This is a genomic window from Nocardioides sp. NPDC127503, from assembly GCF_040302165.1.
GTDB lineage: Bacteria > Actinomycetota > Actinomycetes > Propionibacteriales > Nocardioidaceae > Nocardioides.
Map to the genome: position 1 here is coordinate 564,536 of NZ_JBEORH010000001.1, position 51,527 is coordinate 616,062.

Annotated in this window: 68 protein-coding genes (1 of these 68 cut by a window edge); 25 read left to right on the forward strand and 43 right to left on the reverse strand. The window is 68.8% G+C overall.

All coding sequences use genetic code 11. The features are described 5' to 3' along the window. Positions 1 to 308: the beginning of an S-adenosylmethionine:tRNA ribosyltransferase-isomerase gene (locus tag ABTW65_RS02680; protein ID WP_350658264.1), read on the reverse strand. The gene continues 754 nt to the left of window position 1, outside the view; 308 of the gene's 1,062 nt are visible here — the first part of the coding sequence; its start codon is at positions 306 to 308; its stop codon lies off the left edge, out of view. Then, positions 305 to 1,003 carry an SDR family NAD(P)-dependent oxidoreductase gene (locus ABTW65_RS02685; protein WP_350658265.1) on the reverse strand — a complete coding sequence of 233 codons (699 nt, stop codon included), beginning with the start codon at positions 1,001 to 1,003 and terminating at the stop codon, positions 305 to 307. The genes ABTW65_RS02680 and ABTW65_RS02685 overlap by 4 nt, the downstream gene beginning before the upstream one ends. Before the next feature lie 61 nt (positions 1,004 to 1,064). Here ABTW65_RS02685 and soxR point away from each other — a divergent pair, with 61 nt between their 5' ends. Continuing rightward, positions 1,065 to 1,538 carry a redox-sensitive transcriptional activator SoxR gene (soxR, locus tag ABTW65_RS02690; RefSeq protein ID WP_350658266.1) on the forward strand — a complete coding sequence of 158 codons (474 nt, stop codon included), beginning with the start codon at positions 1,065 to 1,067 and terminating at the stop codon, positions 1,536 to 1,538. A 104-nt stretch (positions 1,539 to 1,642) separates the two neighbouring features. On the opposite strand, the gene ABTW65_RS02695 is transcribed toward soxR, so the two are convergent. Continuing rightward, positions 1,643 to 2,359, reverse strand: coding sequence for a peptidylprolyl isomerase (locus ABTW65_RS02695; protein ID WP_350658267.1), 717 nt, complete (start codon positions 2,357 to 2,359; stop codon positions 1,643 to 1,645). A gap of 185 nt (positions 2,360 to 2,544) precedes the next feature. On the opposite strand from ABTW65_RS02695, the gene ABTW65_RS02700 reads away from it, so the two are divergent. Next, on the forward strand, positions 2,545 to 3,015 hold the full coding sequence (locus ABTW65_RS02700) for a GNAT family N-acetyltransferase (protein WP_350658268.1): 471 nt from the start codon (positions 2,545 to 2,547) through the stop codon (positions 3,013 to 3,015). On the opposite strand, the gene ABTW65_RS02705 is transcribed toward ABTW65_RS02700, so the two are convergent. The 9 genes from ABTW65_RS02705 to ABTW65_RS02745 form a co-directional block, all read right to left on the reverse strand. Next, positions 2,970 to 3,497: a MauE/DoxX family redox-associated membrane protein gene (locus tag ABTW65_RS02705; protein WP_350658269.1), complete on the reverse strand. Its 528-nt coding sequence runs from the start codon at positions 3,495 to 3,497 to the stop codon at positions 2,970 to 2,972. The genes ABTW65_RS02700 and ABTW65_RS02705 overlap by 46 nt on opposite strands. Continuing rightward, a complete protein-coding gene (locus ABTW65_RS02710; RefSeq protein WP_350658271.1) occupies positions 3,494 to 3,685 on the reverse strand; it encodes a hypothetical protein in 192 nt (63 codons plus the stop codon). Before ABTW65_RS02710 ends, ABTW65_RS02705 begins: the two co-directional genes overlap by 4 nt. A gap of 95 nt (positions 3,686 to 3,780) precedes the next feature. Continuing rightward, positions 3,781 to 5,061 (reverse strand): CehA/McbA family metallohydrolase, encoded by a 1,281-nt coding sequence (locus ABTW65_RS02715; protein WP_350658272.1) that lies wholly within the window; start codon positions 5,059 to 5,061, stop codon positions 3,781 to 3,783. 89 nt (positions 5,062 to 5,150) lie between these two features. Continuing rightward, positions 5,151 to 6,275 (reverse strand): endonuclease/exonuclease/phosphatase family protein, encoded by a 1,125-nt coding sequence (locus tag ABTW65_RS02720; protein ID WP_350658275.1) that lies wholly within the window; start codon positions 6,273 to 6,275, stop codon positions 5,151 to 5,153. A gap of 171 nt (positions 6,276 to 6,446) precedes the next feature. Beyond that, positions 6,447 to 7,196 carry a VOC family protein gene (locus ABTW65_RS02725; protein ID WP_350658276.1) on the reverse strand — a complete coding sequence of 250 codons (750 nt, stop codon included), beginning with the start codon at positions 7,194 to 7,196 and terminating at the stop codon, positions 6,447 to 6,449. Positions 7,197 to 7,292: 96 nt separating this feature from the next. Beyond that, positions 7,293 to 7,568, reverse strand: a complete 276-nt coding sequence (locus ABTW65_RS02730; protein ID WP_350658278.1) for a Fe-S cluster assembly protein HesB — start codon at positions 7,566 to 7,568, stop codon at positions 7,293 to 7,295. An 84-nt stretch (positions 7,569 to 7,652) separates the two neighbouring features. Beyond that, the gene (locus ABTW65_RS02735) at positions 7,653 to 8,060 is read right to left on the reverse strand and encodes an MmcQ/YjbR family DNA-binding protein (RefSeq protein ID WP_350658279.1); all 408 of its coding nucleotides are present in this window, start codon (positions 8,058 to 8,060) and stop codon (positions 7,653 to 7,655) included. 22 nt (positions 8,061 to 8,082) lie between these two features. Beyond that, a complete protein-coding gene (locus tag ABTW65_RS02740; protein WP_350658280.1) occupies positions 8,083 to 8,505 on the reverse strand; it encodes a PPOX class F420-dependent oxidoreductase in 423 nt (140 codons plus the stop codon). A gap of 75 nt (positions 8,506 to 8,580) precedes the next feature. After that, positions 8,581 to 9,141 carry a carboxymuconolactone decarboxylase family protein gene (locus ABTW65_RS02745; RefSeq protein ID WP_350658281.1) on the reverse strand — a complete coding sequence of 187 codons (561 nt, stop codon included), beginning with the start codon at positions 9,139 to 9,141 and terminating at the stop codon, positions 8,581 to 8,583. Positions 9,142 to 9,186: 45 nt separating this feature from the next. Here ABTW65_RS02745 and ABTW65_RS02750 point away from each other — a divergent pair, with 45 nt between their 5' ends. After that, complete coding sequence (locus ABTW65_RS02750) at positions 9,187 to 9,516, forward strand: winged helix-turn-helix transcriptional regulator (RefSeq protein WP_350658282.1); 330 nt, start codon at positions 9,187 to 9,189, stop codon at positions 9,514 to 9,516. 63 nt (positions 9,517 to 9,579) lie between these two features. Continuing rightward, positions 9,580 to 10,998 (forward strand): serine protease, encoded by a 1,419-nt coding sequence (locus tag ABTW65_RS02755; protein WP_350658284.1) that lies wholly within the window; start codon positions 9,580 to 9,582, stop codon positions 10,996 to 10,998. Between the two features lie 21 nt (positions 10,999 to 11,019). On the opposite strand, the gene ABTW65_RS02760 is transcribed toward ABTW65_RS02755, so the two are convergent. Further along, on the reverse strand, positions 11,020 to 11,370 hold the full coding sequence (locus ABTW65_RS02760) for a DoxX family protein (RefSeq protein WP_350658285.1): 351 nt from the start codon (positions 11,368 to 11,370) through the stop codon (positions 11,020 to 11,022). Positions 11,371 to 11,499: 129 nt separating this feature from the next. On the opposite strand from ABTW65_RS02760, the gene ABTW65_RS02765 reads away from it, so the two are divergent. Together ABTW65_RS02765 and ABTW65_RS02770 are read left to right on the forward strand one after the other, a co-directional pair. Further along, a complete protein-coding gene (locus ABTW65_RS02765) occupies positions 11,500 to 11,841 on the forward strand; it encodes a winged helix-turn-helix transcriptional regulator (RefSeq protein WP_350658287.1) in 342 nt (113 codons plus the stop codon). Between the two features lie 42 nt (positions 11,842 to 11,883). Continuing rightward, positions 11,884 to 12,762, forward strand: a complete 879-nt coding sequence (locus ABTW65_RS02770; RefSeq protein ID WP_350658289.1) for an LLM class F420-dependent oxidoreductase — start codon at positions 11,884 to 11,886, stop codon at positions 12,760 to 12,762. Here the strand turns inward: ABTW65_RS02770 and ABTW65_RS02775 are convergent. Beyond that, positions 12,759 to 14,258: an acyl-CoA carboxylase subunit beta gene (locus ABTW65_RS02775; RefSeq protein ID WP_350658290.1), complete on the reverse strand. Its 1,500-nt coding sequence runs from the start codon at positions 14,256 to 14,258 to the stop codon at positions 12,759 to 12,761. The two genes, ABTW65_RS02770 and ABTW65_RS02775, sit on opposite strands and share 4 nt — an antisense overlap. A gap of 71 nt (positions 14,259 to 14,329) precedes the next feature. Here ABTW65_RS02775 and abmR point away from each other — a divergent pair, with 71 nt between their 5' ends. Further along, positions 14,330 to 14,842: an ATP-binding transcription factor AbmR gene (abmR, locus tag ABTW65_RS02780; protein ID WP_350658291.1), complete on the forward strand. Its 513-nt coding sequence runs from the start codon at positions 14,330 to 14,332 to the stop codon at positions 14,840 to 14,842. A 16-nt stretch (positions 14,843 to 14,858) separates the two neighbouring features. Here the strand turns inward: abmR and ABTW65_RS02785 are convergent, their stop codons facing one another. The 3 genes from ABTW65_RS02785 to ABTW65_RS02795 all read right to left on the reverse strand — a co-directional run bounded on the left by ABTW65_RS02785 (position 14,859) and on the right by ABTW65_RS02795 (position 16,535). Continuing rightward, positions 14,859 to 15,368, reverse strand: coding sequence for a hypothetical protein (locus tag ABTW65_RS02785; protein ID WP_350658293.1), 510 nt, complete (start codon positions 15,366 to 15,368; stop codon positions 14,859 to 14,861). A 150-nt stretch (positions 15,369 to 15,518) separates the two neighbouring features. Beyond that, on the reverse strand, positions 15,519 to 15,968 hold the full coding sequence (locus ABTW65_RS02790) for a DUF3592 domain-containing protein (RefSeq protein WP_350658295.1): 450 nt from the start codon (positions 15,966 to 15,968) through the stop codon (positions 15,519 to 15,521). Between the two features lie 48 nt (positions 15,969 to 16,016). Next, entirely contained in the window at positions 16,017 to 16,535 is a 519-nt protein-coding gene (locus tag ABTW65_RS02795; protein ID WP_350658296.1) for a pyridoxamine 5'-phosphate oxidase family protein, read from the reverse strand. 119 nt (positions 16,536 to 16,654) lie between these two features. Here ABTW65_RS02795 and ABTW65_RS02800 point away from each other — a divergent pair, with 119 nt between their 5' ends. Further along, positions 16,655 to 17,023, forward strand: a complete 369-nt coding sequence (locus ABTW65_RS02800; protein ID WP_350658298.1) for a hypothetical protein — start codon at positions 16,655 to 16,657, stop codon at positions 17,021 to 17,023. A gap of 13 nt (positions 17,024 to 17,036) precedes the next feature. Here the strand turns inward: ABTW65_RS02800 and ABTW65_RS02805 are convergent, their stop codons facing one another. Continuing rightward, on the reverse strand, positions 17,037 to 18,035 hold the full coding sequence (locus ABTW65_RS02805) for a GlxA family transcriptional regulator (protein ID WP_350658300.1): 999 nt from the start codon (positions 18,033 to 18,035) through the stop codon (positions 17,037 to 17,039). A gap of 69 nt (positions 18,036 to 18,104) precedes the next feature. On the opposite strand from ABTW65_RS02805, the gene ABTW65_RS02810 reads away from it, so the two are divergent. After that, positions 18,105 to 18,665, forward strand: a complete 561-nt coding sequence (locus ABTW65_RS02810; RefSeq protein ID WP_350658303.1) for a TetR/AcrR family transcriptional regulator — start codon at positions 18,105 to 18,107, stop codon at positions 18,663 to 18,665. A 105-nt stretch (positions 18,666 to 18,770) separates the two neighbouring features. Then, positions 18,771 to 19,592, forward strand: coding sequence for an alpha/beta fold hydrolase (locus ABTW65_RS02815; protein WP_350658305.1), 822 nt, complete (start codon positions 18,771 to 18,773; stop codon positions 19,590 to 19,592). A 74-nt stretch (positions 19,593 to 19,666) separates the two neighbouring features. Here ABTW65_RS02815 and ABTW65_RS02820 read toward each other — a convergent pair whose 3' ends face one another. Next, positions 19,667 to 21,031 (reverse strand): FAD-binding oxidoreductase, encoded by a 1,365-nt coding sequence (locus tag ABTW65_RS02820; RefSeq protein WP_350658307.1) that lies wholly within the window; start codon positions 21,029 to 21,031, stop codon positions 19,667 to 19,669. 168 nt (positions 21,032 to 21,199) lie between these two features. Then, the gene (locus tag ABTW65_RS02825; protein ID WP_350658308.1) at positions 21,200 to 21,580 is read right to left on the reverse strand and encodes a nuclear transport factor 2 family protein; all 381 of its coding nucleotides are present in this window, start codon (positions 21,578 to 21,580) and stop codon (positions 21,200 to 21,202) included. 76 nt (positions 21,581 to 21,656) lie between these two features. On the opposite strand from ABTW65_RS02825, the gene ABTW65_RS02830 reads away from it, so the two are divergent. After that, positions 21,657 to 22,436 (forward strand): class I SAM-dependent methyltransferase, encoded by a 780-nt coding sequence (locus ABTW65_RS02830; RefSeq protein ID WP_350658310.1) that lies wholly within the window; start codon positions 21,657 to 21,659, stop codon positions 22,434 to 22,436. A gap of 8 nt (positions 22,437 to 22,444) precedes the next feature. Here ABTW65_RS02830 and ABTW65_RS02835 read toward each other — a convergent pair whose 3' ends face one another. After that, entirely contained in the window at positions 22,445 to 23,458 is a 1,014-nt protein-coding gene (locus tag ABTW65_RS02835; protein WP_350658312.1) for a tyrosine-type recombinase/integrase, read from the reverse strand. 84 nt (positions 23,459 to 23,542) lie between these two features. Here ABTW65_RS02835 and ABTW65_RS02840 point away from each other — a divergent pair, with 84 nt between their 5' ends. Beyond that, complete coding sequence (locus tag ABTW65_RS02840; RefSeq protein ID WP_350658314.1) at positions 23,543 to 24,541, forward strand: alpha/beta fold hydrolase; 999 nt, start codon at positions 23,543 to 23,545, stop codon at positions 24,539 to 24,541. Here ABTW65_RS02840 and ABTW65_RS02845 read toward each other — a convergent pair. Together ABTW65_RS02845 and ABTW65_RS02850 are read right to left on the reverse strand one after the other, a co-directional pair. Next, positions 24,522 to 24,911: a DUF1304 domain-containing protein gene (locus ABTW65_RS02845; protein WP_350658315.1), complete on the reverse strand. Its 390-nt coding sequence runs from the start codon at positions 24,909 to 24,911 to the stop codon at positions 24,522 to 24,524. The genes ABTW65_RS02840 and ABTW65_RS02845 overlap by 20 nt on opposite strands. A 59-nt stretch (positions 24,912 to 24,970) precedes the next feature. After that, entirely contained in the window at positions 24,971 to 25,273 is a 303-nt protein-coding gene (locus ABTW65_RS02850) for a hypothetical protein (RefSeq protein WP_350658318.1), read from the reverse strand. Positions 25,274 to 25,299: 26 nt separating this feature from the next. On the opposite strand from ABTW65_RS02850, the gene ABTW65_RS02855 reads away from it, so the two are divergent. Further along, positions 25,300 to 25,506, forward strand: a complete 207-nt coding sequence (locus tag ABTW65_RS02855; RefSeq protein WP_350658320.1) for a hypothetical protein — start codon at positions 25,300 to 25,302, stop codon at positions 25,504 to 25,506. On the opposite strand, the gene ABTW65_RS02860 is transcribed toward ABTW65_RS02855, so the two are convergent. Then, complete coding sequence (locus ABTW65_RS02860; RefSeq protein ID WP_350658321.1) at positions 25,503 to 25,859, reverse strand: TraR/DksA family transcriptional regulator; 357 nt, start codon at positions 25,857 to 25,859, stop codon at positions 25,503 to 25,505. The two genes, ABTW65_RS02855 and ABTW65_RS02860, sit on opposite strands and share 4 nt — an antisense overlap. Before the next feature lie 111 nt (positions 25,860 to 25,970). Between ABTW65_RS02860 and ABTW65_RS02865 the strand changes: the two genes are divergently transcribed. After that, positions 25,971 to 26,924: an SMP-30/gluconolactonase/LRE family protein gene (locus ABTW65_RS02865; protein WP_350658323.1), complete on the forward strand. Its 954-nt coding sequence runs from the start codon at positions 25,971 to 25,973 to the stop codon at positions 26,922 to 26,924. A 2-nt stretch (positions 26,925 to 26,926) separates the two neighbouring features. Here the strand turns inward: ABTW65_RS02865 and ABTW65_RS02870 are convergent, their stop codons facing one another. After that, on the reverse strand, positions 26,927 to 27,442 hold the full coding sequence (locus ABTW65_RS02870) for a putative immunity protein (RefSeq protein WP_350658324.1): 516 nt from the start codon (positions 27,440 to 27,442) through the stop codon (positions 26,927 to 26,929). Next, positions 27,439 to 27,828, reverse strand: coding sequence for an MmcQ/YjbR family DNA-binding protein (locus tag ABTW65_RS02875; protein WP_350658325.1), 390 nt, complete (start codon positions 27,826 to 27,828; stop codon positions 27,439 to 27,441). The genes ABTW65_RS02870 and ABTW65_RS02875 overlap by 4 nt, the downstream gene beginning before the upstream one ends. Before the next feature lie 81 nt (positions 27,829 to 27,909). Here ABTW65_RS02875 and ABTW65_RS02880 point away from each other — a divergent pair, with 81 nt between their 5' ends. Further along, positions 27,910 to 28,524, forward strand: a complete 615-nt coding sequence (locus ABTW65_RS02880) for a GyrI-like domain-containing protein (protein WP_350658326.1) — start codon at positions 27,910 to 27,912, stop codon at positions 28,522 to 28,524. Between the two features lie 118 nt (positions 28,525 to 28,642). After that, the gene (locus ABTW65_RS02885) at positions 28,643 to 30,016 is read left to right on the forward strand and encodes a lipase family protein (protein WP_350658328.1); all 1,374 of its coding nucleotides are present in this window, start codon (positions 28,643 to 28,645) and stop codon (positions 30,014 to 30,016) included. Here the strand turns inward: ABTW65_RS02885 and ddaH are convergent. Continuing rightward, positions 30,007 to 30,777, reverse strand: a complete 771-nt coding sequence (ddaH, locus tag ABTW65_RS02890; RefSeq protein WP_350658330.1) for a dimethylargininase — start codon at positions 30,775 to 30,777, stop codon at positions 30,007 to 30,009. The two genes, ABTW65_RS02885 and ddaH, sit on opposite strands and share 10 nt — an antisense overlap. Positions 30,778 to 30,790: 13 nt before the next feature. Beyond that, a complete protein-coding gene (locus ABTW65_RS02895; protein WP_350658332.1) occupies positions 30,791 to 31,285 on the reverse strand; it encodes a GNAT family N-acetyltransferase in 495 nt (164 codons plus the stop codon). Positions 31,286 to 31,359: 74 nt separating this feature from the next. Between ABTW65_RS02895 and ABTW65_RS02900 the strand changes: the two genes are divergently transcribed. After that, a complete protein-coding gene (locus ABTW65_RS02900; protein ID WP_350658334.1) occupies positions 31,360 to 31,983 on the forward strand; it encodes a class I SAM-dependent methyltransferase in 624 nt (207 codons plus the stop codon). 4 nt (positions 31,984 to 31,987) lie between these two features. Here the strand turns inward: ABTW65_RS02900 and ABTW65_RS02905 are convergent, their stop codons facing one another. From ABTW65_RS02905 to ABTW65_RS02930, 6 genes are all read right to left on the reverse strand, one after another. Further along, positions 31,988 to 32,470: a GNAT family N-acetyltransferase gene (locus tag ABTW65_RS02905; RefSeq protein ID WP_350658336.1), complete on the reverse strand. Its 483-nt coding sequence runs from the start codon at positions 32,468 to 32,470 to the stop codon at positions 31,988 to 31,990. Positions 32,471 to 32,491: 21 nt separating this feature from the next. Beyond that, on the reverse strand, positions 32,492 to 32,962 hold the full coding sequence (locus ABTW65_RS02910; RefSeq protein WP_350658338.1) for a VOC family protein: 471 nt from the start codon (positions 32,960 to 32,962) through the stop codon (positions 32,492 to 32,494). A 39-nt stretch (positions 32,963 to 33,001) separates the two neighbouring features. Next, on the reverse strand, positions 33,002 to 33,526 hold the full coding sequence (locus ABTW65_RS02915) for a DUF6069 family protein (protein WP_350658339.1): 525 nt from the start codon (positions 33,524 to 33,526) through the stop codon (positions 33,002 to 33,004). 125 nt (positions 33,527 to 33,651) lie between these two features. Next, on the reverse strand, positions 33,652 to 36,036 hold the full coding sequence (locus tag ABTW65_RS02920; RefSeq protein ID WP_350658340.1) for an ATP-binding cassette domain-containing protein: 2,385 nt from the start codon (positions 36,034 to 36,036) through the stop codon (positions 33,652 to 33,654). A 49-nt stretch (positions 36,037 to 36,085) separates the two neighbouring features. Next, a complete protein-coding gene (locus ABTW65_RS02925) occupies positions 36,086 to 36,508 on the reverse strand; it encodes a VOC family protein (RefSeq protein WP_350658341.1) in 423 nt (140 codons plus the stop codon). 5 nt (positions 36,509 to 36,513) lie between these two features. Next, entirely contained in the window at positions 36,514 to 36,978 is a 465-nt protein-coding gene (locus ABTW65_RS02930; protein WP_350658343.1) for a helix-turn-helix transcriptional regulator, read from the reverse strand. A 130-nt stretch (positions 36,979 to 37,108) separates the two neighbouring features. Here ABTW65_RS02930 and ABTW65_RS02935 point away from each other — a divergent pair, with 130 nt between their 5' ends. After that, positions 37,109 to 37,279: a hypothetical protein gene (locus ABTW65_RS02935; RefSeq protein ID WP_201451019.1), complete on the forward strand. Its 171-nt coding sequence runs from the start codon at positions 37,109 to 37,111 to the stop codon at positions 37,277 to 37,279. Between the two features lie 18 nt (positions 37,280 to 37,297). On the opposite strand, the gene ABTW65_RS02940 is transcribed toward ABTW65_RS02935, so the two are convergent. Continuing rightward, complete coding sequence (locus ABTW65_RS02940) at positions 37,298 to 37,969, reverse strand: response regulator (protein WP_350658344.1); 672 nt, start codon at positions 37,967 to 37,969, stop codon at positions 37,298 to 37,300. After that, positions 37,966 to 39,150, reverse strand: a complete 1,185-nt coding sequence (locus tag ABTW65_RS02945; RefSeq protein ID WP_350658346.1) for a sensor histidine kinase — start codon at positions 39,148 to 39,150, stop codon at positions 37,966 to 37,968. Before ABTW65_RS02945 ends, ABTW65_RS02940 begins: the two co-directional genes overlap by 4 nt. 133 nt (positions 39,151 to 39,283) lie before the next feature. On the opposite strand from ABTW65_RS02945, the gene ABTW65_RS02950 reads away from it, so the two are divergent. The 5 genes from ABTW65_RS02950 to ABTW65_RS02970 all read left to right on the forward strand — a co-directional run bounded on the left by ABTW65_RS02950 (position 39,284) and on the right by ABTW65_RS02970 (position 43,845). Next, positions 39,284 to 40,192, forward strand: coding sequence for an ABC transporter ATP-binding protein (locus tag ABTW65_RS02950; protein ID WP_350658348.1), 909 nt, complete (start codon positions 39,284 to 39,286; stop codon positions 40,190 to 40,192). Continuing rightward, on the forward strand, positions 40,189 to 41,034 hold the full coding sequence (locus tag ABTW65_RS02955) for an ABC transporter permease (RefSeq protein ID WP_350658350.1): 846 nt from the start codon (positions 40,189 to 40,191) through the stop codon (positions 41,032 to 41,034). The genes ABTW65_RS02950 and ABTW65_RS02955 overlap by 4 nt, the downstream gene beginning before the upstream one ends. Before the next feature lie 149 nt (positions 41,035 to 41,183). Then, the gene (locus ABTW65_RS02960) at positions 41,184 to 42,122 is read left to right on the forward strand and encodes a MetQ/NlpA family ABC transporter substrate-binding protein (protein WP_350658352.1); all 939 of its coding nucleotides are present in this window, start codon (positions 41,184 to 41,186) and stop codon (positions 42,120 to 42,122) included. Further along, positions 42,119 to 43,165 (forward strand): methionine ABC transporter ATP-binding protein, encoded by a 1,047-nt coding sequence (locus ABTW65_RS02965; protein ID WP_350658354.1) that lies wholly within the window; start codon positions 42,119 to 42,121, stop codon positions 43,163 to 43,165. The genes ABTW65_RS02960 and ABTW65_RS02965 overlap by 4 nt, the downstream gene beginning before the upstream one ends. Beyond that, positions 43,165 to 43,845, forward strand: coding sequence for a methionine ABC transporter permease (locus ABTW65_RS02970; RefSeq protein ID WP_350658356.1), 681 nt, complete (start codon positions 43,165 to 43,167; stop codon positions 43,843 to 43,845). Before ABTW65_RS02965 ends, ABTW65_RS02970 begins: the two co-directional genes overlap by 1 nt. 10 nt (positions 43,846 to 43,855) lie before the next feature. Here the strand turns inward: ABTW65_RS02970 and ABTW65_RS02975 are convergent, their stop codons facing one another. The 5 genes from ABTW65_RS02975 to ABTW65_RS02995 form a co-directional block, all read right to left on the reverse strand. Then, entirely contained in the window at positions 43,856 to 44,647 is a 792-nt protein-coding gene (locus ABTW65_RS02975) for a class I SAM-dependent methyltransferase (protein WP_350658358.1), read from the reverse strand. Between the two features lie 48 nt (positions 44,648 to 44,695). Then, positions 44,696 to 44,995 (reverse strand): hypothetical protein, encoded by a 300-nt coding sequence (locus ABTW65_RS02980; protein ID WP_350658360.1) that lies wholly within the window; start codon positions 44,993 to 44,995, stop codon positions 44,696 to 44,698. A gap of 89 nt (positions 44,996 to 45,084) precedes the next feature. Then, a complete protein-coding gene (locus tag ABTW65_RS02985; protein WP_350658361.1) occupies positions 45,085 to 45,861 on the reverse strand; it encodes an SDR family oxidoreductase in 777 nt (258 codons plus the stop codon). Positions 45,862 to 45,868: 7 nt separating this feature from the next. Continuing rightward, a complete protein-coding gene (locus ABTW65_RS02990; RefSeq protein ID WP_350658363.1) occupies positions 45,869 to 46,366 on the reverse strand; it encodes a DUF4919 domain-containing protein in 498 nt (165 codons plus the stop codon). Positions 46,367 to 46,485: 119 nt separating this feature from the next. Next, positions 46,486 to 47,508 carry an LLM class flavin-dependent oxidoreductase gene (locus tag ABTW65_RS02995; protein ID WP_350658365.1) on the reverse strand — a complete coding sequence of 341 codons (1,023 nt, stop codon included), beginning with the start codon at positions 47,506 to 47,508 and terminating at the stop codon, positions 46,486 to 46,488. A gap of 712 nt (positions 47,509 to 48,220) precedes the next feature. Between ABTW65_RS02995 and ABTW65_RS03000 the strand changes: the two genes are divergently transcribed. Together ABTW65_RS03000 and ABTW65_RS03005 are read left to right on the forward strand one after the other, a co-directional pair. Then, positions 48,221 to 48,907 (forward strand): alpha/beta fold hydrolase, encoded by a 687-nt coding sequence (locus ABTW65_RS03000; protein WP_350658367.1) that lies wholly within the window; start codon positions 48,221 to 48,223, stop codon positions 48,905 to 48,907. Between the two features lie 25 nt (positions 48,908 to 48,932). Beyond that, a complete protein-coding gene (locus ABTW65_RS03005; protein ID WP_350658368.1) occupies positions 48,933 to 49,841 on the forward strand; it encodes a lytic transglycosylase domain-containing protein in 909 nt (302 codons plus the stop codon). A 93-nt stretch (positions 49,842 to 49,934) separates the two neighbouring features. Here ABTW65_RS03005 and ABTW65_RS03010 read toward each other — a convergent pair whose 3' ends face one another. Both ABTW65_RS03010 and ABTW65_RS03015 read right to left on the reverse strand, forming a co-directional pair. Continuing rightward, the gene (locus ABTW65_RS03010; RefSeq protein ID WP_350658370.1) at positions 49,935 to 50,438 is read right to left on the reverse strand and encodes a GNAT family N-acetyltransferase; all 504 of its coding nucleotides are present in this window, start codon (positions 50,436 to 50,438) and stop codon (positions 49,935 to 49,937) included. Positions 50,439 to 50,495: 57 nt separating this feature from the next. After that, on the reverse strand, positions 50,496 to 51,524 hold the full coding sequence (locus tag ABTW65_RS03015; RefSeq protein ID WP_350658372.1) for a zinc-binding dehydrogenase: 1,029 nt from the start codon (positions 51,522 to 51,524) through the stop codon (positions 50,496 to 50,498). Positions 51,525 to 51,527 lie beyond the last annotated feature (3 nt).

Sequence of the window (51,527 nt, forward strand, 5' to 3'; positions counted from 1 at the left end):
GCGGAGCGGATCTCCACGGCCCAGCCGGTGTCGAGACGCTGGGCGAGGTGGAGCACCACCCGGCCGCGCCCGATCAGGTCGGCGTCGAGCTGGCGTGCCTCGGTCACCGAGTCGTTGACCACGACCAGGTCGCCGGGGGAGAGGTGGTCGGCAAGGTTGCGGAACCGGGAATGTCGTACGCCACCCGGTGATGCCACGAGCAATCGCACCCCGTCGCGTTCCATGCCGCGCCACTCCGCGGGAGCGGGGGCGGTGGTGTCCTCAGGAAAGGGGAATGTGGTGGTCGGCCGTTCGGCGAGCATGGTCATCGGATCGCTCCTACGGATGCGAGTTCGGTGGCGCGGTAGCGCCCGGACGGCTGGTTGCCGGAGAGCAGCGCGAGCAGGTGCGGAACGACCGATTCCGGCAGCGGTCGGTCGGAGATGTCCTCACCGGGGAACGCGGCCTGGTGCATCGCCGTGCGCATGTCCCCGGGATCGACGGCGTACGCGCGGATGCCGTTCTCCTCACCGAGCGTGAGGATCAGGTGGTCGAGCGCGGCCTTGCTCGCTGCGTACGTTCCCCAGGTCGGGTAGTGCTCGACCGCCGCGTCGCTGGAGATGCCCACGAGGGTGCCGCGCGAGGCGATCAGGTAGGGGAGGAGCCGCTGGGTGAGCGAGAGCGGAGCGAGCAGGTTCGACTCGAGCACGCTCGAGAAGAGGCTCTCTGGGACCTCGGCCAGGGGAAGCATCGGGCCGAGCTCGCTGGCGTTGTGCACGAGCAGGTCGAGGCGCCCGTGGCGGGCTACCGCGGCGGCGATGGCGTCCTGATGGTCGAGATCGCGTACGTCGCCGCTCAGCGTGGTCACCCGAGAGCTGTCGGGGAGGGCGGCATGGAGACGGTCGGCGTCGCGGGCGTCGGTGACGACGCTCCAACCCTTGTCGATGAGGGAGGTCGCGAGGGCGAGTCCCAGTCCTGCGGAGCCGCCGGTGATGACGGCTACTTCGTTGTCTGATCTGTTCATGTCCCCTAGGATTCAACCTAAAGTGAACTTGAGATCAAGGGCTGTGACAGAAAAGAGTGAGATGAACACCCACGACCTGCTCACTATGGGCGAGGTGACCCGGCGCAGCGGCTATGCCGCCTCCGCGGTGCGTTACTACGAGAGCCAGGGCCTGATCCGGGCCGAGCGATCGGCCGGGGGACAGCGTACGTTCGAGCGCAGCGTCCTGCGCCGGCTCGCCTTCATCAGGGCAGCGGCCAACGTCGGCCTCTCCCTTGACGAGATCAAGGCCGAGCTCGACTGCCTGCCGGGGGACCGCACCCCCACGAAGGCCGACTGGGCGCGGATGTCCAGGCACTGGCGCCGCCGTCTCGAGGAGCAGATCCACGCCCTCGAGCGCCTCCGCGACAACCTCGACTCCTGCATCGGCTGCGGCTGCCTCTCCCTGCAGCGCTGCGGCATCTCCAACCCCAACGACGCGGCGGCCGCCCAGAGCCCCGGCGCCGCGTACCTCCCCAAGGTCCTGCGCCGCGACCCGCCCCGCCGCCGCGCCTAAATTGCCGAGGCGTCCCTTAGGTCGGCCGAAGCGTCGGCTAGGTCGGCCGAAGCGTCACGTACGTGCCAACTCGGCCGACCTAGGTGACGCCTCGGCAGGGTTGATCAGCCGACGGTGATCGTCTCGAACTCGACCGGCGTCTTGGGTGCGCCGGTGCCGTCGGGGCCTGCCTCGGCCACGCCGGCCTCGCCGACCTTCTCGAGGGTCTTGATGGCGGCGTCGTCGAGGGTGCCGAAGACGGTGTAGGCGGGCGGAAGCTGGGTGTCGCCGAAGACCATGAAGAACTGGCTGCCGCCGGAGTTGGGCTGGCCGGTGTTGGCCATTGCGAGGGTGCCGGCGGGGAAGGTGTCGGTGTCCTTGAACTCGTCGGGGATCGTGTAGCCCGGGCCGCCGGTGCCCTCGCCGGTCGGGTCGCCGCACTGCAAGAGCGCGAAGCCGGGGTTGTTGCCGAGGCGGTGGCAGCTTGTGGCGTCGTAGTAGTCCTGCGAGGCCAGCGAGAGGAACGAGTTGACGGTGCACGGCGCCTTGTCGGCGTCGAGGGTGATCGCGAGCGGGCCGACGGAGGTGTTGATGGTGGCGGCGACCTTGCCGGTGTACTGCGCGGTCTTCTCCGGCTCGTCGACCTCCTTGGAGGCACCCATCGGGTCCTCGACGTACTCGCAGCTCGTCGAGCCGGGCTTCACGATCGACTTCCAGTCACTGGACTCGCTCGACTTCGGGCCCTTGCTCTCCGTGGCCTGGCCGCCATCGTCGGAACCACAGGCGGAGAGCGTGAGGAGCAGGGCAGCGGCGGCAACGGCCGGAAGCGCACGAGAAGACATGCCCAGATGCTAGGGGAGCGGCCCGAACGATCCCGCGACGGACCCCGCGTGGCGATGCCGGCGGCATCCGCCGCCCGCATCGGAGCCGCGCACTATCGCACACGATGGTTGGTTGCCGCGATACTGCACCAGCCTCACTGCACCCACTCAGCCACGACAGGGGAGGGCTCGGCTACCCTCCAGCCGTGCCTGTGCTTTCGCTGCGTTTCGAGCTCGACGACCTGACCCGGCCCGAGGTGATCCGGCTCCTGGAGGACCACCTCGAGGACATGTACGCCGTGACGCCGGCCGAGTCGGTGCACGCGCTCGACCTCGAGGCACTGAAGGTGCCCGAGATCGCGTTCTGGTCGGCCTGGGAAGGCGCCGAGCTCGTCGGCGGCGGCGCGCTGAAGTCGCTCGGCGAGGGTGACTACGAGCTCAAGTCGATGCGCACCACGGCAGCCGCTCGAGGCCGCGGCGTCGCGACCGCGATGCTGCGCCACCTGCTGGCGGAGGCCAGGTCACGCGGTGGTCGCCGCGTGCTTCTGGAGACCGGGACCGAAGACTTCTACGAGCCCGCCCGGCGCCTCTACGCGGGCAACGGCTTCACCGAGTGCCCGCCCTTCGGCAGCTACGTACTCGACCCCAACTCGGTCTTCTTCGAGCTCTCGCTGTAGTCGTCGACCGGCGCAGCGCCGCGTCGGAACAGCAGGTCGTCGAGAGCGAGCTTGGTGCGGCGTACGACGATCAGGTAGACCGCGATCGCGAGCCAGCCGAGGTCGCGGAGGGTGTCGGCGAGATAGCTGGGGTCGGCCGAGGCGCCGCCACCGCCGAAGCAGCCGCAGTCGATGTTGAGGCCGCGCGCCCAGGCCGCGGTGATCCCGACGAGGAACGAACACAGGCCGAGCGCGGTCGCCACCGCCGCCGTCCGGGTGAACAGTCCGAGGATCAGCAGCACGCCGAGGATGACTTCGGCGATGGGCATCGCGATGGCGTACGCAGGGGCCAGCTGCCACGGCAGCAGCTGGTAGCCGCGCACCGCCTGCTCGGTGATCGCCGGCTCGGGCAGCTTGGCGAGCCCGGCGGCGAGGAAGACGAAGCCGAGGTAGAGGCGGCCGGCGAGACCGATCCAGCCGAACAGATCAGCGCGAGTCTTCATGAGAGCACCACCCAGGAGGTGCGGACGACGCCGAAGACGACGAACGCCGCCACGACCGCGTAGCCGGTCCACAGCAGCGGCGCCGGCGAGACCTCGTCCCTGATCTCACGTCGCACGAACCACACCCCGAGCGCCAGCACGGCCACGGAGACCGCGACCAGCCCGACGACGTACCACACCTCGTTCACATCGCCAGGGTGCCACAGCCGAGCCCCGCAACCACCGCCCGGACGCCCGCCTTCAGCGCATCTTCAGGCTGCGGGGCGCCTTCTCAGGAAACAGGTCAGGGTTGCAGCCACCACGGGCTGGTGTAGGCGATGCCCAGGTCGTTGCAGGGATGGCCCTCCGGACCCGGGCTCGCGTTGGCGCCAGTCGGGTCGCTGACCCGCAGCAGCACCCAGTCGCCGTCGTCGACGGAGACCGGCACGGTGACCGAGACCGGGTCGCCGACGCGGAACGCCACGACGTCGGCCACGACGGGCGCCGACGGACCCGGGCGCAGCACCTGCAGGTGGAGCTCCCGGCCGACCCACTCCTCGTCGCGGGCGAGATCGAGGGTGAACCGCATGTCGCCGCCGCGGCCGGGGATCACCGAGCCCGTCCGGTGCTCGACGCCGTCCAGGGTGGCCACCGCGTCGACCCGGAGCCCCGAGGTGCGGGTGGCGAAGAACCGCCGCGCCCGCATGGCCTCGAAGACGCCGGCGCGGTCGTGGGAGGCGACCCACAGCCCGGTGCGTCCCTTGCCCTCCGGGTGGCCCCAGTCGGTGCCGTGCTCGTCGGTGACGCCGCTGATCCCGGTGCGCCAGCCGGCGTTGAGGCACTGGCACAGCGGCGAGCTCTTGCCGTCGGCGTACCCCTCGAAGAGGTAGTCGTCGCCGCGGTTGAACATCTCCAGCGACACCATCCGCTCCCGTGCCCGCGCGTCGTAGCGGAACTCCTGGAACCGGAACGGCTCGCGCCTGGGGTGGTTGAACCCGGCGATCCCGTCTGACCCGCCGTCGATCAGCGGCGTAGAAGGGGAGCGCATCAGCCAGTCGAAGAACGGCCGCATCGCGCCGGCGTCGACGATGTCGGTGAAGTGCTCGCTTCCCCACACGTTGATATGACCCAACAGCGGCTCCGACCACTCGAAGCCACGGATCGCGGTGAAGGTGCCGTCGGCGTTGGCCGCATCGGCGAGCTCGCGGGTCCGGGCCCAGTCGGAGCGGGTGATGCCGCCGATCTGCTTGTACGCCGCCGGCAGCAGCCCCGCGAGCGCATCGCCGAGGATGTGGTCGGAGACCGTCGCATGGTCGGTGAGCGCCGCGACGTCCAGCCCGGCGCTCCGCATCGAGTCGAAGGCGAGGTCTGGGTCGCCGGAGCCGTCGGACATCAGCGTGTGGTTGTGCAGGTCGGCATGGACCAGCGTGGTCCCGGATGAGAGCCGCGACAGACGGCTCGCCCCCACCCCGGCCCGAGCGGTCGCCGAGGCCGCCGCACCCGTGAACGGCGAGGCCATCGACGCCAGCAGGAGCCCGGCTCCCGCCGCCCCCAGTGCCGTACGCCGCGTGAGCGGCCTGCTCATCGACCGAAGAGTCCCGTGCTGCTGTCCGTGTCCGAGGCACATGGCCACTATTTCACGCAGATCCCAGCGGCGTACGGGAGGCTTTCAGATCACAGGTCGGTGAAGTCGGCATAGAGACAGGCGTGGTCGGAGGCCGCGTGCTGCTCAGCGGTCAGCGTCGGGAACAGGTCCCACGGGTCCTTGGTCCGCGGACCGTGCCACACGCCCTTGCGGAAGACGCCGCCACCGGTCTGCTTGGCGCGCAGCGCGGGGGAGAGGAGCAGGTAGTCGATCTTGGCGTCCACGTTGCCGGAACCGTACGTTCCGCGGCGGTGGTTCCAGTCCCAGTGCTCGTGCTCGCTGGCGTCGGCGAGCCCGTCGACGGACAGCAGCGGCTTCAGTGACTCGCTGGAGGGGGAGTCGTTGAGGTCGCCGGCGACGCAGACGTGCTCGATCCCCTCCTCGAGCAGTCCCTGGTAGATCTCCGCGACCCGCTTCGCCTGTCGGCCGCGCCGCTTGGCGCCCAGCGGATCGCCCTTCTCCGAGTAGCCCTTGGACTTGAAGTGGTTGGCGAGCACCACGATCCGCGCGCCGCTGGGAGCGTCGAGGTGATACTCGCAGCAGTCGCGGGAGAAGATCACGCCCTCCTCGTCGCGGTCGAAGATGTGGGTGCGCAGCTGCACCAGGCGGTAGCCGTCTCCGACCATCACGCCGACGTCGATGCCGCGTTCGTCGTTGCCCTCCACGACCATCACCTGCTCGTACGCCTCGGCGCCGACCTCCGGCAGCAGCGTCTGGGAGAACATGTGCAGCCCCGGCCGGTCGTCGGCCTCGACGACCACCGCGACCTCGGCCCGCAGCTCGGCGAAGACGCGCGCGGTGTTCTCCGTGGCGATCTCGTTGACGGCGGTGGTCTTGAGCTCGACGAACCCGACCCAGTCGTTGCGCCCCTTCGCGACCAGCTCCACCGGCCCCGAGCGCGGGCGTTTGAGCAGCTTGCCGCGCATCTTCCGCAGCCGCGCGAACTCGCCCTCGTCGCTCTTCAGGAGGCCGAGCTTCTCGAGGTTGGCCAGGATCTCCTGCTCATCGCCCTGATAGCTGGGCTGAGCCAGAAGGGTGGAGACGCGGGAGTGAGCGGTCAGAACCGCTCGCCGCGTCTTGGCATCGGCCTCTTCGGCGTCCATCGCCTTCGGCCGTGCGAAGAGGTTCTCGACGTTGAACGATGCGAGGCGCATACCTTCAGGCTAGGGCGTATCTCCCCGATCCACGCCCGCTACGCGACGTTTCGCATCCGATCTGGCTGCGTTGCCGCCGCTCGACAGCCTCCAGGATGCCTTCGCAGCGGACGCCTTGCCAGATCGGCCCGAAACGCCGCTCGCGGCCGCCGTGTCTCGAGGAGATACGCCCTAGGCCACCCGACCCGTCACCGGGTCGCGATCGGTGAGGCAGTAGATCTGCCCGTACGGAGCGCGCATCACCGTCCACCACTCGAAGACGCCGACCGTGTCGGCGCCGAGCGCCTCGTGGCGGCAGGTCTCCGAGGCACGGTTGGCGACCGCTAGGTCAGGATGCGCCCCGACCTCGCCGTCCTCGTCCTCGAGCCGCTGCAGGAGGATCCGGAGCCCGCCGTGCGGATCGGGGTCGGCGAGGCGTACGAACTCGGGGGTCTTGGCGGGCTCGGGCGTCCGCCCGGTGACCGCGGCCCAGAAGGCGACCTCCTGGTCCCAGCGGGAGCGAGGGATGTCGATGCACACCTGGTCGAGGACCCGCTCCGGCTCCGAGCGCGCGAAGCGCGGACGCGAGCCTTCGCCGAGCGTGTGACAGAAGAGCATGCCGCCGGGAGAGCGCATCACCGGAACACCGTCGTACGTCCATTGCGGACTCGCTCCGTGGGACGTCGACCGCTCGACCGCAGCCTCACGGTCGGTGGCGTCGAGGTCGACATGAATCCGCGGCTCGCCGTCGTCGAGAGCCTGCATCTTCAGCCAGGAATCGCCCGTCTGCGGCACGAGGGTGAGGAACTGGTCGTCCTCGCCCCTCGGCGGCGAGAGCGCCCATCCTGTCGCCGCCGACCAGAATCCGACCGCCTCCTCCCATCGTTCACGCGGGACGTCGAGGAAGAGATGGAACCAGGCAGGTTCGCCGGTGGTGCTCATGTCCGCGACCCTACGCGGGCGGCGAGTCGAATGTGGCCGAAAACGACGTACGCCGGGGTGCACCGCGACTGCGGCACACCCCGGCGTAGCACGGGATCAACCCTGCTGAGAGATCCCGAACTGTACGTTGCCGGAGGCATCCATCCCGGCGTCGAGGACCTTGTCGTCGAGCTCGGCGGCAGCGCCCTGGTCGAGGAAGACCCGCGCACCTTCCTGCTCGATGACCTGGTCCTCCGCCTCGGCGGTCGGGACGAGAGCGGCGCTCAATGCGCCGTCCGGTTCTGCGTTGGAGGCGAGCCGGAGGCCGGCGCCCTGGGCTTGCTCGGAGATCGAGCGGACGATCGTGGTGGCGTTCTCGGTCAGCTGAAGCATGTCGAGATCTTCCATGGTTGGGTACGGAGTACCCGCTCCACCATTCCTCACAGATCGGCCTCATTCAAGCCCGGCATGCCGCGCTCAGGCGTCCCAGCCCTCCGGACGGAGCTTCTTCGGGAGCTTCGAGACGACCGTGGCGTACGACTCGTCGACCGCTTCCAGGAGCTCCTCGTCCGGGATCGCGCCACCCCAGGCGAGGTCGTTCCACCCCGAGCGGCCGATGTAGCTGGTGACGGTCACATCGTCGGGATAGCGCAGCAACCACTCGTCGGCGATCTCCCGGGACGGTCCGCACTTCAGCCCCACTTTCGTGTCCCCGAGGAACGCGAAGATCTTGCCGCGCTCGCCCGGCCCGACCTTGATCACCGGGTGCTCGTGGTCCCACGGGTTGTCCGGCCAGGCACCCGGCTTGGTGAGGCAGTAGGCCTGCAGCGACGTCACGTCCATGGCGCCCATGGTGCCACCGACGGAGGCCGTGGGGACCGCCAATTCGGCCGGCCTTCCGGCTGGGTCAGCCGAGGTCCGCGCCGTAAACCTTCGTGACGGCGATGGTGATGAGCACGCGGCGGTCCTTGACCATCACCTCGCGGTATTCCTCCCAGTCGGGGTGCTCGCCGGCGCCGCGCCGGTAGTAGTCGACGAGCGCGTCGACCTCTGGGCTGTCGGGGGAGGTGCCGGGACCGGTGAGCGTGACAGTGCCCTCGGCCGTCGCCCAGGACCGTCCTCCGGGGCCATCGACCTCGATCGCCGCTCGCGGGTCGCGGCGGAGGTTCTTGGTCTTCACCAGCCCCTCGCGGGTGGAGATCAGGATCTCGCTGCGCTCGCGGTCGTAGTACTGCCACACCGGCGAGAGCTGCGGTAGCCCGTTCGCCTTGATCGTGGCCAGGATCCCGTGGCGGGTCGTGGCGAGCAGCTCGTGCGGGTCGAACGTCATCTGGCGTGCCTCCTCGATGCGGTCTGTGCCGGATAGAAGGCGCTCCGGCACCAAATCCTTCCCTTCCCGGTGTGATCACCGAGGGATGGCGTCGGTCCCGGGTTCGAGAGGAAGGCGAAGGGTGCGTACGGCGTAGGAGATCGCGTGGTACCAGCCGGTGAGCAGGGTGATCTCGAGCGCCGCATCCGTGCCGACCGCCTCGACCAGCTCGGACCAGGTGGCGTCGTCCAGCTCGTTGTCGTGGTGCAGGGCGTCCACGGCGGCGATCACCGCGGCATCGGACGGCTCGCGCCAGCATGGATCGTTCGCCGTTCCCGCCCCCAGGGAACGGAGCTGGGCCTCGTCGAGCTCGGCCTTCGCGCCGAACGTCGTCACGTGGATGCCCCACTCGTAGTCGGCGCCGCACAGGGCAGTCGTACGCAGGATCACGATCTCGCGGTGGCGCAGTGTCATCGCCGCACGCCGGGACAGGTAGTAGGACCCCCAGCCGGAGATCCCGCGAGCGAGATCCGGTCGCCGGGCGAGGACTCGAAAGAGCTGGATCGGCGGTCCGAGCAGGTCGAGGGCGGCGGCGGTCTCGTCGTCGTACGGCGGTTCGAGCGGTTCAACTCGAGGTTGCTTCGAATTCAGAGGCATATCTGGCACACTAGGTCACATGCTTCGAAAAAGAAAGCAGATGCCATGACCACCCCACTTCCCGGGAAGCCCGTTCGGGGCTCCACCACGGGCCGGCCGATCATGGCCCTGCTCGACCTGCTGGGCCGCCGCTGGACCCTGCGCGTGATCTGGGAGCTCCGCGAAGAGACGGCTGCGCCGACGTTCCGTGACCTGCAGATCCGGTGCGGGGGAGTGTCCTCGAGTGTGCTCTCCGCGCGTTTGCGTGAGCTGACGGGGGCCGGGGTCGTGCAACATCGCGGCGACGGGTATCGCCTGAGCGAGACCGGTCGCGACCTCCTCCGCAGACTCGAGCCGCTGGACGAGTGGGCCACCCGCTGGCACCCGAGCGATTAATCGGCGGCGGTGTCGTCGGAGACCCGCTAGGTTGCCGAGGACCCGCACCGAAGGAGACCCCACATGCGTGCATTGATCGGCCGGATTCTGGTGGCGATGGGGCTGGCATCCCTGCTCCTCGTCACACCCGCCAGCCCCGTGGCAGCCGCCGAGGACGACATCCTCGACCGCCTACTCGCCATCGAAGGCGTCAGCCTGATCCAGGAGAAGCCCGTCCAGGGCTACCGCTACTTCGTCCTGAACTTCACCCAGCCGGTCGACCACCGGCAACCTGATGGTGACACCTTCCAGCAGCGGTTCACCGTGCTCCACAAGGACACCGCCCGCCCCACGGTGTTCCAGACAAGCGGCTACAACGTCTCGACCAATCCTGGTCGCAGCGAGCCGACCCGCATCATCGACGGCAACCAGGTCTCGATGGAGTACCGGTTCTTCACCCCGTCGCGGCCCGACCCGGCCGACTGGGACGACCTCGACATCTGGCAGGCCGCCAGCGACCAGCACGCCATCTTCAAGGCGCTCAAGCCGATCTACTCCGCCAACTGGCTCGCCACCGGCGGCTCCAAGGGCGGCATGACCGCCACGTACTTCGAGCGGTTCTACCCCCGTGACATGGACGGCATCGTCGCCTACGTCGCGCCGAACGACGTGGTCAACCGCGAGGACTCCGCCTACGACGAGTTCTTCGCCACCGTCGGCACCGAGGACTGCCGCGACCGGCTCAACGGCGTCCAGCGCGAGGCGCTCGTCCGCCGCGAGGCGCTCAAGACGAAGTACGCCGAGCTGGCCGCAGCCGAGGGCTACACCTTCGACACCGTGGGCAGCCTGGATGCTGCGTACGAGATGGTCGTGCTCGACTACGTCTGGGCCTTCTGGCAGTACGCCGGCACCGCCCAGTGCTCGAACATCCCCGCCGACGCGGCGACCGCCAGCGACCAGGCGATCTGGGACTCGATCGACTACTACTCGGGCTTCAGCTTCTACACCGACCAGGGCCTGAGCCCCTACACGCCGTACTACTACCAGGCCGGCACCGAGCTCGGTGCGCCGACGATCGGGTTCCCGCACATCGAGGACGAGCTGATCCGCTACGGCTATGCGCCGCCGCGCAGCTTCGTCCCGCGCGAGATCGACATGCGGTTCGACCCGTCCGCGATGCGTGACGTCGACTCCTGGGTGCGCAAGCACGCCAACCAGATGCTCTTCGTCTACGGCGAGGCCGACCCGTGGGGTGCCGAGCGCTTCCGCCCGGGCATCTTCGCCAACGACTCCTACGTCTTCACCGCGCCGGGCATGAACCACGGTGCCAACGTGGCCGGCCTGGTCGCCGACGAGCGCGAGCTCGCCACCGCCCGGATCCTGGAGTGGGCGGGCGTGGCGAGCGCCGCGGTCGAGGCCGACGCGTCGAAGGCGAAGCCGCTGGCCACCTACGACGCGAAGCTCGACAAGCGTGACCTCAAGCGGGAGCCCCTGCTGCGCTGACCGAGGCCGGCGTCTCCGGGATCAGAGCGACAACACCCGGAGAACGAGCGCCACGACGGAGACGAGGGCGAGAGCCACCGTGGGCACAGAGCCCTTGGCGTCGCCGGCCCGCAGGTGGGTGATGATCGCGCCGATGAAGTAGAGCGCGAGCGCCCCCGCGGCCGCGACGCCGAGGGCTCCGACCCAGTTGCCGACGATGAGGCCGATGGCGCCGAGAATGAGGAGAGCGCCGAGAACGGGCACGTGCTTGGCGGCGACGCCGAGCCCACCCATCTGCTCGACCAGGGCCTGCTGCCGGGTCACCTTGGCCGTCCCGGATGCCAGGCAGACGAGGGCGAGCAGGGACGAGACGACGATGTACGCGATGAACACGCGTGTACTCCTTTGGGTGACCCGCTCGGGCGGGTGATCTCGAGGCCGGTCGATGGGCCGGCAACCGCAGAGTCTGTGTGCGGCGGCGACGCCTTGGCAACTAGGGCATTAGCAACTTATCCTGAGTAAGTGACCATCAACGCTGCCCAGATCGACGGGAAGTCGTGCACCGTCTTCCAGCGCACGCTCGAGCGCGTCGGACAACGCTGGTCCGGGGCTGTGCTCTATGCCGCGGTGGGCGGTGCGCGCCGCTTCGGTGAGTATCGGCGTACGGTCGAGGGGATCTCCGACCGGATGCTCGCCCTGCGCCTCAAGGAGCTCGAGCGCGACGGCTTCCTGGTGCGAGAGGTGATCCCCTCGACCCCGGTCCAGGTCCTCTACCGGCCGACCCCGGTCGGGGCGGAGCTGATCGCCGCCCTCCAACCGCTGGGGGAATGGGGCCACAAGCACCTGGCAGATCTGCCCGATTGAGGGCTTGTCTTCGAGCGCGCTCGAAGACATAGCGTCTGAGGTATGGATCTTGGACTCCACTACTTCTCGTTCACCCACCCCGAGTGGGAGACCACCCTCGCCGACAAGCTGACCGAGACCGCCCGCATCGCGGACCAGGGCGGCGTCGACCTGCTCACCGTCATGGACCACTGGTTCCAGATGGAGCAGGCCGGCGGCCCGTTCGAGCCGATGCTCGAGGGCTACACCACGCTGGGCTACCTGGCCGGGATCACCGACAACGTACGTCTCAGCCTCCTCGTCACCGGAGTGACCTACCGCCACCCGGGGCTGCTCGCGAAGATCGTCACCACGCTCGACCGGCTCTCCAGCGGCCGCGCGCTGCTGGGCATCGGTGCGGCGTGGTACGAGCGTGAGCACCAGGGGCTCGGCGTGCCGTACCCGTCGACCGCCGAGCGGTTCGAGCGCCTGGAGGAGACCCTGGAGATCTGCCGCCAGATGTGGTCGGAGAACGACGGCGCCTACGAGGGCAAGCACTTCCAGCTCGCCGAGACGATCTCGCTGCCGCAGCCGGTCAACGGCACGGTCCCGGTCCTGATCGGCGGCGGAGGCGAGAAGAAGACGCTCCGCCTGGTCGCCAAGTACGGACAGGGCGCCAACCTCTTCGGCGGCCCCGGCCCCGAGGCGGTCGAGTCCGTCAGACACAAGCTCGAGGTGCTGCGCGGCCACTGCGACGACCTCGGCACCGACTACGACGCGATCGAGAAGACCATCCTCTACCAGGGCCCCTCGGTCGAGGACCCCGACGCCTTCCTGAAGTCGATGGAGGAGTACGCAGCCCTGGGCGTCACGCTCGTCGGGCTGATGCCGACCCCTTACGTCGACCCGGTGCCGTGGACCACCTCGCTCGTCGACCTGGTGCCGCGGTTGAAGGAGATCTAGGAAGCCCGTCGAAGCGTGGCGGCGATGACGCTGCGGGTCTCGGCAGGGTCGATGACATCGTCGATCTCGAACATCCGTGCGGCGTTGAGCGCGCTGGCCTGCTTGCGGTACTCCTCGGTGAGCGTGGCGACGCGCTCCTCACGTTCGGCCTCGGGCAGCTCAGCGAGCTCGGCGGCCATGGAAAGGCGTACGGCGCCCTCCAGGCCCATCGGGCCGAGGTGGGCGTCGGGCCAGGCGACGGTGAGCAGCGGGCGATGGGTGCTCCCGCCGAGCATCGCCTGCGCGCCGAGCCCGTAGCCACGGCGCAGGATCACCCCGACCAGCGGAGTCGACAGCTGCGCGCCGGCGACGACCATCCGGGACGCGTGGCGGACCAGACCGCCGCGCTCGGCGTCTGGGCCGACCATGAAGCCCGGGGTGTCGACCAGCGATACCACCGGGAGGCCCCAGCGCTCGCAGAGCACGAGGAAGTCGGCGGCCTTGACCGACGCGTCGCTGGTGAGCGCTCCGGCAAGGTGGGTCGACTGGTTGGCGATCACCCCGGCCGCGATCCCGTCGATTCGCGCCAGCGCGGTGACCAGCTCGGGGGCGTACGCCTCCCGGAGCCAGGTCACCGAGTCGAAGTCGGCGAGGGCCTCGACGACCGGGCGTACGTCGAAGGCCTCGCGGTCGTTGTGGGGGAGGAGGGTCCGCAGGTCGGCTTGGTCGCCCGCCTCGCCGCCATCGGCGGTCGGCTCGAGGTAGGAGAGGATGCTGCGTACGGCCTCGACGGCTGCCGCCTCGTCGTCGACGAGCAGGTCGATGACGCCGTTGGCGGTCTGGTCCTTGGCCGGTCCGATCTCCTCCGGCGCGAAGTTCCCCAGCCCGCCGCCGGCGATCATCGCGGGACCGGCCATGCCGAGGTTGGCGTCCGGGGTGGCGATGCGGAGGTCGGCACTGCCGGCCAGGACCGCGTTGCCGGCGAAGCACCGTCCGGAGACGACGGCGATCCGGGGCACGACGCCCTCGAGCTCGCCCCAGAGCGCGAACGAGCCGACGTCGAGAGCGGAGACCAGCGGGATGTCCGTGTCACCGGGTCGACCGCCGCCGCCCTCGGTGAAGAAGACCGCCGGCAGCCGCATCCGCCCGATGACCTCGATCAGCCGGTCCGACTTGCGATGCCCGCGCATGCCCTGCGTACCGGCCATCACCAGGTAGTCGTAGGACAGCACCGCGCACGGCTTCCCGGCGACGGTCGCGGTCCCCCCGACGATGCCGTCAGCGGGCGTATCGACGACGAGCTCGGCTAGCTCGCGGCGACGCTCCTGAGCCGCGGTGATGAACCTCCCGTACTCGACGAACGAGCCCGGGTCGATCAGGTCGGCGATGTTCTCCCGAGCCGTACGCCGCCCCTTGGCGTGCCAACGGGCGACCTTGTCGGCTCGGGCCGCGTCCGTGGTCAGGAAGCGGCGGGCGTGCAACTCGGTCAGTCCCGTGGCAGGCGTGTCGTCGGTCACGGGCACATGGTGCCATGGGCCAGATGTCGGCTTCCTTGAAAGCGCTCGATGCGCGGAGTAAGAATAATTACATGCTTACAACTGAGTTGCGTGGGTGGTTCAGCGGACGACTGCCCGATGGTGTGTACGACGAGATCGTCGATGTGGTGGTTGACCGCGAGGAGATCACCGTCATCGGGCGGATCAAGGAGCCGAAGACGGCCGAGGGCGCTTCGGACGAAGAGCGAGTTGCTGCCAACGAGGGGCGGGCGAGCGAGTTTCGCGAGCGCACCCGTGAGGACCGCATGGCGGTCGCGCGGCAGGCCGAACGCAAGTTCGACCGGAAGGTGTCGTGGGCAGTCGAGATCGGGGGAGAGCGGCACCTCTTCACCAATGTTTCGGCGCCGGTCATGACCCGACTGCGTCAGCCCGAGCGCGCCGTCCTCGACCTGTTGGTCTCGGGCGGCGTCGCCCGGAGCCGCAGCGATGCGCTCGGCTGGTGCGTCAAGCTCGTCCAGCAGCACTCGAGCGAATGGCTCGAGGAGCTCCAGCAGTCGCTGGTCAACGTCGAGCGAGTGCGCGCCAACGGTCCCGACAAGGACTGAGACGTGAAGCCGGTCGTCAGTCGACCGGCTTGCCGAAGGAGAAGGTGCCCGGAACGGTGACGGTCGCCTGGGTGTCCTCATCGGTGACCGAGATGTTCGACCACGTCGACACCGTGTGCACCGCCTCCTGTCCGTTGGGGCAGTCGAGAACGGTGCTAGGCGCGGGCGCGGTTACCGTCAACGAGCCGGTCACGTTGCCGTTCTTGGCAGCCGTGAACTCGCCGGACTTCGAGTAGTCACCGCTGATCACGGTCTTCTTCGGGTCATCCGGGTTGTGGCCACCACGGTTGACGCACTGATAGGTCGCGTCGAGGTGAGCGGTCACGGTGATCGTCTCTACCGAACCGCTCTCGAGGCCGGCCTCCTTGAATGCGACGGTGACGGAGGACAGGTCGGCGTCGGTGACCTTGGTCAGGTTCTTGATGAAGTGTGGGCTGCCGCTCGCGAGGGCCGGTGCGGCGGCCAGGGCCGTCGCACAAGCGGTGGCGGCGATCGCGGTGAAGATGCTTTGGATGCGCATGCTCATGTTCCCCCAAGATGAAGTGCCCTGGGCGCAGTTACCCGGACGCTGTGGAGTGTGGCACGGCGATTCGACGCGCATCCATAGCCCTTTCGGCCTATTCAGGCGGTATCTAGTGCGAACGCGCGCAAACACATCGACCTGGCCCCTCGGCCATCAGACGACGGTGGCGCCTGTCAGCGCCCAGCCGATCATGGCGAAGACACCGCCGAACAGCGTGAACGGGATCGCCATCGCGACCAGGCAGCCGATGGGTGCGCCTTCGGATGCGACCATCGAGCGACTCGGGTCCAGCGGATCGACGACGATCGCCAGGGGGAGTGCAGGCCCGTCGACCGCGAACCGCTGGTTGTCCAGGGCGCCCTCGCCGGCGTACTCCTCGCCGTTGGGGCCTCGGTACTCGTAGTGCGCGATCAGTTTGGTCCGTGAGCCGCGCTGTCCGCTGCTCACCCTGCGGGTCTCGAACTCGCGGATCGTCGCTGTCGCCGGCGTCCAGGTTCTGAGCCGCTGGCGCTGGATCACGCCAAAGATGACGAACGAGATCCCGAAAGCGGCAAAGACCAGGCCGAAGAGGAAGAACGCCCAACCGATCACCATGGTCGTCATGGAACCACGCACGACAGGCCAGAGGAGTGCAACGGCTCGCGGGAGGTCCTAGTGGGAACGGGCAGCTTCTCGCTCAGCGCGCTGCTGGACCAGCTCCTCGACCTGAGTCGGAAGCGTGGTCTCGAAGTCGATCAGCTTCGCCCAGGTCGGGGTGACGACGATCCGGACCATGCTGTCGTACAGCGAGCGGACCTCGGCCTCCCAGACCACGCGCTGCTCGGGCGTCATCTCGTAGGAGCCGTTCATCTGGAGGTACTCCCAGGGGATTCCCTCGACGAGGTCGAGCTCGACCGTGCCGCGGATGAACAGGATCTTGGGTGGGTGCACCTCGGTGTCGATGGTCAGCGCCACCGTCGGGTTGTGGCGCAGCGAGATGAGCTTGGGGGAGTTGGGCGTGGTGCACATGACGACCTCTGAGCCGTTCCAGGCGAACCCGATCGGGACGGCCCTCGGGGTGCCGTCCTTGGCGACGTACGCCAGGCGGGTGAGGTCACGCGCCAGGAGCTCCTGGCTCAGCGGACGGCTGAGAACCTCGTTGATCTCGGCGGGCTGCATGGTGTTCGACATCTGCTTCTCCTCGGATGCGGGCGACCTCGGCTGGTCGCCTTCATTCCGTGAACGGAGTCGTTCGCGTCGCCTCTACATTCTGAGCAACAGATGACCAGCCGTCGGACAGGATGGTTCTCATGGACTCTGAGAGTGCGCGGCGCTCGGCCGCCTTCGTAGGACTCGCCACGCTGCCGATCGGGGCAGCGATCCTCTTCGCGCCCGATCGGGTGGGCCGGGCGCTGAAGCTCGGTGACCACCCCACGGTGCTGCGAGCGATCGGTGTCGCGGACCTGGCGCTCGTGCCCGGGCTGCTGGTGGGTCGCCGCAGGCTGCCGTGGATGGCGGCTCGCGCCGGGCTCAACGTGGCGATCGCGGCGTACTGCGTGAGCCTCGCGCGCAGCGAGGGCAACATCGGGCCGAAGATCGCAGCGCCGGCACTGGCGCTCGCCACTGCTGCCGATGCCCGGACGATCCTCGCCCTGCGGGGCGAGAGTCGCGGGTCCTGAGCGGCTGCGCGGTCTAGGTCCCGCTCGACACCATCGTCGCCGTGGGCGCTGCGACATCGATCTGGGTGCGGAAGCGTCGGCGGTAGGCCGAAGGCGAGACACCCAGGCGTGCGACGAAGGTGCGCCGGAGGGCCTCGGCGCTCGAGAACCCGGCATCGGATGCCGCCTGCGCCACCGAGCAACCCGCTTCCAGCCAGCTGCGCGCCAGGTCGAAACGGACGCTGGCGGCGTACTCGGCAGGGCTCATCCCGACCTCGTCCTGGAAGAGGCGGGTGAGGTGGCGGGGGCTGATGTTGACGTGGCGCGCCAGTGAGATGACGCTGTGCCGGTACGACGGATCCTGGGCGATGAGCTCGGTGATGACACGCACCGGGCTGTCGGGCACCGCGACGGCGCGCAGGGGAGCGGAGAACTGGGTCTGCTCGCCCGAGCGCCGCAGGTAGATGAGCAGCCCCTGCGCGGCCCGGCGGGCCGTTGCTGCACCGAGGTCGTCCTCGACCAGGGCGAGCGCAAGGTCGATGCCGGCGGCGACGCCGGCCGATGTCGCGACGTAACGATCGCGTACGAAGATCCGGTCAGGCTGCACATCGACGCGGGGGAACCGACGCGCCAGGTCGTCGGTGAACTTCCAGTGCGTGGTCGCGCTGCGCCCATCGAGCAGGCCGAGCTCTGCGAGCACGAATGCGCCGCTGCAGATCGACACGACACGGCCGGCCCGATCGGCCAGCGTTGCCGCGGCGGTGAGCAGCTCGTCGGTCACGAAGACCGACGGTGCCCGCTCGCTGCCCGGGACGATGAGCGTGTCGAGGGGTGGGGCGTCGGCCGCGGAAGAACTCACCGCGACACCGCCACCGACCGACGTCGTCACCGCGGCGCCCGAAGGCGAGAGCAAGACCACCTCGTACGCCTTCGTCGCCTGGTTGGCCTCCACGAAGACCTCGGCGGGACCGACATAGTCCAGCGCTTTCACGCCGTCGAACAGGAGGAATCCGATCCGCCTCGTACCAGCCATCAACGTCCTCTCTGAGTTATGGAATGAGTATTCCATAACGTCCACGGCGATGACCGGTAGATTCGGGGAATGGCCAGACCTCGGGAGATCTCAGTCACAGCGGTACGTGACGCGGCACTCGACGTGTTTCGCGAGCACGGCTACGAGCGCGCCTCCATGCACGACCTCGCCGAGCACACGGGCGCGGGCAACGGCAGCATCTACGCGGCGTTCGGGAGCAAGCGTGGGCTGTTCCTCGCGGCCCTCGAGGCGTACTGCGGCGGCCGGATCACGCTGACGAACGAGGCACTGGCGGGGGAGGACGGTGCACGTGAAGCCGTACGCCGCTACCTCCGCCGCATCGCCGACGACTGCACAGCAGATCCGCGGCGGCTCGGCTGCCTCATGGTGCGGTCGCTGGCAGAGCTCGCCGACCGGGACCCCGAGGTGGTCGGCATCTGCCGGCGGACCCTCGGCGCGATGGAGGAGCGGATCGCGGCCCGCATCGGAACCGGCACCGGAGCAGGCACGCTCGCCCACGAGATCCTGCTCTTCTCGCAGGCTCTGATCCAGGCCGGGGCCACCGCGACGTCACGGCGAGAGCTGCGCGAGTCGGCAGACGCGTACGTCGACCGGCTCGTCCTGGCCTGACGCGTCCGATTCCGAGGGATTCGCGGCCGCTCCGGCAGGCGACTCTGTGCGGGGTGCGCGGCGACGATGGTGGTGTCCTCGCTGCACCGATCAAACAGGAGCACCATGCCCTTCTTCACCACGTCCGACGGCACCGACATCCACTACTCAGACTGGGGGTCCGGTCAGCCGATCGTGTTCAGCCACGGCTGGCCCCTGAGCTCCGATGCCTGGTCGCTCGAGCGCAAGACGCTCGCCGACGCCGGCTACCGGGTGATCGCCCACGACCGCCGTGGCCACGGAAAGTCCGCACAGCCCTGGCAGGGCAACGACATGGACACCTACGCCCGCGACCTCGCCGAGCTCGTCGAGCATCTCGACCTGCGTGACGCGGTCTTCGTCGGCCACTCGACCGGCGGGGGAGAGGTCGTACGTTGTGCGGCGCAGCACGGGAACGGCCGCGTCGCCAAGGTCGTCACGATCGGAGCGGTGCCGCCGATCATGCTTCAGACCGAGGCGTACCCTGAGGGCCTTCCGATCGAGGTCTTCGACGGGATCCGGGCCGGTGTGCTCGCCGACCGCTCGAACTTCTACCGTGAGCTCGCGCCGTCGTTCTTCGGCTTCAACCGCGAGGGTGTCGAGACGTCGCAGGGCGCGATCGACGACTTCTGGCGCCAAGGGATGCTCGCCGGCATCCAGGCGGCGTACGAGTGCGTGGCGGCCTTCTCAGCGACCGACTTCACCGAGGACCTCAAGGCTCTCGACGTGCCGATCTTCATCGCTCACGGCGACGACGATCAGATCGTGCCGATCGGGAACGCGGCGCTGAAGTCGATCGAGCTCGTCAAGGACGGCACGCTCAAGGTCTACCCGGGCGCGCCGCACGGGATCTTCGGTACGTACCAGCAGGAGCTGATCCAGGACATCCTCGACTTCATCAAGAAGTGATCAAGGAGTGACTCCGCGGGTGCGGTGCCGCCTCGAGCGGTGCCGCACCCGGTCCTCGATCCAGGGATCAGCGCTCAGGGCGCGATGTTCTGGTTGTGGCTGAACAGGTTCCCCGGGTCGTAGGCCTGCTTGACCTTCCTGAGTCGCGCGTAGTTGCTGCCGTAGGTGTCGGTGACGCGGCCCTGGTCGTCGTCGGACATGAAGTTCACGTACCCGCCGGCCTCGGAGTGCGGCGTGAGCGCGTCGGCGTAGTCGCGGACCCAGGCGATGTTGGCGGCGTCGTCGGAGGCGTCCGGCCAGGCGGAGACGATGACCGTCGAGAACTTCGCGTGCCGGTAGGAGAACGCGGTGTCCGTCGCGCCGACACGGGAGGCGGCGCCGTTGATCGGGTACAGGTGCATCGTCGAGCTCGCGTTCGGCGCCTTCGGGCCGTGGGCCAGGTGCACCTCGATCGCTTCGTCGGTCAGCTCGGTGACGTAGTTGCCCTTCCAGTAGCTGCGTACGCCATGGGGGAACAGGTCGTCGAACGCGCTGTTGAGCCACGGGTACGGCATGGGGGCGACCATCTCGCCGACACGCGGCGCGAGGTCACGGAACTGCTGCATCGCGGCTTCGCCCTCCTCGGTCGGCCCACTCCAGTGGACGACGGCGACGCAGAACGTGTCGCCGTGGCGCTCCTCCGGCAGGAAGGGGAGGGGAGGGGCCACCTGGAATGCCGGGAAGCCACCGCAGCGCTCGTCGGCTTCGGTGACCCAGGTGCGGAACAGGCGCAGCAGGTCGCCGGCGTGCTCCAGCTCGTAGAAGAAGAGTCCGACGGCCGCCTGGTCCACGGGGTGCAGGTCGAACTCGAAGGCCGTGACGACCCCGAAGTTCCCGCTGCCTCCGCGCAGCGCCCAGAACAGGTCGGAGTTCTCGGACTCGCTGGCGCGGCGGAGCTGCCCGTCGGCGGTGACGACGTCGACCGACCGAAGATTGTCGATCGAGAGCCCGAAACCGCGCGTGAGGTATCCGATGCCACCGCCGAGCGTCAGACCGCCGACGCCGGTCGTCGAGACGATCCCGCCCGGCATGGCGAGGCCGTGAGCATGGGTGGCTTCGTTGAGGTCGGCCAGGGTTGCGCCGCCACCCACGCGAGCAGTTCGAGCGTCGGCATCGACCTCGACGGAGCGCATGGGGGACAGGTCGATGACCAGGCCGTCATCGATCGTTCCGAAACCGGGTGAGCTGTGCCCGCCGCCGCGCACGGCCAGCGGCAGGCCGGTGTCGCGGGCGAAGTTCACCGCAGCGATGACGTCGTCGGCGTCCTCGGCCTGCAGGACGGCGACCGGGCGACGGTCGATCATTCCGTTCCACACGGCTCGAGCGGTTTCGTAGTCGGAGTCGTCGGGCGTGATGACACGCCCTCGTACGTGGTCGCGAAGTTCAGTAGTAGGTGTCATGACGCCAGCGTCATCCGCAGCGATCGCACCTCCCTGTCCTGAGACGCCACGTCATCCAGTTCCGGTACGAGAGGGGTGACTTCAGGACTTGACTTGACATAATGTGCATTATCGGCGAATCGAGCGATAATCGTCTCCGCACGTCAAGTGCCGTTCTCGGCTTGGGGCTTATTGCTCGTCGCGCCACGTACCGGTCCAGTCATACAGCGGAGCGGTGGTGGCGTACTCGCGGAGGTAGGCGATGCGATCGCCGTCGAGCCTCGCAATCGTGGATCCCTCGAAAACGGCTGCTTGGCCTCGCCAGGTGCACGCGAAACTCCATTCAGCCATCACGAAGTCACCGGCTGCGGCAATCGTCGTGATGTCCCAGGCGTCGACGCGACCGCCGGCGGCAAACCACGCGTGCATCCATTGCTCCACGCGTGGGCGACCCCGATAGACGGGTCCATAGGACTCGATCACTACGCAGTCATCGGTCAGCGTGGCCAGCACCGCGTCGACGTCGTGGCGCCGCCAGGCATCGATGTAGGTGTGCAACTGAGTCACCACTCGGCGACCTTAGCGGGTCGGCCGGTGCGCCACAGAGCGAATTGTGGCGGATAGCAAGCAAGTAAGGTGCGCTGTTGTGGCAGATGACTTCGACCCAATCGCACACAACCGGGTTGCCTGGGACGAGCTGGTCGACAGCGACAACGAATGGTCCCGGCCGGTTGGTCCCGAGGTCATCGCCAGGGCACGTGAAGACGACTGGTCGGTGGTTCTGATCGGCCACGAACCGATCCCGCGTGACTGGTTCCCGTCCGAGCTGGCCGGTGTTCGGGTGCTCTGCCTTGCTTCCGGCGGTGGCCAGCAAGGCCCCGTCCTCGCGGCAGCGGGCGCCACGGTGACCGTCTTCGACAACTCGCCCAAGCAGCTGGCTCGAGATGACGAGGTAGCTGCTCGTGACGGGCTGGAGCTTCGTACCGTCCTCGGCGACATGCGCGACCTCAGTGTCTTCGACGACGCCAGATTCGACGTGATCGTCAACCCGGTGTCGAACCTGTTCTGCCCCGACCTGACGCCAGTCTGGCGGGAAACGTTCCGGGTGCTGCGCCCTGGCGGGACGCTCATGGTCGGATTCATGAACCCGGACGTCTACATCTTCGACGAGGTGGCGCTCGACCGGCGGGAGCTGGTGGTACGTCACCGACTGCCCTTCAGTTCGCTCGATCTCTCTGAGGCCGACCGGATGCGCGCCTATGGAAGCGGCCCCATCGAGTACAGCCACTCGCTGACCGAGCAGATCGGTGGGCAGCTGGCTGCAGGGTTCATCCTGACCCATCTCAGCGAAGCGCCGCACCACGCAGACGTCACGGCGCAGCACATGCCCGGCTACATAGCGACCCGTGCGGTGAAGCCTGGGTGATCACCGGTTCAGTCAGGTGGTGGCGCAGCCGTCTCTCGCAGGACCTCACGCGCCGGTGAGAGCAGGACGGCGTCGCGGGTGTCGGCGGCGGTCGCCTTGACGTAGATCCCGGTCGTCTTGAGGTCCTCGTGACCGAGCAGGCCCTGCACGGCAGGCACCGGTACGCCGGAACGGATCAGTCCCTTGGCGGCGCTGTGTCGAAACGCGTGCGCGGCCTCGCCCGGCTGCTTCGGGACACCGGCGAGCCGGATCCAGGTCTCGACCAGATGGTTGAGCGCACCAGGACGCAGTTGCTTGCCCGAGGTCAGTACGAACAGGCTGTCGGCCGTGTCACGAGCGCCGAAACGGGCCTCAAGCTCGGCCAGATAGAGGTCGACCGCATCCACGGCCTCGGGCGGCAGCGGCAGGTTGCGCTGCTTGTCGCCCTTCCCGATGACCCGCACCAGCGTCTCGCCGTCGGGCTCGCGACGGATGGCGCCGATGGTGAGACCGCACAGCTCCGCGGCACGTACGCCTGTGGTGACCAGCACCGCGAAGATCGCCCGGTCACGAGCCGGCCAGCGACGTCGGTCGGTGCCTTCGCGCGGCGTCGATGCGACCCGCGCCAGGCGGCGGAGCTCGTCGACGCTCCAGCCGGCGGGCAGCCGACTGGGCCGCTCGGGTGCCTCGATACGCAGCGTGGGGTCCACCAGCAGGTGTCCCTCGAGCTGCAGCCAGTGGGTGAAGAGCCGCAGCGTGCCGACGCGGCGCTGGCAGGTGGCTGCAGCCGAGCTCTCCCGCAGCGACCTGTAGGCGATGCGTACGTTCTGGTCGGTCAGCGCGGAGATCGGCACCAGCGCCAGCACCTCGGCATCAGGCTCGCCGCCCGCGTCGACGTGCAGCTGCCGTGCCCACGCGGCGATGTCCTGCCGGTAGGCACTGCGCGACTTGTCGTTGAGTCCGCGGCGCGTGAGTGTCGCCCGGTCGGTCAGGAAGTCCTCGACGACATCGCCGAACATCACACCATCGTCAGGTACGCTCACATCCCCCGATATTACAGTCTTTTCGAACATTTCTGCGATAGGGGGTACTATCGCGGAAATCCGATGAGGTGGCAGACTCCAGCCGTGGCCGACACCGCTGTAACTCACCGCACCGAACACATCAACGGAATCGACCTTCACTGGGTGGAGTCAGGACCGGCCGACGGCCGACTCGTGCTCCTGGTCCACGGGTTCCCGGAGTCCTGGTACTCGTGGCGCCACCAGATCACCGCGCTCGCCGACGCGGGCTACCGGGTGGTCGCGATCGACGTACGTGGATATGGCGGGTCCTCGAAGCCGCGTGCCATCGAGGACTACCGGATGCTGCGTCACGTCGGCGACAACGTCGGCCTCGTGCACGCCTTGGGCGCGGAGACGGCCACCATCATCGGACACGACTGGGGCGCTCCCATCGCCTGGACAACGGCTCAGCTGAGGCCCGACGTCTTCACCGCCGTGGCCGGTCTGTCGGTGCCGTTCAGTCCGTCCGGGCGCCGTCGGCCGACCGAGGCGATGGCGGAGGCCGGCGGTGACGACGAAGACTTCTACATCTCCTACTTCCAGACCCCGGGTGTCGTCGAGGCCGAGATCCTGCCCGACGTACGCCGCTGGCTGCTCGGCATGTACTACTCGATCTCCGGCGACGGTGTGCTCGCCGCCGGCGGGGATCCGCGCGGAGCGCTCGGGCTGGTGCCACGCGGCGACCGGCTCTCGGACCAGTTCGTCTACCCCGCCGAGATGCCCGAGTGGCTGACCGAAGCAGATGTCGACTTCTACGCCGCCGAGTTCGCCGACTCCGACTTCTTCGGTCCGCTCGCGCGCTACCGCAACATCGACCGCGACTGGGAGGATCTCGCGGCCTTCGGTGACGTGCCGATCACCGTGCCGTCGCTCTTCGTCGCCGGCGAGTACGACGGCCCGGCGATCACCGGCCGCCGTCAGATCGAACGCTTCGACCAGACCCTGCCGGGACTCACTCGGATGGCGGTACTCCCCCAGTGTGGACACTGGGTCCAGCAGGAGCGCCCCGAGGAGACCAACCAGCTCCTGCTCGAGTTCCTGGCTAGCGCAGCGCCACGCTGATCGCCAGGACGACGACGGCGAGCAGCGGGATCACGCCCTGCTTGAGGGCCGCGCTGCGCTTGTCGGGCGAGAAGACGAACAGCACCGCCGCGGCGGCTGCCATCGAGCCGGCTCCCGCGAAGACCAGGGTGGCGCCGACGGCTGCGGAGCACACCGGGTACAGGACGATGCCGATCGCGGTGACGATGGCGAGGAAGAGGTTGTAGAAGCCCTGGTTGAAAGCCAGCTCCTTGGTCGCCTCGGCCTCTTCGGCGCTGATCCCGAACACGGCACGCGTCTTAGGGCTCGTCCAGGTCAACGACTCCATGACGAAGATGTAGACGTGCAGCAGGGCGGCCAGCGCGGCGAGCACCAATCCAGCAACGACCATCACAGACCTCTTCCGGGTTGGGTGCTCGAGCACCAGAGGAGGCTGACAGTAACCGATCCTCAGAACCGCACCGGGAACACCTCGGTGCGCGCGACCGCCGCGTCGCGTTCGGCGCTGAGTGCCGTACGCCGCTCGTCGTTCATGTAGGCGTCCAGCGAGGCCTGGTCCGGGAACCGAAACAGCTGGACCTCGTCGGGCTGCCCGGGGGCGTCGTCGGCGATCGCGCGGTGCACCACTTCCCCGCCGTGCTCCGAGATGAGCCGCAGGACACGGTCCTCGTAGGCATGGAGGGCCCCGGCCTCTCCCCCGTGCGCCCACAGCAGACAGCACAGGCGGATCGAGTCTTCGGGTGCACCTGACATAACCGTCACCGTATCGAAGAGCACGCATGAACGCGGCCGACATCGGGTACCTGCGCGCAATGACGAGCTACGTCCTGGACATGGTGGGCGCCACGGTCGTGGTGCTCCTCGTCTTGATGGTGCTCGCAGCCGCAGCCGGTTTCCTGCTCGCGCGGCTGGAAAGACGGCGCGCACGCCGGATCCACGACGATCTCGTCGAGATGCGCGATCAGCCCGGTCGCCACCGCCGCTAGCGCACCCGTGCCCTCGGCTTCCCGGCACAGCTGATGCACGTGCGGGCCACCGGCCGCGCCTCGAGCCGGCCCTCGCCGATCGGCCGCCCGCACTCCTCGCAGGTCCAGTACGTGCCCGCGTCCACGCGCTCCAGCGCCGCGTCGATCTCTGCCAGATGCTCTCGCGCCTGACGAACGAGCGCTTGGACCTGGGACCGCTCGAACGCGATCGTCGCGCCCTCCGGATCGTGCTCGTCGTCGGCGTTGGTGTCGCGCGAGGCCGCGACGACGGCGTCGAAGTCGTCGCTCAGGTCTGCCAGGCGCGCGAGCGTCTGCCGACGCTCCGCCTCGAGCCGCACGCGAGCCTGATCCATGGGGTCGACAGTAATTGGCATGGCGCCCAGGTGACGATCGGGCCAGCATCGTCGGTAGGTCGCAGGTCTCGGCTGCCACTGCATCGCCCGCACCGAGTCAAGGAGCGTTCCATGAACCGACGTCTACCGATAGCCGTAGCGATCGCGATGACCGCGATCACCGCGCTGCCCGCCACCGCGGCCGCGGCGTCCGACCCGCACCTCCCTGATACCTATGTCGTCTCCGAGGAGCCCGGATTCCAGCCTGAAGGCATCGAGGTCACCCCGAACGGCACCATCTACGTCTCCAGCATCGGCAACGGTGACGTGCTGCGAGGCCACGTGACGAGCACGCGGTTCGAGCTGTTCGCCTCCGGCGCCGCTGCAGGCCGTGCACATGCGGTGGGGCTGCACGCGGATTCGCACGGCCGGCTGTACGTCGCGGGGCAAACCCAGCTCGACGTCTACCGCGCCGACGGCACCTTGCTGACGACGCTGCGCCCGGAGTCCGGACCGGTCGGCGAGCCGTTCCTCAACGATCTCGTCATCACGCCGCACGCGGTCTACGTCACCGACTCAACGAACGCGGTGGTGTGGCGCGCACCGCTCGGGGACGAGATCGGTCCGCTGGAGCGATGGTTCGACGCGCGTACGGTCGTGCCGGGGTTCCCGCCGGAGTTCATGTACCTCAACGGCATCGACGCCTCCGAGGACGGCGAGACGCTGCTCGTCTCGTCGCAGGGCCTCGAGAAGCTGATCCGGGTCGACGTCGCGGATCGCTCCGGTGAGCTGGTGGACCTCGGCGGGCACAGCTTCGGCCCCGACGGCATCGAGCTGCGCGGCACGACCCTCTACGCCGTCCTGAACTACGCGGCCCCGGGCGGCGCGCAGGGCGTGTACGTCGCCGAGCTCGACGAGACGCTGCGCCACGGTCAGGTGATCGCCTCTGCCGCCGAGGGGTTCGCCACGCCGACGACCCTGGCCGTGACCCGCGGCCGGGTCCTGGTGGTGAACAGCCAGATCGATGACGGAGCCGGCACTCCCCCATACACGATCTCCGCGGTCGACGACCCCATCGCGGACTGACCTCAGCAGTCGAAGACCGACCAGCAGATCTCGTTGCGGATCCGCTGGTCGTCGAGGACGAGGTCGCGGATCGGGTCCGGGAGCTGCTCGCGCTGCCAGCGGCACTCCCGGCGCCCGGCCTCGATGGCCTCGCCGGGAGGCGCGGCGTCGCGTACGGCCTTGATGGCGTACGCGGCCGCGCCCAGGTCGTGGGCCGCGACATGGGCGACCACGCCGGCCTGGCCGGCGGCGTAGGCGGCGTTGCGGGCGGCGCCGTGCAAGGGCCGGGCCGCGCCCATGGCGTGACCGCCGAGAGCGCGAGCCTCCATCATCTTCAGCTCACCGCGGGTCCAGGCCCGCGCCGCCTCGATGGCCTCGCGCGGACGTGGGTCGTCGGGGCACTCCGCCTCGAAGAGCGGAAGGACGTGCTCCGCGCAGGTCGCAGCCCACAGCGCGAGCAGATGGTGGTCGGCGTCGGTGAGCGTGCCTCCGCGGCGGACGGTGATCAGGCGCGGGTCGCGCTCCTTGGCCAGGATCATCGCTCTCCCCCGGTCTCCGGGCGGTCCGGTCCGGGGCCGTCGGGATGGGTGAGGTCGTAGGCGGCGGCGACCTTCTTGGGTACGCAGAGGCGCCAGGCGTCGACGACGAACTCGCATGCCTCGACCGGGTCGAGCGCGGCCAGGGACGACTCCACCCAGTTGAACCGCATCTCCGACTCGCGGGGCAGGTGGAACCTGTCGGGCGCGCTGGCGACCAGTGCGGCACGCTCCTCCTTCGGAAAGCCGAACCCCATCTCGGTCTCGTCCAGGGAGAAGGCGACATAGACGATCGAGCCGACCCGGAACTTCAGCCGGCCGCGTACGAAGACCTCGTAGGACCGCTCCAGGCTCGAGCCGAGCCAGCGCACGTCATCCACGGTTGCCATGTCCGGAGCGTAGGCGCAGACTCCCCCGACAGCACCCGAGTTTCGCGCCCATCGGCCTCGACGGCGCGACATCATGGCTTCATGGCGGCGAAGGTGGATCTGAAGAAGACGCTCGACAGCTATCGGGCACGTCAGGGTGAGTTCCGGGTGCTCGAGGTGCCGCCACTCCCCTACCTGATGGTCGACGGGCATGGTGATCCCAACACCGCCCAGGAGTACGCGGATGCGCTCGCGGCGCTCTATCCGGTGGCGTACAAGCTGAAGTTCGCCAGCAAGAACGAGGGCCGTGACTACGTGGTGCCACCGCTGGAGGCGCTGTGGTGGGCCGAGGACATGGACGCGTTCACCCGGGCACGGGACAAGTCGCAGTGGGACTGGACGGCGATGATCATGACGCCCGACTGGATCACCGAACAGATGTTTGACGAGGCGGTCTCGAAGGTCGGCGCCAAGGACCGTCCGGCGAGCCTGGACAAGGTGCGGCTGGAGACACTCAACGAAGGCACCTGCGTGCAGACGCTGCACATCGGTTCCTACGACGACGAGGGTCCGGTGCTCGAGGAGCTGCACGAGCGGTTCATCCCCGAGAACGGGCTGCGGATGACCGGCAAGCACCACGAGATCTATCTCGGTGATCCGCGGCGGGTGGAGCCCGCGAAGCTCCGGACGATCCTGCGCCAGCCGGTCGCCTCATAGGGCCCGCGAAATCTCGGTGTACAAGTGTGGACTGAAACCCTTGTCAGCGTGACGACGCTCACATTACTCTTCAGTAACTCGGGACGAAGCGGTCCCGCTTACGTGAGGAGAGTCCCCCATGGCTCAGCACGCATCGAGGCTGTTCGTGAAGCGTCCCGGCAAGCACGCCGCACGCACCCTGGTGACGGCTCTGGCCGTCGCCGCTGTCATGCCCGCCGCCGTGGCCGCGCCGGCAGAGGCCGCCGACCAGAGCACCGCCGTCGTCTCCCGCGGCGTCGAGATCCCGGAGTTCTACAACCCACCGGCCGAGCTTCCCGCGGCGGACGGTGAGCTCGTACGCACCGAGCCACTCCCCCTCGGCGTCGGGCTCTCGATCCCCGGCATCGGCTCCCTGCCCGGCACCGCGACCCGGGTCATGTACAAGACGACCGACAACAACGGCGCCGCGGCTGCGGTGACCGGCGCCTACATCGAGCCGTTCGCGGCCTGGAGCGGTGCCGGCGACCGGCCGCTCGTGGTCGTCGCGCCCGGCACCATGGGTCAGGGCGACCAGTGCTCGGCCTCACTGGGGCTGGAGCGTCCGATCCTCTTCAACGGCAAGACCGTCTCCGTGGGCTACGAAGACATCGGGATCTACCGTCTCCTGGCACGCGGTGTGGCGGTGATGGTCACCGACTACGTCGGCCTGGGCGCCACCGACCGGCTCCACACCTACGTCGACCGCGTCGACGGCGGTCACGCCGTCCTCGACGCCGCGCGGGCAGCGCGCGCGGTCCCGGACGCATCGGTGACCACCGGGTCGCGGGTCGCGCTCTACGGCTACAGCCAGGGCGGCGGCGCGACCGGGTCGGCCTCCGAGCTCGCCGCGACGTACGCCCCCGAGATCAACCTCGTCGGCGCCTACGTCGGCGCACCGCCGGCCGACCTGCGGGCGACCGCGGACGGCATCGACGGTTCCGCGCTGGTGGCGGCGCTGGCCTGGACCATCAACGGTCTCGCCCAGTCCAACCCCGAGTTGCGCCCGATCCTGGACGAGAACCTCAACGCGGCCGGCCACGCGGCGCTGGAGGACCTCTCGACAGCGTGCGTCGCGGACGGCATCTTCCGCTACCCGTTCCAGCGGAGCACCAGCTGGACCACGACCGGCGAGAGCCTCGACGACATCATCGAGCGCGAGCCGGCGGTGCGGGCGATCATCTCCGAGCAGAAGCTCGGGCACCTCGCCCCGCGGATCCCGGTACGCCTGGCCACCGGCACCCAGGACGACATCGTCCCGCACGAGCAGTCCCGGCAGCTCGCCGTCGACTGGTGCGGTCAGGGAGTGAAGGTGACCTACCAGGCGGTCGTCCTGCCCAACCTCGGCGACGGACTGGTCACCAACCACGTCACCCCGCTGCTCGTCGACCAGACCGCCGCGATCAACTGGATCACCGACCGGGTCAAGGGTGTCGCCGCTGGATCCAACTGCGCGTCGATGCCCGTTCAGCCCTGAGCGGTTCGTAGCCGCACGGACAGGCAGGTGACGCAGCCTTCGAGCTTCTCGAACTCGGAGATGTCGACCGGCACGACCGTGTAGCCACGCCCCTCGAAGATCGCTCGGCTCAGCGGTGCCGAGGCAGCCATCAGCAGCGTGCGGCCGTCGAGGACGACCACGTGGGAGCCCGATTCCTCCGGGACCGGCAGGAACCGGGCTCCCCACACGCTCGGGTCGTCGACCAGCGGCTCGTGGCCGATGACGGTGCCGTCGGGCAGCGCGGTGACGGCCGACTTGAGATGGAGCACCTTCGTGAGGGGGACGGCGAGGACCTCGGCGCCCAGCGGTGCGAGCAGTGCCCGGAGCTGCGCGATCCCCTCGGCGTTCGTACGTCCGCCCTCCCCCACCCACACGGTGTGGCCGTGCTTGAGCACATCGCCGCCGTCGAGAGTTCCGGGTGCCTCGATGTGGGCGATCCGATAGCCCCGCGCGCGGACGGCTTCCTCGGCCGCGTCGATCTCCGGGCGTCGTTCCAGCGCACCCGGTCGGCTGATCACGGCCAGGTCCCCGAAGACGACCATCGTGTCCTCGACGAAGACCGAGTCCGGGCAGTCGTCGGCCGGATCGACCTCGTGGGTGGTCCAGCCGGCGGAGCGCATCGCGGCGACGTACGCCTCCCACTGCTCGTGGGCGAGATCTACGTCGACCGGGCTCCGCTCGATGTGGGTGACGAGCCCGTCGGCGAGGCGGGGCGAGGGGCGGCGTACGAGAGCGTGCATGGGTGAAGTATCCCTACCCGATCCAGAACCGGAGCTCGTTGCCGAGCTGTTCGTCGATCACCCCGCCGTTCTTCTCGATCACCCGCCGGGACGGCTCGTTGGAGGGAGCACACGTGAGCAGAGCGCGCGAGACGCCGTGCTCGCGGGCCTTCTCGAGGCCGAGCTCGAGCATCCGGGTCGCGTGGCCCTGGCGCCGCCACGGGGCGACGACGTGGTAGCCGATGTGACCGCCGTCGACGGCGAGCTCCGGTGTCAGCGTGTGGCGTACGACGAGGGTGCCGAGATAGTGATCCTCGGAGACGTACCAGTAGACCGTCGACATCACGTCCCAGCGCTCCTTGTCGTAGTCCCTGGCAGCGACGAACGCGTCGAAGTCCTCGCTGGCGGGCCCGAGCCAGTCGGTGTCGGTGCCACGCAGCAGACAGTCGGCCTGTTCGCCGGTGAGATAGGAGGTGCGTACGGCCGTCGTCGGACGGACCAGGCGAGGTGGTTCGCTCAGCGTGATCATCGCCGGCCAGGCAACCACACGGCATGCTCCGAGCGCACCAGATTTTGACGGGAGCGACGGCTAGATTGAGCCCCATGAGCGAGGACGAGGGACGCAGGATGTTCGAGCCGGAGTCGTGGGAGGAGCGCTATGCCGGTGAGGAGAAGGTCTGGAGCGGCAACCCGAACCCCCAGCTCCTTGCCGAGATCTCCGAGCTGACGCCCGGCACGGCGCTCGACGTCGGCTGCGGCGAGGGTGGCGACGTCATCTGGCTCGCGCAGCAGGGCTGGACCGTCACCGGCGCTGACTTCTCGGCCAACGGGCTGGCCCGGGCGAGGCGGCATGCCGAGGCCGCCGGGGTCGCGGACCGTACGTCGTGGTGGCAGGTCGACGCCCGCACCTTCGACGCCGAGGGCCGGCAGTTCGACCTGGTCACCTGCCACTTCCTGCACACCCCCGATGGCAGCATGGTCGACGTCGCCGGTCGCCTGGCCACCGCGGTCGCGCCGGGTGGCCACCTCCTCGTCGTCGGCCATGCGCCCTCCGAGGTCTTTGCGCGCCATGGTCATCACAACGCGATGTTCCTCGCCTCGGACCTGCTCCACGGCCTGCCCGCCGGGTTCGAGCCGGTCGTCGTGGAGCAGCGCCCTCGCTTGACCATCCGCGACGGCATCCCGGTCCAGATCGACGACTCCACCCTGCTCGCCCGCCGAAGGTAGGCCCTCAGCCGCGGACCATCCTGCGCTCGATGCCGACCGGGTCGGCCTTGGTCTCGCCATCGAACCGGAAGCCCTGACGTTCGTAGAACGCCGTTGCGCGCTGGTTGCCGTCGAGAACCCACAGGTACGCAGCCGAACCCCCGACCGCGGCCTCGAACAGCGCATGGCCGAGGCCGGTGCCGTACCTCTCTGAGCGGACATAGAGGGCGGAGAGCTCGAGCGACGGCAACCCCGGGTCATCGTCGCGAGCGGGCCCGGAGCTGGCGAAGCCCAGCAGTCGCCCCGGCTCGTCGGCCTCGGCCACCAGGTTGGAGATCGGGCCGGTCTCGATGTTCGTACGCCAACGATCGATCCTCGCCGACCGGAGTGATCGCCGCTCGGCGAAGACTTGGTCCGGCATCAGACCGGCGTACGCCTCCTCCCACACGTCGAGATGGAGGTCGGTCAACGCCTCGGCGTCATCGACGACAGCCGCCCTGATCCTCATGTCCGGAGGATAGGGAGAAGCTCAGTCGAGACACCACTCGTTTCCTTCGGGGTCCTGCATGACGATGAAGCCGAGGCCCATCGGCGGGTCGGGCTCGAAGCGGCGGACGCGGGTGGCTCCCAGCGCGACGACGCGCTCGCACTCAGCCTCGAGCGCGGCCATCCGCTCCTCGCCCTGCAGTCCGGGAACGGTTCGGACGTCGAGGTGGACGCGGTTCTTGGCGGTCTTCGACTCCGGCACGCGCTGGAAGAAGACGCGCGGGCCGTTGCCTGCGGGATCCTCGATCGCAGAGGCGTTGTTACGCTGGTCGGCGGGCATCCCGGCCTTCTCGAGGAACTCGTCCCACGCGTCCAGCGGGTCGCTGCCCTCGGGGACCTCTACCCCCGGCGGACCGGGGTGGACGTAGCCGAGGACGTCACGCCAAAACGTCGAGAGCGCGCGGGGATCGTGCGCGTCGAAGGTGACCTGGAAGGTGCGGGTCTCTAGTGCCATGGCTCCACCATGGCACCGAATCAGGACGGTCGGCGTCCGCTATCGGCGGTGAGCAGGAGCGGGCAGCCCGAGGCCGCGGCGCTCCTCCATCCGCAGGGCGATCATCGGGACCACGATCGCGGCGGCGACGAGGTGGGTCAGGCACAGGACGCCGACGAAGGCCAGGTCGAACTCGAAGAACGGCAGCACGTCGGGGACCAGCGAGAGCCCAGTGAGCACGATCATGGTGATCTGGAAGGTCGAGCGGGGCATCGTGGCCACCCGGATCATCACCTCGGCGATGATGATCCCGATCAGCGAGCAGTAGACGGTGAGCATCGGGAACGCCGAGAGCGGTACGTCCCCCAGGCTGCTGCCGAAGTCGACACCGGCCGCCTTGGCGATCACAGCCATCAGCGTGGTGGCGGCCGCGGCGATGCCGGTGGCGACCAGCCCCCGCGGCCATACCCGAGCCGGCCGCTCCCGGACCGGAGTCATCTCCACCGCCGGCTGGGCCGGACGGGTCCAAGCGGTGTGCTCGGACTGCTCGGGCGTACGCCTGTGCTCGGGGACGTAGAGGGTCATCGCGGCTGCTCCTTCGTCAATGCTGCAACCAACGCACACTAAGCGCGCCGCTCACGGCCGACCGCATCCAGATGCCCTCAAACAGGCGTGATTCCCGCCACCCGAACCCGTCCTGGTGCTCGAGCTCAGCCCCCGACGTACGCCGCCAGGTGCTCGCCGGTGAGCGTCGACTTCTTGGCGACGAGCTCGGCCGGCGTACCTTCGAAGACGATCAGGCCGCCGTCGTGACCGGCACCCGGACCGAGGTCGATGATCCAGTCGGCGTGAGCCATCACGGCTTGATGGTGCTCGATCACGATGACCGACTTGCCGGCGTCGACCAGCTTGTCGAGCAGCGCCAGCAGGTTGTCGACGTCGGCGAGGTGGAGACCGGTGGTCGGCTCGTCCAGGACGTACGTCCCGCCCTTCTCCCCCAGGTGCATGGCCAGCTTGATCCGCTGCCGCTCGCCGCCGGAGAGGGTGTTGAGCGGCTGGCCGAGCTTGAGGTAACCGAGGCCGACGTCGGACATCCGCTCGAGGATCTTGGCGGCCGCGGGCACCTTCGACTCGCCCTCGGAGAAGAACTCGTGCGCCTTGGCGACCGACAGGTCGAGCACCTCGGCGATGTTGAGCCCGCCGAGACGGTATTCGAGCACCAGCGCCTGGAACCGCTTGCCGCCGCAGTCCTCGCACGGCGAGGCGACGGTCTCCATGAACCCGAGCTCGGTGTAGATCATCCCGTTGCCCTTGCAGGTCGGGCACGCGCCCTCGGAGTTGGCCGAGAAGAGCGCCGGCTTGACGCCGTTGGCCTTCGCGAACGCCTTGCGGATGGGCTCGAGAAGACCCGTGTACGTCGCCGGGTTGCTGCGCCGCGATCCCTTGATCGCGCTCTGGTCGACGAACTCCACGTCGGCACTGGCGGGGATGGAGCCGTGGATCAGCGACGACTTCCCCGAGCCGGCCACGCCGGTGACCACCGTGAGCACACCGAGCGGCACATCCACGTCGACGTTGCGAAGGTTGTGCGAGGTCGCCCCGCGGATCTCCAGATGTCCCTTGGGCTCGCGGACCGTCTCCTTCACCGAGGCGCGGTGCCCGAGGTGGCGCCCGGTCAGGGTGTCGGCCTGGGCGAGCCCCTCGAAGGTGCCCTCGAAGCAGATCGTGCCGCCGTCGCTGCCGGCGCCGGGACCGAGGTCGACGACGTGGTCGGCGATCGCGATGGTCTCCGGCTTGTGCTCGACGACCAGAACGGTGTTGCCCTTGTCGCGCAGGTCGAGGAGCAGCTTGTTCATCCGCTGGATGTCGTGCGGGTGGAGCCCGACGGTCGGCTCGTCGAAGACGTAGGTCACGTCGGTCAGCGCGGAGCCGAGATGACGGACCATCTTCGTACGCTGCGCCTCACCGCCGCTCAGGGTCCCCGACGGCCGGTCGAGGGAGAGATAGCCGAGACCGATCTCGACGAACGAGTCGAACAGGTGCAGCAGCCCCGCGACCAGCGGCGCCACGCCCGGGTCGTCGATGCTTCGCAACCACTCCGCGGCATCGGTGACCTGCATCGCGCACACGTCCGCGATCGACTTGCCGCGGATCTTCGAGGAGAGCGCCGACTCGTTGAGCCGGGTCCCACCGCAGGTCGGGCACGGCTGGAAGGCCGCCGCCGCCTCCACGAACTTCTTGATGTGGGGCTGCAGCGCCTCGACGTCCTTGCTGAACATCGACTTGCGGATCTTCGGGATCAGGCCCTCGTAGGTCATGTTGATGCCCTCGAGCTTGATCTTGCGCGGCTCGGCGTAGAGCAGGTCCTGACGCTGCTCCTCGGTCATCTCCTTGATCGGCACATCCTCCGGCACGACCACCTTGTAGGCGGCCACCATCCACCCGTCGGCGGTGTAGCCGGGCACCAGGATCGCCCCGTCGACCAGCGACTTCGACTCGTCGATGATGACCGCGAGGTCGAGATCCGAGATCGTCCCGCGGCCTTCGCACTCGGCGCACATGCCGCCGAGGTAGACCGCGTCCTTGACGATCGTCTTCTCGCCCTTGGGCCCGGTCATCACCCCGCTCGCGCGGGTGGTGGGGATGTTGAAGGAGAACGCGGTCGGACCGCCGATGTACGGATCCCCCAGCCGGCTGAACAGCGAGCGCAGCATCGCGTACGCGTCGGTGACCGTGCCGAGCGTCGAGCGCGGGTTGGCGCCGAGCCGCTCCTGGTCGACCAGGATGGCGGTGGTCAGCCCCTCCATCGCGTCGACCTCGGGTCGCGGCAGGCTGGGCATGAACCCCTGGATGAACGTCGAGTACGTCTCGTCGATCAGCCGCCGCGACTCCGCGGCGATCGTGCCGAAGACCAGCGACGACTTCCCCGACCCCGACACCCCGGTGAAGACCGAGAGTCGGCGCTTGGGAATCTCGACCGAGATGTCCTTGAGGTTGTTCTGCCGGGCCCCCTGGACTCGGATCAGGTCGTGAGTGTCTGCGCTGTGCTCGGTATTGCGCTCGGTGCTGTGCTCGTTCGAGCCGGGGTCGGTCATGGCGATCAGGCTAGTCGGAGGCGTGAATCCAGGCCTGCACATTTCCGACTCACTTGACCTGCTGCAGCCGGATGGTGTTGCCGGCCGGGTCACGGAAGGAGCAGTCCCGCATGCCCCAGTCCTGGTCGGTCGGCTCCGACATGATCTCGCCACCGCTGGCCTCGATGCCGGCCTGGATCTTCTCGAAGGCGGCGTCGATGTCCGTGGAGGAGAGCATCAGGCTGGCGAAGGTGCCCTTGGCCATCATCTCCTGGATGACCCGGCCTTCCTCCTCGCTGATGTTCGGGTCGGCGAGCGGCGGGTAGAGCACGACGCTCACAGCAGGCTGGGCCGGCGGCCCGATCGTGAGCCAGCGCATCGCCTCGTACCCGACGTCCTTCCGCACCTCGAATCCGAGCAGGTCGCGGTAGAACGCCAGCGAGGCGTCGGGGTCGGTGTGCGGAAGGTAGCTGTGGCAGATGTTGATGTCCATGGACCTCAACCTATGTAGGGGTCCGGCACCTTCGCTTCTTCATTCCTGATCGAACTGCGCCGGATCGGCCGGGTGACCTGTTTGGAGACGCACGGCGGGATTCCGCCGCCGCCCTCCGTGGCCTTCTCGCGGTAGACGCTCGGCGACATCCCGACGAGCTCGCTGAACCTGGTGGAGAACGTCCCCAGCGATCCGAAGCCGACCGCGAAGCAAATGTCGGTGACGCTGAGGTCGCCTCGCCGCAGCAGGGTCATGGCTCTCTCCACCCGGCGGGTCATCAGGTAGGAGTAGGGCGGCTCGCCGTAGGCCTTGCGGAACTCCCGGCTCAGGTGACCGGCCGACATGTGTACGCCGGCAGCCAGCGCCTCTACATCGAGCGGCTGCGCGTACTCCCGGTCGATCCGGTCCTTGACCTTGCGGAGCAGCTTGAGATCTCGCAGCCGCTGCGCCTGGTCGGGCTTCGTCGTCACCTCCGCATCTTCCCACGGCGGCGACCCCTCCAATTTGGTGATGCTGCAAGTTGTCGGTCCGGGGATGTCGAAATCGCGTGATGCCATTCGTGGAGTAGGTGAAGGAACAAAACGCGGATAGGAGAAAGTCATGTGGGACACAGCTCAGCACTCCGAGAACACCAACGTACGCAGCTTCCCGATGTCGCACTTCCTGCCGTGCCCGCGGTGCGGCCACGAGGTGCACACCTACCTCGCCTGCAGCGACACCTGCGGCTGTGCCCCCGTCGTGATGCCGGGCAGCGTCCCGCTGGCCGCCTGATCCGGATCCGGCTTCAGGCTAGATCTTCAGGCCCGACTCGATCGCGAAGACGACGAGCTGGGCGCGGTCTCTGGCATGCAGCTTCACCATCGCGCGCGAGACGTGCGTGCGGACCGTATCGGGGCTGACCACGAGCTCGGCGGCGATCTCGGCGTTGGAGCGGCCGGTGGCCACCCAGGCGACCATCTCCCGCTCACGCTCGGTCAGATCACCCAGACGCGGATGCGGGTTCGCTGCCCGGCGTGAGGAGCCGAACTCCTCGATCACCCGCTTGGTCACCGTCGGGGCGAGCAGCGAGCCACCGTCGGCGACGATGCGGATAGCGTCGAGCAGCGCGACCGGCTCGGCGTCCTTGAGCAGGAACCCGCTCGCTCCCAGCCGCAGCGCCTCGAAGACGTACTCGTCGAGCTCGAAGGTCGTCAGCATCACCACCCGTACGTCCTTCAGCGAGGGGTCGCGGGTGACCTGCTCCAGCATGCCGAGGCCGTCGAGGACCGGCATCCGGATGTCGCACAGGACAACGTCGGGGTGGGTGCGGCGCAGCATCGGCAGTGCGGCGCTGCCGTCGGAGGCCTCGCCGACGACCTCGAGATCGGGTTCGGCGCCGATCATCGTCGCCAGGCCCATGCGGACGAGGGGCTGGTCATCGACCAGAGCAACCCTGATCAGCGTGTGATCGGTGATGCTCATGCCAGCCCCTCCGCGCCACCCGCCGAGGACCCAGTAAGCGGGAGGGAAGCCCGCAGCCGGAAGCCCCGTACCTCCGGCCCCGCCTCTAGGGTGCCCCCAAGTGCCTCCACGCGCGACCGCATTCCCACAATTCCCATCCCAGGACGCCTTTCCCCGCTCAACATGTCCGATCCCCGCCCGTCGTCGTTGACTGTCACGACCATCTCGGACGCGGGAGTCGAGACGATCGACACCTCGGCTCGCGTCGCTCCGGCATGCCGCAGCACGTTGGTGAGCCCCTCCTGGACCACGGCGTACGCGGCCCGCTCGGCCTCCGGCGACGCTGAGTCGACCTCGAGGCGGAGGGAGACGTCCAGTCCGCCGGTGCGCACCCGCTCGATGAGAGCAGGCAGGTCGGCGAGCCCGTGCTCCGGTGCCCGCGGTGCCTGGCCAGCTCCGGTCTCCGTGTCGGTGAGCCTGGCCAGCTGCCGGCGCAGCAGGTCGAGCGACTCCTTGCTCTCGGCTCGGATGGCCTCCAGGTTGCGACGGGCAGCCTCGGGGTCTCGGTCGAGGACATGCAGCGCGGCACCGGCCTGCATGGCGATCACCGCGAGCCCGTGCCCGACGCCGTCGTGCAGGTCGGCGGCCATCCGCACCCGCTCCTCGCTGACCACCCGTCGCTGCCGTTGGGCGCGGGCCTCGTTGCGCGAGCGCAGCGCGCTCGCAATCGCGCCGCAGGCAGCGATGAGCGCCACCTGCCCGAACGCCTGCCATAGGGAGAGGTCACCCTCCGGGCCGCCGCCCTGTCCCCAGGGCCCTCGTCCGGGACCGCCATCGAACTGAGGGCTCTCGGGGTTCAGCACCATCCCGGTGGCCACCAGCGCCGCGGCCACGACCGCCCACCCGACCCAGCGCCGCGGCGGCAGCGAGAGTGCCACCGCGAAGGTGACCACGGGCACCGCCATGAAGATCGGTCCCTCGGCGTAGCCCGCGGTGAAGTAGGCCCCGGCACACAGCCCGGTGACTGCGAGCATCCAGCCGCGAGGCCGTTGCACAAGCACCGGGAGGACGGCGAGGAGAGCGAGCAGTGCCCCGAGGAGGGCCGGCCCACGGGTGTCGGTGCGGGCATTGCTGCCCAGCGAGCCGACCAGCACCACCACGACGACCAGCCACGGCAGCCAGTGGCGACGGATCCGGGACATGGACCTGACCCTAGTTCGCGCGGCCGCGCGAGGCGTACGACAAATACGGCCAGCCGCCTACGCAGATCTGCGTAACCGGGAGCATCGCCGACGCCGATGCCGACCCAGGGTGTGCCACGAGAGCGTGAGAGGCATGAACGAACTCGTGGTTGAGACCGACGGGCTGACCAAGCGGTACGGCGACAGGCTCGCCGTCGACCGGGTCAGCATGACCGTCATGCGTGGCGAGGTGTACGGCTTCCTCGGCCCCAACGGGGCCGGCAAGACGACCACCTTGCGGATGATGCTCGGCCTGATCCGGCCCACCGCCGGATCCGCCAGCGTCCTGGGCCGTCCCGCCGGGCGACCCGAGGTCACTGCCCGCATCGGCGCCCTGATCGAGGGCCCCGGCTTCTACCCCTACCTGAACGGCCGCGACAACCTGCGCACGATGGCGCGCTACCAGGGGCTGCCGAACACCGAGGTCGACCGGGTGCTCGAGATGGTCGACCTAGCCGACCGGGCGAAGGACGCCTTCAAGGGCTACTCGCTCGGGATGAAGCAGCGCCTCGGCGTCGCCGCCGCGATGCTCGGCTCACCGGACCTGCTCGTCCTCGACGAGCCCACCAACGGGCTCGACCCGGCCGGCATGGCCGACATGCGGGCCCTGGTCGTCTCGCTCGCCGAGGCCGGCCAGACCGTGATCCTCTCCAGCCACATCCTCGCGGAGGTGCAGGAGATCTGCGACCGCGTCGGCGTGATCAACAACGGCCGCCTGCTGCGCGAGTCGACCGTCGCCGAGCTGCGCGGTGGCGCCACCCTCCGGGTCCGGGCCACCCCCGAGGATGCCGCCCTGGCGGCCCTGATGCGGATGGCCGGCGACGAGGGCGTACGCCGCGTCGGCAACGAGACGCTCGAGGTCGACCTGCCCGCCACCGCGGCCCCCGATGTCGTACGCCATCTGGTCGCCCACTCCATCGATGTCCATGAGGTCACCGTCGCGGAGCGTTCCCTGGAGGACGCCTTCTTCGAGATGACCAGCAACAAGGAGCTCGTGTCATGAACGCTTTTGTGAACAGCACCCGCGCCGAGCTGCTGCGACTGCGCAAGTGGTCGGCGATCTGGGTGATCGTCGGCGCCTGGCTGGCGCTGTCGCTCTCCTTCGGGTACGTCTTCAACTACGTCGCCTACAAGACCGGCGACGACAACTTCGCCGGCGACGGTGCCAGCAACGCCCAGCTGCTGTCCGAGCTGATGCCGAGCGCGATCCCGAACGTCATCGTCAGCGGCCTGCCGATGTTCGGCGGCGCCCTGGCGATGGTGGTCGGAGCGCTGGTGGCCGGCAACGGGTTCGGCTGGGGCACCTGGAAGACCGTCCTCACCCAGGGGCCGAGCCGGTTCGCCGCCGTCGGCGGCTCGCTGACCGCGGTGACGATGTTCATCTTCGCGATGATGACCGCGACCCTGGCTCTGTGCGCGGGCGTCTCGGTCATGATCGCTGCGACCGAGGGTGAGTCGATCACCATGCCCGCCCTGAGCGATCTGGCGCAGTCCTTCGGCGCCGGGTTCCTGGTACTGGAGATGTGGGCGCTGCTCGGGTTCCTCGTCGGCGTGCTCGCCAAGGGGCCGGCCCTCGCCGTCGGCCTGGGCCTGGTCTGGTCGCTGGTGGTCGAGAACCTGCTGCGCGGTGTCGGCAGCCTGCTCCCGGGCATCGAGACCGTCACCGACGCCCTCCCCGGCACCGCCGGAGGCTCCTTGGCCGGCGCGATCATCGGCGGGCCCAACGGCACACCGGGAATCCTCGACGCGATCTCCGGCGAGCGAGCGTTGGTCACCGTCGCTGCGTACGTCCTGGTCGCCGCGGCCGCGGCGGTGGTCGTGATGAGGCGACGCGACCTCGCGTGAACGGCGCCTAACACACCTCGAGGCATGTCGATGACATGATCTCGGGGTGTGGCCGCGTACGCGGGTGTGATCCTCGTTAAGTCTACTGTGTTGGTGGACAACAACCGCGTTGTCCCAGCACTCTCGACATCCAGAAGAGGTTCCCACCCGTGTCCTCCAACACGCCTGAGCCCACCCCGCTCATCGAGGCTCCCAAGTCCAAGCTCCCGCTGATCATCGGGATCGTCGTCGCCGCCGCCATCGTGATCGGCGGCCTCGCGTTCTTCCTCACGCGCGACGACGACGCCGGCAGCGAGCTGACCAAGGTCAGCATCGGCGTCGTGGGCGCCGACGACCCCTACTGGAAGACCTTCCAGGACGCCGCTCGCGAGGAGGGCATCGACCTCGAGGTCAAGAACTTCGGCGACTACAACCAGCCCAACCCGGCGCTGTCCGAGGGCGAGCTGGACCTCAACCAGTTCCAGCACATCATCTTCCTGGCCGACTACAACGTCCAGAACGACGACGACCTGGTCGCGCTCGGCTCGACCGCGACCTATCCCCTGGGCCTCTACTCCTCGAAGTACACCTCGCTCGACGACATCAAGGCCGGCGAGACCGTGATCGTCCCCGACGACGAGACCAACCAGGCCCGCGGCCTGGTGCTACTGCAGTCCAAGGGGCTGATCGAGCTGACCGACGGTGGCACCCCGTTCAGCACCATCAAGGAGGTCGACACGGCCGCGTCCAAGGTGAAGGTCCGGGCGGTCCAGGCCTCGATCACCGCCTCCTCGCTCCCCGACGTCGCCGCGGCGATCATCAACAACGACTTCGTCGAGGACGCCGGCCTGAAGTTCGAGGACGCGCTGGCGACCGACGACCCCTCCGACCCGAAGGCGCTCCCCTACGTCAACATCTTCGCCGTACGCGCCGAGGACAAGGACAACGCGACCTACAAGAAGCTCGTCGAGATCTTCCAGACCAACGAGGACGTGCAGCAGGGGGTCTACGAGACCTCCGGCAACACCGCCGAGATGGTGAAGATCCCGGTCGAGGACCTGCAGAAGTCGCTCGACGACACCGAGAAGCAGGTCGAGGAGCGTCAGTGACGCACTCGGCCACCGTTGCGGAGCCGCAGGTGCGGCTCCGCAACGTCACCAAGACCTACCCGGCGGCGAAGGGGCGCAACGAGGTCCACGCCGTGGTCGACGTCGACCTCGACATCGCCGCTGGTGACATCCAGGCGATCGTCGGCTACTCCGGGGCCGGCAAGTCCACCCTCGTCCGGCTGCTCAACGGCCTCGAGCCGGCCACCTCCGGCTCCATCCAGGTCGGCGGCACCGAGCTGGTCGGCCTGCACGAGCGACAGCTGCGGCCGATCCGGCTGGACATCGGGATGATCTTCCAGCAGTTCAACCTCTTCGAGTCGCGTACGGTCTGGGGCAACCTGGCCTACCCGCTGCAGATCGCCGGCGTCGCCAAGGCCGAGCAGCAGCGCCGGATCTCCGAGCTGCTCCACTTCGTCGGGCTCCCCGACAAGGCCCACACCTACCCGCGCAACCTCTCGGGCGGACAGAAGCAGCGCGTCGGCATCGCCCGCGCGCTCACCACCAACCCCTCCCTCCTGCTCGCCGACGAGGCCACCAGCGCACTCGACCCGGAGACCACCCACGAGGTGCTGCGCCTCCTGAAGCGCGTCAACGAGGAGTTCGGCACCACCATCGTCGCGATCACTCATGAGATGGAGGTGGTCCGCGAGCTCGCCGACCACGTCGCGGTCATGGAGAACGGGCGCGTGGTCGAGTCCGGAGCCGTCTACGACGTCTTCTCCGCGCCCCGGCAGCCGGTGACCCGGCGCTTCGTCGGCACCGTCGTCGACGACGAGCCCGCCCCCGACGCGCTGGCGGCTCTGCGGTCCCGCCATCCCGGTCGGTTCGTGAAGGTCGAGCTGCGCGAGGGCGGCCCCCGCCAGACCGACATCTTCGCGGTCCTCCTCGAGCGCGGGATCACCTTCGAGCTCGTCTTCGGCGGCATCGAGGAGATCCAGGGCGCCACCTTCGGGAACCTGACGCTCGCCCTCGACGGTCCTGCGACCTCGGTCGACGAGGCCGTACGCGAGCTGGCCGCCCTCGTCACCACCAAGGAGGTGTGATGCTGACCGCTCTCCCCACCGACACCCGCCTCGGCGAGCTGTGGCCGGACATCTGGCAGGCCACCGGCGAGACGCTGCTCATGGTGGCGCTGACGATGCTGATCGGCGGCACCCTGGGTCTGCTGCTCGCGCTCGGTCTCTACCTGACCCGCAAGGGCGGGCTGTACGAGAACGCCGTCGTCTCGGTCATCCTCAACGTGCTGGTCAACTTCTTCCGGCCGATCCCGTTCATCATCTTCATCGCCGCCGTCCAGCCGGCCGCGCGGCTGGTCGTCGGCACCGGCATCGGCATGCCGGCGGTGGTGTTCTCGCTGATCCTCGCCGCGATGTTCGGCATCGCCAGGATCATCGAGCAGAACCTGGTGACCGTCCCGCCGGGAGTCATCGAGGCCGCCCGGGCGATGGGCGCGAGCCGTGCCCGGATCGCCGCCACCGTCGTCCTCCCAGAGGCGTTGGCGCCGATCATCCTCGGCTACACCTTCGCGTTCGTCGCGGTCGTCGACATGTCCGCGGTCGCCGGCCTGATCGCCGGTGGCGGTCTGGGCAGCTTCGCCCAGACCTTCGGCTACCGGCAGTACGACCCGACCGTGACCTGGGTCTGTGTGCTCATCCTGGTCGCGCTCGTGCAGGTGATCCAGCTGCTCGGCAACACGCTCTCGGCGCGGATCCTGCGCCGCTGAGCCTGGGCCCTCAGGCGCGAGCCAGGATCTCGCCGTGGAGGACCGAGAACCAACCGTCCTCCGCCTCAGCCCACGACCGCCACCCGTCCGCGACCCGGGCGAGGTCGGCGGTCGTGGCGTCTCCGGAGTCGACGAGCTGGCGAGCGACCGCCGAGTCGGTGAACCGGTCGGCCCACATCCCGCCCCACCACGACCGGTCCTCGGGGTCCGAGAAGCACCAGGTGCTCGAGGTGGCCTCGATGTCGGCGAACCCGGCCGCGCGTGCCCAGGAGACCAGTCGCCGGCCCGCGTCGGGCTCACCGCCGTTGGCCCGCGCTGCCCGCCGGTAGAGCCGCAGCCACTCGGTCAGCTCGGCCGACTCCGGCCACCAGACGAAGGCCGCATAGTCGCTGTCGCGGGCGGCCACGATGCCGCCGGGCTTCGTCACCCGCCGCATCTCCCGCAGCGCCTGCACCGGGTCCGCCACGTGCTGCAGCACCTGATGGGCGTGAACCACGTCGTACGCAGCGTCCTCGACGCTCAGCGCGTGCACGTCCTCGACCCGGAAGTCGACGTTCGTGACTCCCCCGGTCTCGGCGGCCTGCCGAGAGAGCTCGAGCTCCGCCTCCCCGATCTCCGTCGCGGTTACGTGAGCGACCCGGCCGGCGAGGTCGAGCGTGATCGTCCCCGGCCCGGCACCCACGTCGAGCAGTCGCTGCTCAGGTCTCAGCCGAGGCAGCAGATAGGCAGCGGAGTTCTCCGCCGTACGCCACCTGTGCGAGCGGAGCACCGACTCGTGATGGCCATGGGTGTAGGTCGACATGCCCCGGACTCTACGCGGGGAATCCCGATAAGTGAGACGGCAATATCGCTATACGGACAGACGCGGAAGCGCTGCGTCGGCGCAGCCGAGCCTCCGCCGAGCCCAGAGCATCCCGCCCAGAAGCCCGCCGAGGAGCAACGTGTTGAGCACGATCACCACCCCGGTCTCGAACGGCGCCGCGCCACCACCTGGCCGCGCGTCCTCGGGCGCCACCTCGTGACGATCGACCACGACCTGCCTCTGGTCAGAAGCCCGGGGCTCGCCGGCCGTCGCCGCGCTCAGCGCCGCAGAGGCGAGGACGACGGCAACCAACCCGGCGAGCAGAATCCGCAAGGTGCGACTCATCATGTTCCCGAGCGTGCGCGCCGGGCCCGTCAGGAACCCGACGCACACCGTCCCTACCGGCAACAACCCGGTGAACAATCAGGAGGAGCCGATCAGGTGGAGATCAGCCGGTTGACCATCCGACTGGCCCAGCTCGGAGTGACCCCGGAGATGCCGAGCAGGAAGCGCGCCTTGGTGCCGACGCCGCGGTGGACACTGCCCAGGAAGCCATGGCCGCTGGTCGCTGCGGCGTAGACCGACTCCGCGACGTCGTCGGGCGTGAGCGAGACCTTGAGCCGCCGCAGCGCAGGGAAGTCGTGGCCCCACACCATGGAGGTGTCGGTGAAGAGGGGCCACAGGGCCGTCACCGTGATCCCGTCGCCGGACCATTCCAGGTCGAGAGCCTCGGAGAGGCCGCGTACGGCGAACTTCGTGGTGGAGTAGATCGCCATCCCCGGCTGGCCGTAGATGGCCGAGGCGGAGGCGAGGTTGACGACGTGGGAGCCGGACCGCAGGAAAGGGCGCGCCAGGTGGCAGCCGTTGACGACGCCCTTGACGTTGACATCGACGATCGCCTGCTGCCGGTCCAGCGGCAGGTCGGCGAACATGCCGATCTGGGTGATGCCGGCGTTGTTGACGAGTACGTCGAGGCTGCCGCCGCTCACCGCGACGAAGCCGTCCAGGGCGGCCTGCCAGGAGACGGCGTCACGTACGTCGAGGTTTCCGGTGACCAGCTCCCCGGCGAGTGGCTCGACCTCGGTCGCCAGGGACGCCAGGCCGTCGAGGTCGATGTCGTAGGCGCCGACCAGCCAGCCCTCGCGAGCGAAATGCAGCGCGGTCGCACGGCCGATGCCGGCGGCCGCGCCGGTGATCAGTACGGATCGGGGCACGCCGCGGTCAGGCCCTGGCGTAGTCGTTGCTGGTGTCGAAGAACCAGACCGTCGAGTCGGTGCACACGATTCGGTCGAGCTTGCCGACCGCGACCTGTGAACGCGGTGTCTTGCCCGAGGCCAGCACCACGTCGTAGGCGTCGCTGGTCCGCATCACCGACCACGGCTCGGACTCGGTGCCCTCTCCGGTGCTGATGATGCTGTCGAGCGCCGACTGGGCCAGGATCGACTCGCGTTGGGCCTGCTCGAGGTTGCCGAGGCCGCGCTGGGCGTCGGCGAGGGCGGCGTGGGCCGAGGGGCTGAAGATCGCGCCGGGCATCAGCCCATGGACGGCGGCGATCGCGCCGGCGTAGTCGCCGACCGACATCATCGGGGCGATCATCTCGGTGATCTCGAGATCGGGCCGGAAGTTCGGAGCCTCGAGGATCGCCTCCCGCAGGGCTCTCAGCGACTCCGGGCTCGGTTCGCGAAGATAGACGTCAAGCAGCTCAGCGTACGTAGCCAACAGGGGTCCCCCTTGAATAACGGTCGCCGTGCACGGTAGCCAATAGCGCGGCTACGTGGGGCGGTTGACAACGATTATGCGCCCTTTTGTGACTCGGAAGTTGCGCGGGCCCTGTGTTTCTAGCGCCAGCCGAGGTCTGGGGCCACGTGGGTCAGGATGCTCTCCAGGGCATGTGCGTTGTAGTCGACGCCGAGCTGGTTCGGCACGGTGAGCAGCAGCGTGTCTGCGGCCTGGATCGCCTCGTCCCCGGCCAGCTCCTCGACCAGGACGTCGGGCTCGGCGGCGTACGAACGCCCGAAGATCGCACGGGTCTGGTCGTCGATGTTGCCGATCTGATCCTTGGTCTGCCGGTCGAGGCCGAAGTAGCGCCGGTCCTCGTCGTTGACGAGGGCGAAGATGGAGCGCGAGACCGAGACCCGCGGCTCGCGCTCGTGGCCGGCCTCCTTCCAGGCTTCACGGTAGGCCTCGATCTGTTCGCGCTGCTGGATGTGGAACGGCTTGCCGTTCTCGTCGTTCTTGAGGGTCGAGCTCTGCAGGTTCATCCCGAGCCCGGCAGCCCAGCGTGCGGTCGCCAGCGAGCTTGAACCCCACCAGATCCGGTCGCGCAGGGTCTCGGAGTAGGGCTCGACCCGGAGCTTGCCCGGCGGGTTGGGGAACATCGGCCGCGGGTTTGGCTCGGCGAACTGCACCCCCTCGATGATCTTGAGGTACGTCTCGGTGTGAGCACGCGCCATGTCGGCCTCCGAGGCGCTCTCGCCGGGGTCGTAGCCGAAGTAGCGCCACCCCTCGATGACCTGCTCGGGTGAGCCGCGGCTGATCCCGAGCTGCAGGCGCTCGCCGGAGATCAGGTCGGCGGCCGCCGAGTCCTCGGCCATGTAGAGCGGGTTCTCGTAACGCATGTCGATGACACCGGTGCCGATCTCGATCTTCGAGGTGCGGGCGCCGACAGCGGCCAGCAGCGGGAAGGGGGAGGCGTACTGGCGGGCGAAGTGGTGGACCCGGAAGTACGCGCCGTCGATCCCCAGCTCCTCGGCGGCGACCGCGAGCTCGATCCCCTGGATCAGCGCGTCCCGTGCCGACTGCGTCTGCGAGTAGGGCGACGGTGTCCAGTGGCCGAAAGACAAGAATCCGATGTTCTTCACGAGTAGTAGAACTCTCAACCGACCCGCGAGATTCCCTCAGAGCGGTGGCAGACGCCGACCATGCCGGGTCAGCCAGGGCGGCTGGGACCTTCGCCTCTGGGTGTTCTGCACTCCGGAACCGGCCCCCGAACTGACGCCACCTTGTGGGTTGTGACCTGCAGGTCTGCGTTCTGCTTTCATTCCGTCAACACCCGAGAGCGCGTTCCTGTGCGATGTAAAGCGGACGCCCACACCGCATCAACAACTGCCCCTTATGAGTTTATCTATCGGTCGACCGAATAATCATATCGGTCGACTGACCAGGGAAAACAATGTCTCGGCGTGTTGTCCGAGCTCTTCCGAAGTCGAGGATTATCGTGTTACATATCAGGCAGCTTCACCGATAAAGACCAACCAACATTCTCTGGGGGATGAATTAATTATGTGGGACACCGTTGAGGTGCAGAGCTTCACGCTTTCTCACGACATGCCGTGCCGCGACTGCGGTCACGCCCGTCACCGCTTCTTGCCGTGCGACTCCGACTGCGACTGCCGCGCCCACGAGGTCGCGGAGCTACTGGAGGTCGCCGGCGCTCGCTGAACCACCTGGCGTCAGCTGTCTCGGGCGTCCAGAAACGGTGGCCACCGCAGTTGCGGTGGCCACCGTTCTTTTGTTCGAAGAGACTTTTGGTGGCGGAAGTAGATCGTCCGCAACCAGGAAGAGGATCGCTGCATGGACATCGTTCTCGTACCCGGCCTCTGGCTGGACGCCTCCTCATGGGACCTCGTCGTCCCCCATCTGACCGACGCCGGTCACACCCCGCGGCCGCTCACCCTTCCCGGCCTCGAATCGGCCGAGACCGACCGCTCCGGCGTGCACGTCGCCGACCAGATCGCCGCCGTGGTGGCCGCCATCGACGAGTCAGCCGGGCAGGTGATCCTCGTCGGCCACTCGATGGGCTGTGCGGTGGCCGGTGCGGCCGTCGATGCTCGCGTCGACAAGGTCGCCGCCGTGGTCTACGTCGGTGGCTGGCCGGCGGAGCCGGGCATGATCCCGGCCAAGAACTTCCCGACCGACGGCGCCGACCTGCCGCCGGTGCCGTGGGAGGAGTTCGACGAGGCCGACGTACGCGACCTGGACCGCGCCACCTTCGAGGCGCTGCTGCGTCCCTCCCCCGCCAGCCTGACCTCCGAGCCGTTCGAGCTCGGCGACGAACGTCGCTACTCGGTCCCGGCGGTGTTCGTCTGCCCCGAATACACCGCAGCCGACCTCAAGGAGTGGATCGCCGACGGCACCGAGTCGGTCGCCGCCATCCCGAAGCACAAGGACGCGACCTTCGTCGACCTGCCAACGGGCCACTGGCCGCAGCTGACCAAGCCGGCCGAGCTCGCGGCCATCATCGGGCAGAGCGGCGCGTAGTCGGCCGTCGGGTAGCGTCGGGTGCGTGCGCGCCCGGCTCTCTGCTCTGCCCACCCTCGCGGCCCTGACGGCGCTCGCGCTTGCAGGCTGCGGGGGTGACCCGTCGGCGACTCCGGACGGATCCGAGAGCGCCTCGGCCACGGCTTCGCCGACTCCCTCGTCCGCGCCGCCGTCACCTTCGCCGCAGGTGTCGCTCGAGGACCAGTCCGTCCCGCTGGAGGATCGCCTCACCCAGGCGATGAGGACGGTGACCTCCGGGACCCCGGGAGCGCAGGAAGTACGCGAAGCCGCGCTCTTCGAGCAGACCACCGCGCGCGACCTCGCCCATGGCTCGAAGGCGATCTCGGATGACGTGCTGCGATCGCTCGGCAAGCCCGAGCGCGGACAGCTCGCGGCGGACATCGGCGCGGCGCGCGAGCTCATGATGATGACCGATCCCCAGCCCAAGCTCCCGGACTGGAAGATCCTGACCCCGCCGACGCCGGACGAGCTACGCCCGCTCTACCGCAAGGCGCAGCAGGAGACCGGGACGCCGTGGGAGTACCTCGCCGCCGTCCACCTGGTCGAGACCCGCATGGGCCGCATCCGCGGCACCAGCACCGCGGGCGCCCAGGGCCCGATGCAGTTCCTGCCCTCGACCTTCGCCCAGTACGGCGCCGGCGGCGACATCAACGACCCCGCCGACGCGATCATGGCCGCCGGCCGCATGCTCGCCAACAACGGCGCTCCCGGCGACATGGCAGGAGCCCTGTGGGCCTACAACCACTCCGACCGCTACGTGGCGGCCGTCAGCGCCTACGCCGAGCAGATGAAGCGGTCCCCCGCTGCGTACGACCTCTATTGGCACTGGCAGGTGCTCTACCGCCACCAGGACGGCACCATGTTCCTCCCGGAGGGCTACCCGCAGAAGAAGCCGGTACGCATCGCCGACTGACCGCCGAGGCGTCACTCCCGCTGGCCGAGGCGTCACTCCCGCTGGCCGAGACGTCACGAGCTGCCGTCTCGGCCGACGCCGGTGACGTCTCGGCTAGTAGGGGCGCTCGACCGCGTACTGGACGAGACCGACGTCCTCGCCGCGGTAGGTGTCGGTGCCGTGGCGGCCGGTCTCGATGAAGCCGGTCGCGTCGAAGAGCTTCTTGGCTCGGGTGTTGGTCTCGTGCGTCTCGGCCCAGATCCGGGTGAGGTCGAGGACGGAGAAGCCGTAGGTGAGCGCGGTCTTGATGGCCCGCTGGCCGAGGCCCTGGCCCCACCGTGAGCTGGGGCCGATGGCGATGCCGAGCTCGCGGGTGTCGGGGGCCAGGCCGTGGATGTCGGCGTAGCCGACGACCTCTTCGTCGAGCTCGACCGCGAGCCTGATCAGCTCGGGCGGCGGAGCGTCGATCAACCGGCGCCAGTGGCGGAGGTGACCGTCACGATCGCGCTCCGGCCAGCCGTTGGCCACCCGGAACTCCTCATCGTGTGCCCAGTCGGCGAAGACGTGTTCGTCACCTGGTGACAGCGGGCGCAGGCGCATGGTGTCGGTGCGGGGCATCGGCCGAGTCTCTCAGATGAAGCGCTCGGCCGATCCCCCGCCCGGGATCGGCGTGGATCAGTAGGTGAGCTGGACCTTGGTCGCGAGCCGCTCGTCCATGAGGCGGTAGCCCTCGGCGGCCTCCGCGAACGGCAGCGCCTTGTCGAAGACCAGACCAGGGTTGATCGTGCCCTCCAGCGTCAGGCGCAGGAGGTCGGGGAGGTAGCGGCGTACCGGCGCCATCCCGCCCTTGAGGCCGACGTTGGTGCGGAAGAGCGCGTTGACCGGAAGGTTGACGTCGTGCGGGACGCCGACGAACCCGACGGTCGCTCCCGGACGGGCCACCTTGGAGGCCGTCTTGAAGGACTGGTCGGTGCCCACGCACTCCAGGACGTAGTCGGCCCCGACGCCGCCGGTGAGCTCGCGTACGGCCGCCTCACCCTCCTTGCCGCGGGCGGCGACGATGTCGGTGGCGCCGAACTTCTTGGCGATCTCCTGGCGGGCCTCGTGGCGTGACATCGCCACGACCCGCTCGGCACCGAGCTGGGAGGCAGCCAGCACGCCGCACAGACCGACAGCGCCGTCACCGACCACGACCACGGTGCCACCCTGGGCGCCGGAGCCGAGGCCAGACATGATCGCGGCGTGCCAGCCGGTGGCCATCACGTCGGTGAGCGCGAGCAGGTCGGGGTACATCGTCGGGTCGGGCGTCTCGTCGAGCTTGACCAGCGAGCCGTCGGCCTGGTTGACCAAGGCGTACTCGCTCTGGCCGCTGACCGTGAAGCCGAGGTTCTCGCAGACCGACTGGACTCCGGCCAGGCAGTGCGGGCAGGTGTTGTCGCAGTGGTCGAAGGGGACGATCACGAAGTCGCCGGCCTTGAAGTCGCGTACGTCGGCACCGACCTCCTCGATGACGCCGATGCATTCGTGGCCGATGGTGCGCGGCTCATCGATGTCGCCGTTGGAGCCGCGGTAGTTCCAGAGATCGGACCCGCAGATGCAGGAGCCCACGACCTTGACGATCGCGTCGGTGGGCTTCGTCAGAGCAGGATCGGGTACCTGGGTGAAGCGGATGTCGCCCACCCCATGGATAGTCGTCGCGCGCATGGT

Bases quoted from the DNA above. Each gene is read 5' to 3' on its own strand.
- ABTW65_RS02920 (WP_350658340.1), bottom strand. From the start codon at position 36,036: ATGACCGACCCCGGCTCGAACGAGCACAGCACCGAGCGCAATACCGAG.
- ABTW65_RS02705 (WP_350658269.1), bottom strand. From the start codon at position 3,497: ATGAAGACTCGCGCTGATCTGTTCGGCTGGATCGGTCTCGCCGGCCGC.
- ABTW65_RS02855 (WP_350658320.1), top strand. From the start codon at position 25,300: ATGAACGCGGCCGACATCGGGTACCTGCGCGCAATGACGAGCTACGTC.
- ABTW65_RS02915 (WP_350658339.1), bottom strand. From the start codon at position 33,526: ATGACCCTCTACGTCCCCGAGCACAGGCGTACGCCCGAGCAGTCCGAG.
- ABTW65_RS02900 (WP_350658334.1), top strand. From the start codon at position 31,360: ATGAGCGAGGACGAGGGACGCAGGATGTTCGAGCCGGAGTCGTGGGAG.
- ABTW65_RS02910 (WP_350658338.1), bottom strand. From the start codon at position 32,962: ATGGCACTAGAGACCCGCACCTTCCAGGTCACCTTCGACGCGCACGAT.
- abmR (WP_350658291.1), top strand. From the start codon at position 14,330: ATGCTTACAACTGAGTTGCGTGGGTGGTTCAGCGGACGACTGCCCGAT.
- ddaH (WP_350658330.1), bottom strand. From the start codon at position 30,777: ATGCACGCTCTCGTACGCCGCCCCTCGCCCCGCCTCGCCGACGGGCTC.
- ABTW65_RS02850 (WP_350658318.1), bottom strand. From the start codon at position 25,273: ATGTCAGGTGCACCCGAAGACTCGATCCGCCTGTGCTGTCTGCTGTGG.
- ABTW65_RS02685 (WP_350658265.1), bottom strand. From the start codon at position 1,003: ATGAACAGATCAGACAACGAAGTAGCCGTCATCACCGGCGGCTCCGCA.
- ABTW65_RS02860 (WP_350658321.1), bottom strand. From the start codon at position 25,859: ATGGATCAGGCTCGCGTGCGGCTCGAGGCGGAGCGTCGGCAGACGCTC.
- ABTW65_RS02935 (WP_201451019.1), top strand. From the start codon at position 37,109: ATGTGGGACACAGCTCAGCACTCCGAGAACACCAACGTACGCAGCTTC.
- ABTW65_RS02880 (WP_350658326.1), top strand. From the start codon at position 27,910: ATGGCGGCGAAGGTGGATCTGAAGAAGACGCTCGACAGCTATCGGGCA.
- ABTW65_RS02870 (WP_350658324.1), bottom strand. From the start codon at position 27,442: ATGATCCTGGCCAAGGAGCGCGACCCGCGCCTGATCACCGTCCGCCGC.
- ABTW65_RS02720 (WP_350658275.1), bottom strand. From the start codon at position 6,275: ATGCGCCTCGCATCGTTCAACGTCGAGAACCTCTTCGCACGGCCGAAG.
- ABTW65_RS03000 (WP_350658367.1), top strand. From the start codon at position 48,221: ATGGACATCGTTCTCGTACCCGGCCTCTGGCTGGACGCCTCCTCATGG.
- soxR (WP_350658266.1), top strand. From the start codon at position 1,065: ATGAACACCCACGACCTGCTCACTATGGGCGAGGTGACCCGGCGCAGC.
- ABTW65_RS02950 (WP_350658348.1), top strand. From the start codon at position 39,284: ATGAACGAACTCGTGGTTGAGACCGACGGGCTGACCAAGCGGTACGGC.
- ABTW65_RS02740 (WP_350658280.1), bottom strand. From the start codon at position 8,505: ATGACGTTCGACCCGCACGAGCTGCTCGCCACGACCCGCCACGGGATC.
- ABTW65_RS02790 (WP_350658295.1), bottom strand. From the start codon at position 15,968: ATGACGACCATGGTGATCGGTTGGGCGTTCTTCCTCTTCGGCCTGGTC.
- ABTW65_RS02905 (WP_350658336.1), bottom strand. From the start codon at position 32,470: ATGAGGATCAGGGCGGCTGTCGTCGATGACGCCGAGGCGTTGACCGAC.
- ABTW65_RS02725 (WP_350658276.1), bottom strand. From the start codon at position 7,196: ATGAGCACCACCGGCGAACCTGCCTGGTTCCATCTCTTCCTCGACGTC.
- ABTW65_RS02940 (WP_350658344.1), bottom strand. From the start codon at position 37,969: ATGAGCATCACCGATCACACGCTGATCAGGGTTGCTCTGGTCGATGAC.
- ABTW65_RS02955 (WP_350658350.1), top strand. From the start codon at position 40,189: ATGAACGCTTTTGTGAACAGCACCCGCGCCGAGCTGCTGCGACTGCGC.
- ABTW65_RS02810 (WP_350658303.1), top strand. From the start codon at position 18,105: ATGGCCAGACCTCGGGAGATCTCAGTCACAGCGGTACGTGACGCGGCA.
- ABTW65_RS02980 (WP_350658360.1), bottom strand. From the start codon at position 44,995: ATGATGAGTCGCACCTTGCGGATTCTGCTCGCCGGGTTGGTTGCCGTC.
- ABTW65_RS02750 (WP_350658282.1), top strand. From the start codon at position 9,187: ATGACCACCCCACTTCCCGGGAAGCCCGTTCGGGGCTCCACCACGGGC.
- ABTW65_RS02875 (WP_350658325.1), bottom strand. From the start codon at position 27,828: ATGGCAACCGTGGATGACGTGCGCTGGCTCGGCTCGAGCCTGGAGCGG.
- ABTW65_RS02795 (WP_350658296.1), bottom strand. From the start codon at position 16,535: ATGTCGAACACCATGCAGCCCGCCGAGATCAACGAGGTTCTCAGCCGT.
- ABTW65_RS02845 (WP_350658315.1), bottom strand. From the start codon at position 24,911: ATGGTCGTTGCTGGATTGGTGCTCGCCGCGCTGGCCGCCCTGCTGCAC.
- ABTW65_RS02800 (WP_350658298.1), top strand. From the start codon at position 16,655: ATGGACTCTGAGAGTGCGCGGCGCTCGGCCGCCTTCGTAGGACTCGCC.
- ABTW65_RS02715 (WP_350658272.1), bottom strand. From the start codon at position 5,061: ATGAGCAGGCCGCTCACGCGGCGTACGGCACTGGGGGCGGCGGGAGCC.
- ABTW65_RS02945 (WP_350658346.1), bottom strand. From the start codon at position 39,150: ATGTCCCGGATCCGTCGCCACTGGCTGCCGTGGCTGGTCGTCGTGGTG.
- ABTW65_RS02970 (WP_350658356.1), top strand. From the start codon at position 43,165: ATGCTGACCGCTCTCCCCACCGACACCCGCCTCGGCGAGCTGTGGCCG.
- ABTW65_RS02865 (WP_350658323.1), top strand. From the start codon at position 25,971: ATGAACCGACGTCTACCGATAGCCGTAGCGATCGCGATGACCGCGATC.
- ABTW65_RS02925 (WP_350658341.1), bottom strand. From the start codon at position 36,508: ATGGACATCAACATCTGCCACAGCTACCTTCCGCACACCGACCCCGAC.
- ABTW65_RS02730 (WP_350658278.1), bottom strand. From the start codon at position 7,568: ATGCTTCAGCTGACCGAGAACGCCACCACGATCGTCCGCTCGATCTCC.
- ABTW65_RS02885 (WP_350658328.1), top strand. From the start codon at position 28,643: ATGGCTCAGCACGCATCGAGGCTGTTCGTGAAGCGTCCCGGCAAGCAC.
- ABTW65_RS02895 (WP_350658332.1), bottom strand. From the start codon at position 31,285: ATGATCACGCTGAGCGAACCACCTCGCCTGGTCCGTCCGACGACGGCC.
- ABTW65_RS02805 (WP_350658300.1), bottom strand. From the start codon at position 18,035: ATGGCTGGTACGAGGCGGATCGGATTCCTCCTGTTCGACGGCGTGAAA.
- ABTW65_RS02745 (WP_350658281.1), bottom strand. From the start codon at position 9,141: ATGCCTCTGAATTCGAAGCAACCTCGAGTTGAACCGCTCGAACCGCCG.
- ABTW65_RS02695 (WP_350658267.1), bottom strand. From the start codon at position 2,359: ATGTCTTCTCGTGCGCTTCCGGCCGTTGCCGCCGCTGCCCTGCTCCTC.
- ABTW65_RS02755 (WP_350658284.1), top strand. From the start codon at position 9,580: ATGCGTGCATTGATCGGCCGGATTCTGGTGGCGATGGGGCTGGCATCC.
- ABTW65_RS02815 (WP_350658305.1), top strand. From the start codon at position 18,771: ATGCCCTTCTTCACCACGTCCGACGGCACCGACATCCACTACTCAGAC.
- ABTW65_RS02820 (WP_350658307.1), bottom strand. From the start codon at position 21,031: ATGACACCTACTACTGAACTTCGCGACCACGTACGAGGGCGTGTCATC.
- ABTW65_RS02785 (WP_350658293.1), bottom strand. From the start codon at position 15,368: ATGAGCATGCGCATCCAAAGCATCTTCACCGCGATCGCCGCCACCGCT.
- ABTW65_RS03010 (WP_350658370.1), bottom strand. From the start codon at position 50,438: ATGCCCCGCACCGACACCATGCGCCTGCGCCCGCTGTCACCAGGTGAC.
- ABTW65_RS02975 (WP_350658358.1), bottom strand. From the start codon at position 44,647: ATGTCGACCTACACCCATGGCCATCACGAGTCGGTGCTCCGCTCGCAC.
- ABTW65_RS03015 (WP_350658372.1), bottom strand. From the start codon at position 51,524: ATGCGCGCGACGACTATCCATGGGGTGGGCGACATCCGCTTCACCCAG.
- ABTW65_RS02770 (WP_350658289.1), top strand. From the start codon at position 11,884: ATGGATCTTGGACTCCACTACTTCTCGTTCACCCACCCCGAGTGGGAG.